Raw genomic sequence first — 45,176 nt, 5'->3', positions numbered from 1 at the left:
AATCAAGAATCCTTCCAGTATATCCCGATCTATTTCACTGCAGCTTTTAATTCCAGGATATTCCCTTTTTAAGTATGCCGAGAATTTCCTCATTATTGTCAATTCTCCAGCTATTGTTCCTATCGCTTCATATTTCAGATTCATGTAAACAGCTTTTTTGCATTCTTCCCGGATATCTGGCTGGTATATTTTCCTGAAGTTCAGGGTTTCTATGTTATAAATAGGATTATATCGAATTTCTATATCCAAATTTTTTAGTATCCAGACATCCTTTTCTATCTCATCCCTTAAGTCCTCTGGTTCCAAATACTTCAGGATTCTTCTAAAATACAATATTTTTTCTGCTTCGCCATAAGTAACAGTTCCATAGACACTTTTTTTCTTCTTGGTAGTCGAAATTCCCTGTTCCATCATCCAGCCTTTTAGAAGTGTTATCCATTTTTCTTCTGTGCGATCACTAAGGCTGTTGATATTTCGATTTATTCTATTGTTTAAAAACTTTACAATGCAGTTATAATTGAGTCTGTCAAAACGCAATTTTGAATAATTCCCAATCTTGCCACGATACATAATGTAACTTCGGAATTCTTCTTTTAGTGTCTGTGTTGGAAGCAGTGACAAATCAAATTTTCCATTATCTTTATGTTTTCCTTCTTTTATACAATTTGGAAATTCTCTAAAGTAAATGACATCGCTTTCCATTTCATTCCCCTTTCTTCAGCCACGAAGCCAAGCTGCTCTCCTGCATACTGAAAAATTCTTCATTTGCCTGTGCAATTTTCTTTGGCATATAATCAATGTACTGCCTTGTCATTTCTTCATAGGTGTGTCCGAGATAGTCACGAATGCTCTGGAGTGATACATCATTGTCATAAAACATGGTAGCTACTGTATGTCGATAGTCATGCGCTTTAAAAATATATTCTCCATTCGCTATCTCATTTTCTCTGCATGCCTTTAGCATCTGGTGGCGAAACGTACTATAATAACAAGCTCCACCTTTCGTATTTTGAAAAATATATTCTTCCGGCCTGGTTCCATTTTTCTTCAGATATACTTCCATAAGCTGGTATAATGCTTTTGGTATTGGTATTTTCTTATAATTTTTCATTTTCACCTGATATACCTGAATCCAGCAATCCTTCCCCTGCTGGTAATAAGCATTTCCTTTTAAGGTACACACTTCACTTGCCCGAAGTCCCAGGCACCATAGATGCAGGAACATACACCGAAGCCGTTCTGGAAAAAGATATAATTTTTTTAAAATCTCCATATATACGGTTTCTTCTACACTTCGGTCATGATGTACTGTTATTACCTTTTGCTGGAAATACTCTATACGAAATGGCATTTTGGGAATATACTTCCGGACTTCCATAAATTTAAAGAAATGTCCTATACCGAATATCCTCTCATTAAAACCTTTCGCCTGTATTTTCCGCTCCCGAAGGCTCTTTGCATATTGTTCCAAATGTTCTGCCTTTGCATCTACAGCAAGGATATTTTCCTGCTCAAGCATTTCCAGAAAATTCCTTATAAATATAAATCTGTTACGAATTGTGCTTACTGCCTGTCCAGTCACACCAAGCTCATATTTCATGTATTCCTGCAGGATTTTACGGTTCTGCAACTCTCTTATCTCCATAAAAGAAATACTTTTTAGCGAGCTACTTTCGTTAATGCGACTCTTATCTAAATGAAACTTTTCTATGTACCAGACCGTGGCATCCCATTGAATCCGTTCCTGCTGCATAAAAGCATCTTTTCTGCATTCCTCTATAATACTTAAATGCCTCATTAGCGTTTTATTTTTTGTATCTGCAAAATCTTGGGAAATTGTTTGAATCTGCCTTATTTCCAGCACTCCAATATCCTGAATATTTTGCCGGGCACAGGAATCATATAGTATATTTAACGCCTTCAATCTGTTATTTTTATATGCTATACTTTCCGAAGTCTTTGCCACAATGTGACTCAACGTAGCAAAAATTTGTCGTTTTAGTATTTCGGAACAATTCTTCTTGAAATCCCATACCAAAACCCTGAGAACATTGGTATATTTAAAATTCTCGGCAATCTGTTGATCCGGATAATATTTCAGGTAAAAAACTTTATTCTGGTATCGCCATTCATAAAATCTTTTTCCAGTCAGTGTCTGCATCTGCCGGTATATATGCTGTTGTTTTATAGCATCATATATGCTCAGATACCACATGATCTTATCAGGCTTCAATTTTTTTCTTAAATATTGCTCGTAAGAAATCCGCAGTTCATAATCCATTTCTGTTAAAATCCAGACTTCTCTGTCTGTCAGAAATTTTTTCACATGATTAACTGGTGTTTTTACTTTTATCTGTATCGGAAGTGAATCGATCTCTGCATATAGTTCCTGCTTCTTCTTTTCAATGTCCTCTTGATATTCAGTCCTGTGTTCTGCCTGCTGTAGTAAATATACAGGCATTTTTCACACCTCCTATTCCAGCAGACGGTCTGCTCCGTAAATAGCAGAATGCCGTTCATAAAACTCGTTGCTTGCTTCTACCAACTCGTCATCCAGCCAGTCCAGATACTTCATCGTGGTATCCAGATGCTTGTGTCCCAGTGCCTGACTGATCATCTCCAATTGCCATCCTGCATCCTTTCGCATATTTGCAAAATAGTGGCGGAGCATGTGAGGTGTGATCTTGACTCCGGTTTTCTTTTCCATCCGATCCAGCATATCGTATACACTGTCTACCTTTAAGGGTTTTCCAATGCCATCTCCCATAATATTTACAAACAGGTAATCCTGATGTTGCAGGATTTTCCGGTACCTTGCCAGATAATCCATCAGGAATTCAAAAGTGTCATTGCTTATCTTGGCACTCCGGTATTCCGCATTCTTGGCTCTTGCTTCGTTCTCGTTATCTTCCCGGAAGCACACCCGGATCATGTGGTTCTTGTAATCAATGTCCTTGACATATTTTACTCCCAGCAGTTCCCCGATCCGGTATCCGGTCTCTGCTAATAAAAGCAGCAGAAGCTGATCCCGGCGGTTGGTACACGCCTGCAGGATCGTCACAATCTGATTTTCCTTTGCTGCCCTGCCACGATGTTCTTCCTCTTTTAGATAGCCTTTAAAAGAATGATTTCGAAGCACCTTTTTAACACCGACCTGATCGACTGCGATGATCTGGTTATAAGATAATGTCTTGAGGCTGCCATACTGTTCGTATTCCGCCTCAATAAATAAATAGAACCTGAACACATCTTTTAAGTATGCGTTGCAGGTTCCTTGATTTGGACATTTCTTCATTTTTCCATTGGATTGTTTCGTGTGATTTCCAACTCTGAGCCAGTATAAGAACCCCACAAAATGCTCTGTCTGTTCTTCATAGTCCAGCTGGTAGACTTCAGTAAGCTCCATTTCCTTTTCTTCCATGTAGCCCATATAATAGCAGATGGCAAAGGCGGATCGCTTTACGGTATTTGGTGACCGTCTGCATTTAATCTTGTGCATCAGATATTTGCTCGGCAGTTCTTCGATTGCCATCGTATCAAGATCTCGGATGTAAAAATATCTTTCTGTTCCATCTTTTATCGTTTCTACTTTGTAGCTCATGAACTGCCTCCTTTCCTCTAACGCTATACACAGTATACCCAACTCATGCCGATAAAGCTATCACCAATACCACCAATTCGGTCAAAACCGTCCCTGAAATACCACTAAACTTTTTGTCCTATCTGCCGTCCAGATCTGGGCAGAACCAACAACACTGCGATTGCTCTCAGCTGTAGTAACGCTCCACCTTCCGGCTTCGAATGAAATCTTCTACCTCTTCGATTCGCTCTGCCATCCGGCACTTTGGCAGGGCATCCAGAACATCACTCCGGTACCTGCCTTTCTTCGTGGCTCGGTGGTCTAAAATAGACACAACGCAGGTGTCCTGCTCTGTGCGGATCGCCCGGCCGAATCCCTGGCGCAGTTTCTTCTGCATATCCGGGACTACGATGGTCTGGATATAGGATTCCAGGGATCGGTACTGTTCCTTCTGTGCTTCATGGATGGGGTCCGGAACAGAAAACGGCAGTTTTACGATAATGAGAGAGGATACCATGTCCCCCGGAAAGTCCACACCTTCCCAGCAGGAGCCGGCTGCGAACAGCACTGCATTCTCCATCTTCTTAAACCGTGCGATCTCTTCCTGAGAGTTTCTCCATACCTGCACCATCGGGAACGGGATCTGATCCCGCAAAAGCTGCTGCACATTTCCCATCAGGGTATAAGATGTGAACAGTACCAGCGTATGCCCGTAAGTGGAACACACCAGATCACGGATCTGTCCGGCAAGCTGTTCGGCCTCTTCCCGGCTTCCCTTTTTCCTTGGTTTTAAATGCTCCGGGATGTAAAGCAGACAGTTCTCTTTGTAGCAGAAGGGGGATTCTGCCACACACTCCCGGACGCCCGTTTCTTTTTCCAGCCCGGTCATCTGTCTGGTCCTTGCAAAACCGTTTCCGGCTTTTAAGGTGCCGCTGGTTAAGATCGCCGGAAATCCCCGGCTCCATAAAGTGGCGTCCAGATATTTCGGGATCTCCCGGTTAACCGCCATAAAAGTTAAATGTTCCCGGCTGTCCTGCTGTAAAAATAAAATATACCTTTTGTCGTTCTTTAAAAACCAGCCGAACAGCTCTTCCATCTCTTCCAGCCGCCGAAAGATCCAGTAAGGAATGTTCCCGGCGAGCCTTTTGATCATAAGCTGAAGCCTTTCCTGCATCTGGGCTAAGGCTGTGCCAGCTCCCGGCGGAAAATAAAAACTTTCTTTTCCAGCCATGTCTTCGATGCCATCTTTCCGGTGCTTTCGGATTTCTTCCTGAAGAGTGTTAAATCCTTCCTGCAGCCATTTTCCTTCTGTTCCCTTATGCTCCCTGGCTAAAAAATAACGGATTTCCTGCACATCTTCCCTACCAATGCTTCGTCCATACATCTGGCTGGCAGCTTCCGGGAGCTTGTGAGCCTCATCCACAACCAGAGCCCTGTAATCTGCCAGAAGCGGCCGGTACCCATTCGCCCGGTGCATGGCATCTGCCAGAAGATAATTGTGATTGCAGATCTGTAAAAAAATGTCCTCTTTCCTGGAAATATCCAGATGCTTCTGATAACGGCATCCTGCTTTCCCCGGACACTCCCTGGGGCAGAATTTCGGTACGCACACCAGCCTGCGGTCAAAACCGCTCAGGTTATGTACGGAATCTAAATCAAAGTTATGCCGGAGGAACTTCAATGCCTCCATCTGTGCCTGATTTTTATTCTTGTCCCGGACTGCCTCTAATCTCTGGGCCAGCCTGTAATCGCATACAAAGTGTTCCTTTCCCTTGCGGACGACTGCTTTTAATTCTCCCTGAAGCAGATCTGCTTTTAACAGTACCTCCGATAAGAAAGGAACATATTCTTCTATGATTGCTTTCTGTAAGGCGATACTGGAAGTGGATACCACCACAGGCCGCCTGTCGCATCCCGAATAGCCGGAATGCAGTACACTATATTTCCGCATCAGGATGCAGGCTGTCAGATAGGCATAGGTCTTTCCGATACCGACTCCTGCATCACAGAGCGTGATCTCATTTTTCATAAGGGCATCCAGCATTTCATGGCAGAGACGAATTTGTTCTTCTCTTACATGAAGCCCGGCTTCTGGGAGAAGTTCCCGAAAGATCCTTTCCACTTCGCCATGCGCCCTTTTCTGATATTCATTTTTATAACACATTATTTCTCCTTGCCGGAAAGCTTATCTTACCATTCCCTTACGGACAGCTCTTGCAACATCCGGTACTTTTTGTCCCTGCTCCTGCATGTTCTTTATAGCAGCATTTCCCTTTGCCATCATCCTTCGGATATCTGTCCTGGAAACATTCCATGTCTTTACTTTCTGTGGAGCTTTCTTTACCTGCTCGGATAAATGACATTCACATAGTTTTGGATAAACCACCATTGCTTCCGGCAATTCCAGCGGATATTCGATCATAGGATGATACACAATATCCCGGATCACCTCTTCATAGCATGCCATCTGCATTCTGGCCGTACTGTCCTGATAGATATTTTTTCCTTTCATGGCACTGTAGACCTGCGATGAGATGTATCCCAGTGATTCAAAACTGCAGTACCCATACGGAGTTACGCCAGAAAGGGAATCCGGATCTTTTAAGGCATTCAGATAGACTTCTTTCCCCTGGGCAATCAGCCACATCCGAAAATCAGAAAACCTGTCATCACTGCACCCGGTTTCCATCATAATACCTGCCGCTGTCCATAAGCCATACTTATAAGCCGCATCCCGATAACTGTAAACAAGATTGTGAAATTGCAGGACATCCTCTGGTGGCATATAGAAAAGCTGCTGCTTGATCCACACTGCCGAAGCCTCCAGATCGGTGCCGCAGACTTCCTTTGCTTTTTCAATCAGATTCCAGAATTGATCCTTGCTCATTCCACTTCTTTTTGTTTCTTCCATCTGTTCTCTCCCCTTGATGTGACGTTAATACCACAAGAATACGGCTGTAGTTTCCCACAGCCGCATGGTATCTGATATCAACGACACACTTCTTCATTGATTTCTATTATTTTATCTTGCTGTTCCGCATTTGACCTCGCACCCCCGGAACCATCCTGCTTTCAGGAAAGGGGACACTACAGGCGGACGGCTGGCCTGCCGCCTCTCACAGATGTCCTGGGGGTCTTTCTGATTACAACCCGGAGTCCATCTTCCGCTCTTTGGCTGGTAACGTGTATCATTATCCCCCGTCCGTGATCCTGGCGAAAGGCTGCCACCGCCTTATTCACAGCTATGCTTCCTCGCTCCAAGTCTAAGAATCTTTACCCTTCACTTAATCATGGCGCTCATGCTGTCACGCTTCTACGGTTGGGAACGTACCTGTAGTGCCGATATTCACTTGCCAAAGAACAGCCGAGGGATGTCCCTCTGCTTACTAGCCGATGGCAGTATATTTTTTTATTCAGTCTACAGAAAATTTTTTATCTTGCATCCCCGGATCTGTTTTTCTTCTTTGCCGGATTTTTCTGTTGTGCATCGTTCTTCCTGCTTTCCTTCTGTTCTTTTTGTTCCTGCTGCGGCATCTTCATCACATGAAGTTCCCCGTTAAACAAAGTAAAAATTTCCGGTGACTGATATTTTTCTTTAAATTTTTCAATCTGCTCCGGTGTCAGTGAAGTAAAATCATCTTCTGTCAGCCCTACTACAAGGAAAGTCCCGGCTATCGCATCATAGACCTGTCCATGATCATCATATAACGCCCGATTCAGGGGCAATCCTTCAAATTTCCCGTTTCCATTTAAAAGGATTCCAACCTCGTCCTCGAATGGATAGGTCATTTCAATGTCACCGCCTACTGCCTGCTGCAGATCCTCCAGCGCATTCGGAATGTTCTTGACATAGGGTTCTTTCATAGGCTCAACTACCAGCACTGTCATCATTTCTTCCTGCATTCCAGATGCTTCTTTTTCATCCATCGTATCAATCCTCCTGTCTGTTCGTTCTAATAGTCAGCCGATGAACCCCTTTTGTTTTATTCAAATTTCATGGACTTTTTGATCTTTCCCCGTAATCTCCGCAATCTTGTATAAACCGTCTGCTCCGGCAGTTCCATATGATGACTAATCTCTTTTGGTGCATATCCCATCATCTTCATGACAACCATCTGAAGGGTTTTCTTGTCAGTTGATAGCAGAATCTGAAGCAGATCTTCATTCTCCACGGTATCCAGCAGGGCTTCCACGCTCTCTGGCTGGGACTCTTCGGTTTCTTTTTCTTCCAGAAGCAGTTCCATGCAGTCCAGAAGCGAGGTCTGATGTTCCCGGAATCTCCGCTCTGCCTTGAAATCATCCCAGTCATACTCACGGAGCTTCTGGATCGTCACTTCATCCACGCCCTGTTCACGCAGGATCTTCTCTTCCTCTGCTTTCCACTGGTTCCATCTATATTCTTCTTTTGCTTTGTTATAAGCCACTTATCTTTTCCTCCGACCTGAATTTTTGTGAAATCAAATCGGAGTGTGGCGGTGATCTGGCTCGTTCTTCCTGTCTACAGGAATGCCCGGCATCTCTGCTGTTTCCCTGCAAACACGGATCTCCTTTGTAATCATATCTTTACAAAGGCACAGTGTATCGGATGTACCTGTCAGCTAACGGTCAGAAAACTGTCAATTGACGGTCAGTTTTTATCACCTTCTTTCCAGAATAAATAAAAATAAGACGAACAATCTTTTTACGGATCATTCGCCTTACTGTTTTTCATTTTCATTATTCAATTCAAATTTGTATCCTACCTCTCGCACACTGACAATGCAGTTTCCGGCACCATCTTCAATGGTATTCAGCTTTTTTCTCAATCTTTTAACCAGACACCAAATAATATTTTTTATATCACCAACAGGATAATCTTTCCAGACAATCTGGTAGATCTGTTCAAATGTATAAATTCTCCTAGGCGATGACGCAAGCAGGTAGAGAAAATCATATTCTTTTTTATTGAGATTCAATTCGGTTTGGTTCCAATATGTCTTATGTAACTCTCTGGATATTAACAATTTTCCTTCTCTGATGTTTAATTCTTTTTTCTTATCTTCTGCTTTTCTTGCCCATTCTAAATATCTTCGAGTTAACGAAAAAATATGCAGTTCTAATTCTTCTTTTCCAATATTAATATCAAATACAGAATCTGCACCTGCATGTATAAGAGTCTTTTTATGCCGCAACGGATTTTCTGTTAAAGCAATAACTGGCGTATATGTGATTATTCTTATTGTTGAAATTATTTCTGCGGTAAGATCCAGAGAATCAGTACTGCCAATTACTATAATATCGAAATGAAATAAACTCAATTTCTTCAGGCACTCATAAACAGTGGTTACATAGCATGATTTTATTTGTTTTTTGATTTCAATGTGCATATCCTTTTCCGTATAGAACAGGATATTATAGTCGTTATCACACATATATATTTTCTTTCAGAAGTTATTCGTCAGTACACCATGCCTTTTCTTTAAAAAACATAATGTTGATTAATCTCAGCACATGATTATATGCCCAATTTACAGGAACACTTCCTAAAATTAAAACCATCAGTAAAGAAATCAGAAATAAACTTCCCACATTCAATAACAGCGGTATTTTTAAGATCTGGAAACTGTTCATTGCAATCTGCATCGGATAGTGGAAGAAATATATTCCCATTGTTCTTCGCCCGCTTCCAATAAAAGTAAGAAACAAATTTCTGTCAGGAATAATTGCAAGTAACGAAATTATCATTAAAAACGAGGCTAAATATGTAAATAACCGAATAAGCATTCCTTCCATCTCACTGATATTACTTGCCCTGTAGGAATGATTTCCCCTGAATATATCTACCGGAAGATTATTTCCCAGCATATATGCTGTCATCAGATACAGCAAAATCAGAGTCAGACTCATTAAGATCCATTTTCTCCTGAAGTTTCTTAATACTGTGATATATTGGCTTTTCCATAAATATCCAGCTACAAAAAACGGAAAAAACACAACTATTCTGGAAGCTGACAGGTATGTGGAAAATTCATTTCTTGTTCCGGCCCACAATGAAAATATAATACTTAGTGGAACAATAAATCTTATTCTTCCAAAAGCCTCTATGATAAGTCTGTAAACAAATAGTGCCAATACATACCACATAACGGTTCCGGAAGGGCGCAAGATATCATAATCCATGTTATAACCAAGCCATACCTTGACTGCCCATGTAAAACTATATCCCAGAATATATGGAACCAACAGGTTCTGAATATTTTTCAGTACATTTTGTTTACTTTTTGACAAAAATCCTGAAACAAAAATGAAAGCTGGCATATGAAAAACCGTGATAGCATACCACAACTGACGCACTGCCGGATTCACTTTTACAAGCTGAAATGCAATAATATGATTAAAGACTACCAAAAAGATCAAGATAACTTTTATATTATTGATCAGAAAAAAATATGGTACTCCCTGTTCCTTTGATTTTATATTTGATTCCCCCCCCCTAATATAGAATGATCGGATATCCACCATCAATCGCATTGTATATCACTTCTGCCTGATCAGGCGGCAGATTTATACATCCATGACTTCCGTTTGTTTTATATACGTCTCCTCCAAATTCCGGCTGCCAGTCCGCATCATGCAGTCCCTGTCCATATACAAATGGCATCCAGTATGTAACCGGAACTTCATATCCATAAATGTCACTGGACAGTGTGAATGGACTTGCTTTATAAGCAATCGCATAAGCACCCGTATAAGTTGCACGATCTTCTGTTGGAAGTCCGCTGATTACGTCTGTGTCTGTCACAAGTACTCCGTTTTTATACAGCCAGAGATGTTGCTGTTCCAGACTGACTTCTATATAGCTTCCATTCAGATCATCTGTTCCATTTCGTGACAGACCTTCTTTTTCATAAATTGGTGAACGCTGAATGGTTGTTCCGCTTTGCAGATCTGCACAAAGCTGTTCGAATTCGGCATCCTGGTCAATGCGAAAGCCATACTCATTATTACTTATTGTTACAGTCTGACCATTGGATGTATAGAAAGATCTTGGCACATATATTGTGTTGTATTCACTTGCCAGACTTTCTATATACGCTCTGACTTTATCAGAGTCAATTTCAACTTTGTCCCCTGAAATGACCATCCAGGAATTGATCGTTGCAGAATCAATTGTTTCTGTTACATCACCAAACAGATACGTAATTGAAGTATTATTATATTTTTCTATATTCGTGTTTAGTTCTGATAAACGACTGAGCAGTTCTTCAGATGATGCCGTAACAGCAGCCTGACTGTATGTATTTTCATTTATATCTACAGAAATCGCCTTTCTGAAAAAATCCTCTTCCAGATTTCTTTGGATACAATCGGATGTGTACTGCAATAATCGGTTTGGATCAATCTGATTGCCCTGCACTGCATCAACAATAATAAATTTTTTGCTTGTATCGTCATATTTTATATAGGCATCTTCAGAATTGATTCGCTCTGTATCTGCTGTAAAATGCTCCGCTGAGAGTGTCTCAGATAATCGGTTATCATCCCTGACAACTTCATATGGAATTTTCCAATCTTCTCTGGGCTCAAATATTGTTCTTTTCTTCCATATTTCTTTCTTCAGTTTAAACAGTTCTGTTTCTAATGTCTGTGTATTAAGCGAATATCCCAGTTCTCTTAATGAAACCGTATAAACACTCTTTCCATTCTCATAAAAAGAAACCGTTTTATCTTCAAAAGCCGTATTTATTTTTTCTGTTGCCTGATCTGGTGTGAGACGGGATACATTCTGTCCATAGACAAATGTTTTACAACCCATTGTCTGTGTATCTGTTACGATCTCATATGCGACAAATCCCACGGTCAAAACGATCATCAGCAGGATGCTTATAGATAAAATGAATTTTAACTTCTGCTTCCTCTTCCCTTTTCTGTTTGTTGGTTGTCTTTGTTCTCCTCTCTTCTTTCGTTCACTCATTTTCAATGCTCCTTTTATCTCCCCATATTTTAATTTCATACTGCTATTTCGGTAATTCTATAGAAAAAACAGTTCCGTTTGTTTCATCACTGGATGCCCATATTCGTCCATTATGCCTTTCCACAATAGCTTTTGTGATAGAAAGACCAATGCCCATTCCTCCAGTCTTTGTGTTTCTGGATTTATCAACTCGGTAAAACCGTTCAAACAGATGCTCTAAAGCATCTTTCGGTATGATATTTCCTTTATTCTGAACCTGGATCAGGACTGAATCCGTCATCTGTTTATAAATAATGCGTATACTGCTTCCGGTTTCTGCATATTTGATTGCATTTGCTACCAGGTTTGTCATACACTGCTGAATTCTCTGACGGTCTCCACACAACATATCTCCCGATCTGGTACATAGTGTCAGTTTCAGATTTTTTTCCTGGAGTTTCGGTTCAAAGCTCCAGCATAATTTTTCACACAAGCTGCTAAAATCAAATGATTCCAAACGCAGCGGTTCTCTTTGATTTTCCAGTACATATAATTCCTGCAGCTGACGGACAATATGGATCAGTCGCAGAATTTCCTCATAACAGCTCTCCAATCGTTCAGTTGTCGGTTCCCATATTCCATCCAGCATCGCTTCCAGATGCAGCTGCAGGTTGGTTAATGGTGTCCGAAGCTCATGAGCCACATCTGATGAAATCTGACGTTTTTGTATTTCTTCTTTTTCCAAAGCGGCAGACATTTCGTTAATTGCAGTTATTAAACTCTGCGTTTCATCTATGGAGCTCTTTTCCTGAATCTGTACCCCGAATTTTCCTTTTGAAATCTCAGCCGCAGATCTGGTAACATCAGAGATTGGTTTTGTCAGTTTTTTTGACATAATAACACCAAGTATAACTGCCACAAAAATGAATATACCGGACAGTAAAATCAGAAATCGATTTAATGTTCCCAAAAGTCGGATTTCTCCATCTGTATAAGAATACGGTCCATAATATCCGATTGTCAGTTTTCCGGTCTGAACTCCATCTGATTCAAGCAAATATTCTTTTTCCTGATAGGAACCTTCAAATTTAATATAACGGCTGTGCATATTACTTTCTGCATGTTGAAGTGTAAGCTGACATTCCTCTTCCTTATGTGTCCGGATATCCCAGTCTAATTCACCATCCAGCGTCTGAAGCCGTACCAAAAGGCCATTTTGTAAAGCTGCATTTCCAACAATTTCAACCCCTGTCGTTTCGTATTTTTGTTTGTCTTTCTGATAAACTCCTTTCATTTGTTCAACGACAGTTCGCATTTTTTCATCAAGCTGTTCTTTTGCATATCCGCTGAACACATTTTCCATGGAAACTGTATAAAATAGCGCCAGAGATAAAAGAATAACAATGGAAATAAAAGAATACGAAAATATAAGCCTGCCTTTTATTGTTTTCATCTTTGCTCCTTATGGTACAAATTTATATCCAACACCATATATCGTAACAATATATTGTGGTGATTTTGGATCTGGTTCAATTTTCTGTCTGAGATATTTTATATAAGTATCAACACTTCTGTCATATCCATCAAATTCATCTTTCAAAGCAAAATCAATAATCTGCTCTCTCGTGAATGCACGTCCCGGTGATTTTACCAGCAATTCAAAAATATTGTATTCCGTAGGTGTAAGATGAAGTTCTTCATTATTCTTTTTTATACTGTGTGCCTGAAAATTAACATCTAAATAATCAGTTCCAATTTTCAATATTTCCGGCTGGCTTCTTTCCACCCGTCTTAATACTGCCTCCACCCTTGCAATAACATTTCTGGGACTGAAAGGCTTTACAATATAGTCATCTGCACCGCATTGCAGTCCTGCGATCATGTCACTTTCATCCACTTTTGCAGTAAGCATAATAATCGGAATATCTTTTTTCTGATGGATAACCTGGCACACTTCTTTTCCCATAATATCTGGCAGCATTAAATCAAGCAGGATCAGATCCGGTAACTCTGTTTCTGCCAGCTTTATGGCATTTCTTCCATCATAGGCAACAGCAGTCAGATATCCGGCTTTTTCCAGATAAGCCTGAAGTACCTCTGTGATTTTTTTCTCGTCATCTACAATTAATATTTTTTTTGACTGTTTCATAAGTTCACCTTCCGTATATTTTTTATTTCACTTTAACGTTCTGTATTCTTGCATGGTAATCCTGTCATTCAGAATTTTAAGAATGATACCGGAAGCATATATGATTCTTTCCATATTTTTCTTTAAGGCTACTATCGTAAGGATATTCGTTTCTTTTTCAAAATCCACAAATTCCACACCATATATTTTTCGGATTTCCACACAGATCATTTGTGCAGATGTTCCGGCTGGTAAATATAATAAGAAAAACCTTTTTTCCATTTTTCACACCCATTCATTAACACTCGAAAAACAGTGCATTTATAATTCGTTTTTTGCCAAATGCACTGTTTCTCTATTTTATTCTGTCACAGAAATATTTCCGGATAATGCAGAATCATATAATTTCAGATCTACATTTCCATCCGCTGAATCGACAATATACATTTTCACAAGTGGAAGTATTTTATCCATTGTTTCCAGTAAAAGTCTGTATTTCGTTGTATCTTCCGAATATATTTTTGAATTATTTTTATATTCTGTCAGCATACTTAAAAACTTCTCAGTATCACCAGTTGCTTTTGCAATCTGTTCTTCTTTATATGCTTCCGCATTAGATATCAATGCACTTGCGTCCGCTCTGGCCTGAGGAATCAGACTATTATAATATCCATTTGCTTCATTGATAGCTGTTTCTTTTTCTTCTTTTGCAGTTGTTACGTCCAAAAATGCTGCTGATACTGTATCCGGTGGTACAATTTCCTGAATATTAAATGCTGTGATCTGAATTCCCGTATCATACCTGTTCAATTCTTCCTGTGCAAATTTCAGTATCTCATTCTGTGCAGCAGTCTTTTCTGTACTTAAAATATCATCAACCGCTGTATTTGCCATCAGCCTGACAAGTGCTGCCTCGACACTGTATCTTACCAGCTGTTCATTATTTCCATTTACATTATAAAGAAATTTTGCTGCATCACTGACTTTATAATGAACAATTGCCTGTGTCGTTATAATATTTTCATCTCCTGTTAAAAGCTGAATCGCCTGTGGTTCTTCATCTGGCTGGTGAATATGTTCCGGCAGTGACATTCCAACATCTGCTCTTCGAACTTCTGAGACATTGACTTTCTGTACTTCATCTATTGGCCATGGAAATCTGTAATGCAGACCTTCTCCTACAGACTGGCTGCTGATACTGCCAAACCTTCTTACAACAGCCTGTTCACCTGGATTTACTATATAAATTCCTGTCAGAAAATAGATTGCGACAATAGAAATCCCCATAATACCAATTATCTTTTTGGGATTAATATGTCCGAATGCACCCTTAAGATCTTTTACCACTTCATTTTCATGCGGCATTTTAATTTTCTTTAATCTGAATCGAAATCTCTTTTTCTCAGGATTTTGTGTTTCATCACTTTTTGAGGTGGATTTTATTCTTTTTAATGGTATTTTCATTCAGCATTCTCTCCTTCCGCCCCATCTGTGCTTCCACTTAAATATTTCAGTATCTCTGCTGTTGACGGCAAAATCAGTGTTGTGTTACCATCTATTGTTTTCTCATAAGTTTCCAGTGTACGGATAAATTCATAAAACTCAGGATCTTTTTGGTATGCTTCTCCATAAATCCGAATGGCCTCCGCATCACCTTCACCTTTAATCTGCTGTTCCTGCTGATATGCCTCCGCAAGAATCAGCTTTTGTTCTTTTTCTGCATCAGCACGTATTTTAGCTGCCTCTTCACTTCCTTCTGCTCTGTATTTCTGAGCCATCTGCTCACGTTCAGCACTCATTCTGTCATAAACACTCTGCTTGTTGGCTTCTGGAAAATTTAATACACGAATCTGTGCATCCACAACTTCAATGCCATATTCTGCTGCTTTTTCTTTGGCATAGGTAACAGCATCTGTTATCACCGTATCAAGCTGCAGTTCTTCTGCATTGGTATTTACCAGCTGCTCCAGATTGTACTTACCAAGCTGGACACCCAGACTGGAAGAGAAAACATCTGTAAGTCTGGCTTCTGCTCCGATCTGATCTTTCACCGTTTTCAGATACAAAACAGGATCTGTTATTTTCCATGCTCCATAATAATCTAATGACACACTTTTCTTATCTAATGTCAGAAGTTCTATGGAATTAGTCTGATATACCTGAACTCTCTTATCCAGCTTCTGCACAGACTGAACCGGATCTGGAAGTTTTACTTTCAGTCCAGGATTTTCATTTACATTTACAGGATTTCCGAATTGCGTTACAACTGCATATTCAGTTACATCCACTTTATATACCATTAAAGTTGCCACAAAAAGAATTGCTATAAGCCCTGTTCCGATTACTACTTGTTTAGGTATTTTTCTCAATTTGCATTATCCTCCTGGTTTCCTGAATTTGTATTATTTCCAATCCAAAGTTCTGCATTATTCACATTTACATCCGCACCGAGCAGAAGTTTCTGTGCATCCGGAAGTACTTTTTCCATCGCTTCCAGATATAAACGGAACTTTGTTACTTTTTTCGATTTAGAGTACGCATTTTCTTTTTGGGCAAATAAAGCAGCATCTCCTTTGGCTGTCTGAATTTTATCTTCTTTATAACTTTCAGCCTCTGACACAATCTTATATGCATCAGCATTTGCCTGTGGTACTATCGTATTTTTATAAGACAGTGCTTCATTTATGTAAATGCTCTTATCCTGCCTTGCAGTCGCAAGATCCTGAAAACTGGATAATACACTTTCAGGTGGATCAGCTTGGATAAGCTGAACATTCACAATCTCGATCCCTGAGTCACTCTTGTTCAATGTCTGACTGAGTGAATCCCTGGCAGCAGCTTCCATCTGTTCTTTACCATCTGTTAAAATATCATCTATTTTACTGGTTCCTACAATCTGACGAATGCTTGTTGATGCAGCTGACTGTATCAGAGTGTCTATGTTATTCACATTCAGTAAATATGCCGTTGCATCATTAATCCGATAATGCACTGATAAATTTATATTTACCAGATTGGTATCTCCTGTAAGCAATTCCTGAATGCCTGTTTCAATTCTCTGAACCTCTCCTGTATTTACAATTGAAACTTCTTCAATTGGACTGGGTAGTCTGTAATGAATACCTGGTGAAACGTCCTTGGTAATTTTCCCAAATCTTCTGACTACACCTTCCTCATCCAGTTTTACGGTATATATTCCAGATAACAAATATGAGATGAGCATTACAGCACACATACCTGCTGCCATCTTTTTATTTTCATGAAATCCATGATTATAATGTCCATGTTCTTCCACCGCATCCGGGTGCATCAATGCCCGAATATTTTCGGTTAAAATTTCATACCCGGAAATCATCAGAAGAACCATTGCTACAATAGCTGCCAGTTTGTCCAGATCCGGCATTCCAAACAAGGAACCAATTACACCCACTAACACGGCAATCCCACAATACATATCCATTTTGGAATGGTATCCATCTGCTTTAAGACTTTCCGATCCGGTCTGCTCGCCAACATAAATCTTGTACCGTGCCATAAAATAATTAATCACAACACCTACAAAAGCTCCGGCTGCAACAAACGGAACATATTTTAATTCTGTCTGTTCTCCACTGAGTGCATCAGATAAAATCTCAATTCCCATATAAAAAATGAATATTGATACAAAAATTGCCAGGATATGTTCCATTTTTCTTGATATATTTCTTGCTTTTTCTCCACAGAATCTTGCAATCATAAGTCCTGCAAATACAACACTTGTTACAAATAAATCGGTGAAAGAATGGTATGCATTTGCCGCAAGACCAATACTCCCCGAAATATCTGCAAGAAAGAATCTCAGGATAATCAAAATGATATTTGCAATGATTGTCACTAAAATTGTTTTTTCTTTTCTTCCCATCATTAATTACTCCTATGTCTCTGTTAGCATCTTTTTCAGGGTTCTGTCATAAATCTTTAGATCCGCATCATTTAGGATCTGTTGTGATAACTCTTCTGAGAGTTTATCATGTGCCTGTTCATTTAAATGACTTTTTATTGCATCTGACAGTTCCTCTAATGGCTTTAACTCTTCTGCAGATTTGCTTCTTACCAACAAAATATAAAAAGCATTCTGGTATTCGATCACATTACTGAATTCATTTTCATTTAAAGAAAACACTGCTTCAGCAAGTGGTTCAGCCAAATGATTTTTGTAGATTTGCCCCGTTATCTGTCCACCATTCTCAGCTGAAGTATCTTCAGAATATTGTTTTGCTACTTCAGCAAAATCTTTCCCTTCTTTTAATAACCCATATGCTTCTTCGGCAGAAGCCTTTGCCTGCTCTTTCTTTTCGCCATTTTCTCCCTGACTGATCCAGATCAGACTCAGCTCTACAGAGGCCGGTGTCACCAGAGATTCTTTATTCTCTTCGTAATACTGTTTGATTTCTTCCTCTGTAGGTTCATCTAGATTTGTATCTACTGTTTCCTGGTGCATCACCTGATAAAGATACTGAACCTGCAGTTCTTCAAAACTGTGGCTGTTTTCTCCATCATCCGCACCATCAGTGCTTTTTTCCAATAACAATTCTTTGGCAATCATCTGTTCTACCAGTTTCTTTTTCTCCTCAAAAGTAGAAAATTTGGAACGATATTCTTCTGATAATTCCTGAAATTCTTTATAAAAGTCACCCAGTGTATAACGTCTGCTGTGAACCACAAATAAAGTGTCATTTTTTCTTGTTGTATATTCTTTATCTATATTTTCCTGCAACAAAATATTTTCAATTTCTTTTGTTACTTCGGATAATTTTTTTACCCCTCCTTCTTTTTTCTGATTTACTTTTATGATACTGATACTTCCATCTTCATTTTCTATCGGTTCGCTGATTTCACCTTCTTTCATAGTGGCAATTGTTTTTCCCAGTTCTGTATCCGAAGACAGGTCTATCGAATTTTTGAATACCTTCTTATCTTTGCCAAAAGAACCTGCTATATTTTCGAGACTTTCTCCGGAACGTATTTTTCTTACTGCTTCTGTAGCAGTATCCATCTTTCCGTCCGCAATTTTTATTTCGCTGTAATCCGCTGAAGCAGACGTTTGATATTTTTCTTTATTCTGCTCATAGTAATCAGAGATTTCTTCTTTTGTTGGTGTATTAACTTCTAATACGTCATAATTCACCTGTAATCCTGATGTTTTTTTCAAATCCTCAAAGTATGTTTCAAAAAAACTTCCATCTTTTTCAGAAGCAAGTGTCTTTCTGATTTCTTCTTCTGACTCATCCAGGCTTTTTCCTTTGAATTTATCCTGATTTTCTGAATAGTACTGCTGAACTTCTGTCTTGGAAATTGACTCAGGAGATACATTTTCTTCATGAAGCTGCGACATATACTGTTCAACTGTTGCATCATTCAACAGATCTTCCATATTATGCTGAACTTCTTCCCTGCCAGTGATTCCCTTTTCTTTGGCCCAGTTTAAAATCATTTGTTCCGAAGCCATTTTGGATACCATTTCCTGATATCCTTCTAATGAATCTACAGGATGTATTTCGCACTCTTCCGTTGCATCACACTTTGAATGGTCATAACCATGTGTTGGACATAGCATATGCTCTCTTTCTTTTGCACCTTCTGCAGCAATAAAATTCTTTAGTTCTTCTATTGTTATCTTCTGATCATTATAAGTTGCTACAACATCCGGGGCCGGTGGCTTTGGCTCCTGTAGCATTGGCAGGCTGTGGTATATGCCCAATGCTGCCCCGCCCAGAGCCATCGCTCCAAATACCCCCAGCGGCCATCTCCTTCTGGTACGTTGTTCTGGTACAACCATTATCTCATGTTCTGGTTCTGACTCTTCCTCCTCGACGGATTCCGTCATTTCACCATCCCTAGGCACTTCTTCCTGCTTGTCTTTAGTTTTTTTCTCCTTTTTCGTATTTTTAAATCCCATAGCATGTAAAAAGTCCGACAGCACTGTTTCTGATTCTATCTCGTTATTCAGATCACCATCCTTTCCCTTTTGTTCCAGTTCATTTTCATCATCCTGTACCTGCGGTATTTTGTCATTTTCTGCCATTTTACATTCTCCTGAAATGCATAAATATTTTGCAGGCACAGTATAAAGAAAAGTTATGGGAAAATTATGGGGATTTACAGAAAAAGTGGCAGCCTGCGCTGCCACTCCCTTTGTCGGATCACCATATATTCTATAATTCACATATATGTTCCAGACCTGTATCAATAATCAGGCGAACATGTTTATCTGCAAGACTGTAAAATATCAGTTTTCCTTCCCGTCTCCTCTTTATTAAGCGGTGTGCTTTTAGAATATTTAACTGGTGCGATACGGATGATTCTGACATATCCAGTTCTTTGGCAAGACAATTTACACATGTTTCTTTTTCGTGGAGGGCAAGTAAAATCCTGATTCGTGAAGTATTTCCAAAAATTTTAAACAGTTCTGCTACAGAATACAGTTCATTTTCATTCAAATATGAAATTCCCCAGTTATCCAATATATTCTACAAGTTCTTAACATGTAAGGTTCTGATTGCATTTAAAATTGCAAGAACCATTACTCCCACATCTGCAAAAATCGCAAACCACATATTCGCAATACCTAATGCGCCAAGAATCAGGCAGGCAAATTTTACTACTAAAGCAAAAACAATGTTCTGATATACGATTCCAAGACATTTTCTTGAAATTCTGATTGCTTTTGCAATCTTAATCGGATCATCATCCATTAAAACAACATCTGCAGCCTCAATGGCAGCATCACTTCCCATTGCTCCCATTGCAACTCCTATGTCGGCTCTGGAAAGTACCGGAGCATCGTTGATGCCATCACCAACAAATGCAACCTTTCCCTTTGTTCCTTTTCTGGATTCCAGAATTTTCTCAACTTCGTCAACTTTGTCTCCTGGCAGAAGTTCACTGTGTACTTCATCAACCCCAAGATTTGCAGCCACCTGATCTGCCACTCGTTTTGCATCTCCGGTAAGCATGATTGTCTTTTCAACACCTGCTTTTTTCAGAGCCTTAATCGCATCTTTTGCATGTGGTTTTTCCACATCCGAAATTACAATGTGACCAGCATAACTTCCATTTACTGCAATGTGGATTATGGTCCCTACACTATGGCAGTCTGAATAAGAAATACCCAGTTTTTTCATCAATTTGCTGTTTCCGGCTGCAACAGATGTTCCATCTACCTTTGCCAGAATACCATGACCGCTGATTTCCTGTATATCACTGACACGGTTCCTGTCAATTTCTTTTCCATATGCGCGCTGCAGACTCTTACTGATCGGATGGGAAGAAGAGCTTTCTGCCAGTGCTGCATACTCCAGAAGCTTTGCTTCTTCCATTGTGTTATGATGAACGCCGTTTACTTCAAATACACCCTGTGTCAAAGTACCTGTCTTATCAAATACTACAACCTTTGTTTTTGACAGAGTTTCCAGATAATTAGAACCTTTTACCAGGATTCCTTCATGGCTTGCACCACCAATTCCGGCAAAGAAACTTAACGGAATGCTGATTACAAGCGCACATGGACAGCTAATTACAAGGAAGGTTAATGCTCTGTAAATCCAGGAACCCCATTGTGCCGGAAGTCCCATGAACAGACTTCGAACAACCGGCGGTAAAATTGCCAGTGCCAGTGCTGCGATACAAACTGCAGGGGTATATACCTTTGCAAATTTTGAAATAAAATCTTCTGATTTTGATTTTCTGGAACTGGAATTTTCTACAAGCTCCAGAATCTTTGATACGGTAGATTCTCCAAACTCTTTTGTTGTTCGAATCTTAAGGACACCCGTCATATTGATACATCCACTGATCACTTCATCTCCGATATTTGCTTCTCTTGGGAGGCTTTCACCCGTCAGGGCACTGGTATTCAGTGAAGAGTTTCCCTCTGTTATGATTCCATCCAGCGGAACTTTTTCGCCCGGCTGGACAACAATAATACTGCCAATTTCCACTTCATCCGGATCTACTTTTTCCAGTTTTCCGTCTTTTTCAATATTCGCATAATCCGGACGGATATCCATCAGCGCACTGATGTTGCGACGGCTTTTTCCAACGGCATAGCTCTGAAACAATTCACCGATCTGATAAAATAACATAACAGCAATCGCTTCATTATAATCACCGCTTTTTTCATAAATAGCCAGTGCGATCGCACCTACCGTTGCCACTGCCATCAGAAAATTTTCATCAAAGATCTGTCCATTAATGATTCCTTTTATCGCTTTTCTTAAAATGTCATATCCAATGATCAGATATGTGGCCATATAAAGTGCCATCCTCGGCAAGCCACTAATCGGGGCCAATGAAAGTCCGATTAACATTGCTGTAGCTATTAAAATTCTGATCAGCATAGTTTTCTGTTTTTTTGTCATAATGTTGTCCCACCTTTTTATTGAACATATGATTATTTTTTCATATATTATTTGAAATATACGCCCCAAAATATATCCTATTCCGGGGCGATTTGGTTTTATAGTCTTTATTAATTTTCAGGAACAAGGGAAACTTTTGTCTATCAGATAAACACTTCACAGTCAGGTTCTACTTTTTTGCAGGCTTTCACAACACTTGCCATAACTGTTTTCGGTTCCTGACCTTCTTCAAATTCTACGATCATTTTCTGTGTCATAAAATTAACCGTTGCATTTGCAACTCCGGCAGTTTTCTTTGCTGCATCTTCCATCAGGTTTGCACAGTTTGCACAGTCTACTTCAATCTTATATGTTTTCTTCATAAATAGAAAACTCCTTTCTTTTGTTCAAGCATTAAGCACTTGTTTATTTGTTATGGCTGTAGTATAATCGCATCATAAAGGAGTGTCAACACACTTTGGTTTTCTTCTTCCAAACAGAACCAAACATCTTCCAAATGGAACAATCTCAAAAGAAAAGGAGCCTGATTATGACATCTGAATTTCATTTACCTCATAACCATGAGGAAAAAAATGTGGAAGAACTTCTTCCTCAGCTTTCTAATGCAGAAAACTTTGGAGCTGCTGCCGATATCTTTAAACTTCTCGGAGACACCAGCCGTTTACGTATCTTCTGGCTGCTATGTCACTGTGAAGAATGTGTCCTCAATATTTCTACATTGATGGGTATGACAAGCCCGGCGGTATCTCATCATCTGCGTCTTTTAAAATCAAACGGTCTTGTAACCAGCCGGCGAAATGGAAAGGAAGTCTGCTATAAAGCATCCGATACAGAACAGAGCCGCCTGCTGCATCTGAGTATTGAAAAAACACTTGAAATAACCTGTCCATCCAATACACGCTAAAGAAAAGAGGTTTCAATTTATGGCTGTATATGATCAGAATTTAATTTCACAGGAATTACAGGATATTCCATATGGAAATATAAAAATTTTAGGAAAAACATCTTTGAATACAGATATCTTTCCACAAAAAATGAATTTTCAAACCAAAATAAATGGCACTGGAAAAGCAACCATTCTTCCACTCTTCCCCGGATGTTTTATGACTTTTTTTACTTTCCGGGCAAACAGTCTTTCCGGATATCATCCGGCATATGAATCTCTGATCCAGATTGATTTTTGCCAGCATGGACGTTTAGAATGGGAACTTGATCATTCCAGCCATATCTACCTTGGCAGCGGGGATCTGTCTGTTCATCGTATGGATAACTGTGTACACTCTACTCTTTACTTTCCTTTAGGTTACTACAAAGGTATCTCCCTGTTCGTAGCTCCTGAATATCTGGAACATACCCTTTCCGAATATCCATTAAAAAAAGGTATTTCTGATCTGTCCTGGATTACTAATCTTTGCTATGATAAAAATTTCTCTGTCTTTTCAGGAAATGAGCAGATCGGACATCTTTTTTTCGGTATTGATAAAATATCTTCTAAGATCCAGAACGATATATGCAAATTAAAAGTTCTGGAACTTTTTTTATACCTAAGCACGCTCCCTGATTCCCATGCAAAAACACCTTCCTCCTATTCGTCCGAGCAAACGGAACTGATCAAAAAAATACATGAATATATGATGCAGAACCTTGGAGAACGAATCACAATCGAACAATTATCCAAACAGTTTCTTGTCAATACCTCAACGTTAAAAGAGGTATTCAAGGCAGTATATGGTGATTCCATTGCCGCACATATGAAAGAACATAGATTGAAAGAAGCTGCCAGATTACTTAAGGATACAGATGACAGTGTCTCCCAGATTGCCAAATGTGTTGGATACGAAAGCCAAAGTAAATTTTCTATTGCCTTTAAAGAAATATTTCATGTATCGCCATCTGAATATCGGAAACTCTAAAATAGCCTGCAAATTAAATTTTTTTCATTTCACCATATTTTTACCACATTATTATTTTATTCTTATCCCTGCAAGTTCAAAAGATGCCGTTTAAACCTCCGGGTACCCAATTTTTTAAACGGCATCGCCTAACAACAATTCTGTTATAACAGATTTATATAGATATCTCCCCTTTTCCAGGCAGGCATATAATAATGCTTTGCCTGGAAATTTGGTTTTAAGCAAAGAAATCTTATAATATGGCTATCAATTAATCAGTCCATAACCCATAATTGTATTGTCATTTATATTATAACTTCTCTGGGCAACCATATTGCTGGTGTTTCCTTCTACTGTATAAATGACATTTCCCTCGGTTTTCTCCACGATTCCCACATGATCTGAGGTTCCGTCCCCGTTCCAGTCAAAAAAGATCAGGGTTCCGGGTGCTGGCGAGTATCCCCGGCTCTTCCATTTTCCCTTGCTCTGGAACCATGCAATTCCATCATCGCACATGGAAAACTTCGGCATCTTGCCGCTCTCGATCAGTCCAGCCTGATCCCCACACCAGCTGGCAAAGCAGGCACACCATGCTACATGGCTGTCAAAGCCATACCACGACCAGAACTTCTGGCCACCTTCATTTCCAAGCTGGGTAAGTGCCACGGATACGATCTGGCCGTTGCCTCCAAACAGGCCGGCAAACAATCCGCCGCTGGAATAATACCGCAGGACATGAGGGACGTATTCTGGATCTCCATAGGCACTCCAGCCATGCGAAGCCGCCTGCTCGTTGGAAAACTGCAGGGCATTTTCTGCACTGTAGCCCCCGTAGTTTCGAAGCGCCCACGTTATGTATCCGTTGCCGTAGTTATACCCTTGCAGGGACAGCTTCAGCTTGTCCATATCCTGTGGGCTGGTGCATCCGGCTTCTTTCAGGCAGTCCGCATAATATTGGATTCCCACCTGTATGGAGTAGTCTGCATCCTGGATTGCATTTGGGCTGTTGGAGTACCGGGTGTTGTATGGGCACTCACTGCTCTGCATGGGATCTGTCCCCCGGCCACCGGATTCCTGCATCATGATTGCCTGTATCACCGAGACGTATTCGGAGATTCCATACTGGTTGGCATATTTCTGGATGGTTGACGTATAGGAAAGGACTTCCTGGCTAAGTGCTTCGTTGCTCTCCGAAGTTCCAGAGAATGCCGCACCTCCTATGATTCCGACTATGATAACCAGAAGCAGAACCATGACCGCTCCGGCGGCTCCCAGAGCAGCCATCATGGATTGTACGGTTTTCGCTGCCGCTTCCACGGCGGCTTTGGCTGCCTTGAAGGTATTCTCCCCTGCCCTTGCCGTTTTCTGTATCCGGCGGACTCCATCGGAAGTCTGCAAGGCTGCTTTCTTTGCCGCCTGTTTCGCAGCCCATCGTTCCATCTGATTCTGCATCCGGGCTGTCAGAGCATTGGAGCTGGCCACTCGGAGCTTCTGCTCTGGCTGGGCGCTGATCTTCGCAGACTGGGGAGCCGTCTTGATAGTACGCTTCTGCATGGTTTTCGGCTCCGGCGGCTTCCTTGGCTTCTCCTTGATCCAGATGGTTTCCGGCTGTTTCTGACGAATGGCATTCTGCCTTGCGGTATCTGTTGCTGCCGCTTTCTGGCTCTGTTCTCGGATGGAGAACCGCTTCGTTTCTGGTAGCTCCTGCCCATTCTGGATTCTCGGTGTCTCCCTGGCTGCCCGGATCTTCTGTTCTTTCGTTTTGACAGCATCTGAAATCGCCTTTTGCCGCTGTGCTTTCTGGATCTGGACTTCCTGGTTTTCCCGTTCTTTGATCCTCACACGGGATACCGCCTGTTCCCGACTCTTCTGCTTCGGTGCTTCCCGGCTGGCCTGATCAGGAGCCTGTGTGTCCCCGGTTCCTCTGGAAGCTTCTTTCTCCGCTTTTTCTTGTGCTTCTTTTTTGCCCGCGGCTCTTGTTTTGATCTTCTCGTAGGAAGCCTGTGCTGCTGTCTTTCCAGCTCTGGTTACGGTTCTGCCAGTCTTTCTGGCAGCCCATTCCTCTGCGGATGAGACTTTCCCACTGGCATATTCTGATGGGGACTGTTCTCCCATATCATTATCCCTGGCATTTGCGATGGTCTGGGATTTTTCCTTGCTCTCCAGTATGGCCGTCCGCATCAGCTCCTTGGGGATTCTGGAGGCAGGATTTTTGGTCTTTGGTTTTGTTGTAACTTCTTTGGTTTTGATATCCTTCATCTCTCACCTCCAGTCCCGGTCTGTACTGCTCTTACGCTTCGCCCGGCTTGGTCGTCATCAGACGGTACAGCTTGGTGTTTCTTGGGAACGAATTTTCAAATGGCACCAGATTTCCAGAGCAGCGGATCAGGCCGTGGCCGGCACCCACATTGGTGATGTAGGATAACTGGTTGTCTGAAATATTCAGAAGTGCCGCAAGCTCATCCCGGTCGGTAGTGGCCTGATTCAAAAGGATCAGGAACTCACTGTTTGCCAGCATCAGGCGGGCGGTATCGGATTTCAGAAGTTCCTCTACGTTCTGGGTAAGCCCAGTTACAAAACCGGAATACTTACGGATACGCTTGTACAGACGGTAGAAAAAGTCCGCACTGTATTCGTAGCGGAACAGCAGATAAAACTCATCCGCAAAGATCCATGTCGTTTTTCCCTTCTTCCAGTTCTGGATCACACGGTTGAAAATCGAATCCAGTGTGACCAGCATGCCAAGGGGCATCAACTGTTCGCCCAGCTCCCGGATGTCATAGTCGATGATACGGCTCTTCGTATTGACATTGGTTTCCTGGGCAAAGGTGTTCAGACTGCCATTGATAAACAATTCCGAAGACAATGCCAGCCCTCTGGCTTCTTCCTCCGGCTGGAGCATGAGCTGTCGGTACAGGTCTTTTAAGGTCGGCACTTGCCCTTGGTATCCGCCCCTCATATAATCCCGGTACACATCTGCGGTGCAGCGGTCGAGGATGGATTTTTCCTTTGCCGAAAGGTTTCCGGCTCCTACAAGCTGCTCAAACAGGGACAGGATAAATTCCGACTTTTCAATCAGAGGATTACGGTCATTGCCATAGGCAGAGTCCATATCCAGTGCATTCAGATGGGTATCGGAGGTTGCCGAGATCTGGATGACCTCTCCGTTTAAGGCTTCCACCAGAGAAGTAAACTCCGACTCTGGATCAAGGATGAGAATGTCATCTTCTGTGGAAAGGGCAAGGTCTACGATCTCTTCCTTTGCCGAGAAGCTCTTTCCTGAACCACTGACTCCCAGTCGGAACGAGTTTCCATTTAACAGCTTCCTTCGGTCTGCCACCAGCATATTTTTGCTGACGGCATTCTGCCCATAGTAGATGCCGCCCGGCTGCATGATCTCCTGCGTATGAAACGGAATCAGGACGGCAGTGGATTCTGTGGTAAGGGTACGCACCGCATCGATCTTCCGCAGGCCATACGGCAGGACAGTATTCAGCCCATCGGCCTGTTGCCATTTCAGAGTTGCCATCTGGCAGAGGTGCTTTCTTGCAATGGAATACAGGGTTTCCGTGTCGGAATCCAGTTGTTTCTTGCTGTCTGCCATATGTACCATTGTCAGGATACCGAACATCATCCTCTGGTCCCTGGTGGTCAGATCGTCCAGCATCTCCTTGGTTTCTTTTCTCTGCAGCTCCATGTCATAGGGAACCACAGCAGAAAAGTTATTGTTTGCATTTTGGCGTCTCTGCCAGTTCGTCACGTTGGTCTCTACACCCAGCAGTCGGTTCTGGATCTCACGCACCGCTTCATCTGTAGGCACCGGAATAATGTCAATGGACAGCATCAGGTTCCTGCCAAGGCTGCACAGTTCGGAGATCATCTCATCCTTTACATAGCTGGCGTAATCTTCCATAAAAAGGACTCTGCCGTACTGCTCACCCAGCTTGAAATGGTCGTTGTGGAACTCCATCGTGTCCGGGCAGATCCAGTCCTTGAAGCTGTGTCCCTTTTTCGCAAAGGCTTTCATATCAAACGGAAAGCTCTGCGGAACGTCTGCCTTGAAAAAGTCCCGGAAGATCTGGAGCCTCTGTTCCGCATCCAGCTCTTCCCCGATGGAGGACAGCTTGGCCAGATGGGTGATGATATCCGTTCCCACACGGGCGAAGTATGTCCTGGCTTCATCGATATTCTTCTTGTGGACGCTGACAGTCAGATAACGTTCCTGGTAGATACTGTTGTTGGTACCGGAGATTTTGGAAAGGAGCATATCGTTGTATTCCTTCCTGTATTCATCCAGCCCATCCCCTTTCATTGGAATCAGCAGGGACTGCTCAAATTCTTCCTTGTTGATCTTGCGGTTGTTCAGGGTGATCTTCGCCGTACAGCCGGAATCCAGTGCATTTAAAAGTTCCGAGTAATCCAGAAACATTTCCGTCTTGTCCGCTTTGCTGGCAATGGAATAGTTGATATCCGTAAACCGGAATGTACGGGAATACTTGCTCTCCACCTGGAAAATCCCATCTGGCCAGATCTTACGGATCGGGATGGCCTGCTGGACAGACTTCGGTACTTTGAATTTTTCTTTGTCCTGTTTCAGTGTCTGATTCAGGGTTTTAATCAAAGGCATCACCCCTTCCTCTTAGTTTCTTTGGTTTCTTCTGTTTCGTCCGCTTCTTCTCCAGAAGCTCCGCTCCGTTTCCCATCATCTTTTCACCTAGCTGCAGGCTTTCTTCCATGCAGGAAAAGTACAGGTTCTCCGATTTGAATACCAGCCGTTTCGGGTACAGCAGTTCGGATTTGATGACTGCCCATACAAACTGTTCCGCAGTCATGCCGTGGTAACGGAAAAAGCCACAGGCTGCAAAGGGAGCCGCCCCAAGCACACACAGCCATCCGGTTACCTGTTCTACGGCGTATTTCCTGGTAATAAAATAGATCCCAAGGGCTGCCAGAATTGCCAGCACTGAAAAAAGGCACTGCCGGAAACTTAAGCCCCAGAACATTGCCTCCTGATAGTCGCGGATTTCTTTATTCATTTTCACTTCCATGTCATTTTCTACCTTTCTCTTTGTGATCTCTGTTTTTTCTTTGGTTTCTGTTTTGGTGCATCCTCTATCTGGATACCATGTCTTTCCATAAATGCTTTGGTTCCTTCCGGATCAAGCTCTGCCAGTTTTTTCAGATCAAATGCGACTTTCTGGAAGATACAGTAACCGGAGGATGCGGTATCCGGCAGTATCTTTCCCAGCTTATGCTGCCTTATAAAATGGAGCTTTTCTTTACTGAAATTGTGATCAATATAGGCTTCATTGATATTATTCAGTGGAGCAAAAGGCAGATTTACCGTAAGGTCTGCAAAACTTTCCGGGCATCCATCTTCCATGTGGTAAAGCCCGATATAGAGATTGTCATCCTCCCCATAACCGTCTATCTGGAGAAATAATTCCTCCCGGCCATATTGCCAGTCATAGCTTAGTGTCTTTGGTTCTTCCATTTTCTTGCCTCCTATAATCCCATGATTTCTTTTACGATCCGGTCGGATGCCTTGACTGCCCCAACCAGTACCAGCAGGTTAAATACCAGCTCCCCGACGTAATTCCAGACAATGGTCACGGCTGACAGGCTGGTGTCCCCGATGGCCGGCGGGCTTGCCGCAAACACCGAAAAGATGATGCAGGCCAGTGCGATGATGGCTCCTTCCAGACATACCCCGGCGTAAGAACGGATAAAGTTCTTCCCCACGGACTGGGTCGGCTCCCCGGCAAAGGTTGCCAGCGGAATCGGTGCGATGGCTGTATACATGTACAGCTTGAACATTCTTCCATATACGGTCAGAATCATGACAAACGACAATACCGTAATCAGCAGGCTTCCCAATAGGGTTACGATCCACAACGGGATGGATTCCAGCATTCCCACCGCTTCGATCTTGTCCACGATCTCCGAGGGCAGTTCCGTTACGGTTCCCCCTGCCATCCCGGAGTGGGACATGATGTTTGTCACGATGCCCTGCACTATGGAAAAGATTGCAGTCAGAAGCTCCATGCCGGACATGACGGCTCCCTGTGCCAGTGCAAATCGGATAAAGGCTTTCACGACGTGTTCCGGCTTTTTCATATCCGTGAAGCTTCCACAGGTTTTCACAAGCCCCGCTGCAAAGAACAGAACCAGCAGGCCGTACCCGATGGCTTTCAGTCCACCGTTGATGTTCGTCATCACACTCCAGATCGCACCGCCCTTGAAATTCTCCGGGTTTTGCGTCAGCAGTGTCCAGATCTCAGCCAGCTTGTCACTCCAGGTCTGCAAGGCAGAATTTAGATTCTGTACGATCCAGTTATCACTCAAACAGTTTCACCTCCCATCCTGCAAAAGTGAGCGGAGAGCCAGCTTGTCGCATGGCTCCCCTTCTAGTCTCTCTTCCTATCCCATGATCAGGTCCAGGATCTCTTTTGCAAAGGTAATGATGATACCGCCTGCCAGTGTCAAAAATCCATTTGCCCTCTGGCTTGGATCGTGGCTCTTTAAGGACAGGCCGACCTGCACAATACCAAATCCCAGCAGGATCAGGCCAATGGCTCGGATCAGGGAAAAGATAAAGGTGGACAGGTTATTGACTACGGTCAGCGGATCGCCTGCAGCGTAAACGCAGGTTGCCCCGATGCAGATCGTCAGCACCATGACCGCATACAGGACAAACAGTTTCTTCTGCCCTCTCTTCATCTTCAGCAGTGCGGTCTCTTTCTTGGTTTCTGTGTGTTTCTTATTTTTCAGTAAATTCATTGGCATTCCTCCCATCAAAAAAGCTCCCCGATGATGTCCTCATCCAGAAGCAGTTCGTAATCGTCATATCTTGTTTCGTCAAACGTAAAATCGTCATGTGCCAGCGGTGCTTTCGCATAGTTGAACGGGCCGGCTCCACCGTCCTCGGTATACCGGATGTTGGGATGCTTCATCAGGTCATACTTGGCATCCAGTATGGGCCGCTCCCCACGGATAAACAGAAGGGCATTCTGGTTGTCCAGCATGCGGACTTCATCCGGCTGTAACAGTTCCCTTCCGCTCTGCTGGAAGTTGGTGGAGTAGCTGCCGGATTTGCCCTTGGTCTGCCCGTAGGTATTGGTGTCTATGGTTTCTTTTCCCAGTAATTCTGATACATATTTGTGTGTCTCTTTTTCGTTGCCGCCCAGATATAAAAACTCATCGCAGTTTCCCACCAGACTCTCCCAGGAGTCCTTGAACAGAGCTTTTAGCTGGCTCATGTTCTGGATGATGATGCTGCAGTAAATGGAACGGGATCGGCAGGTTGCCAGGATCTTCTCAAACTCATTGGGCAGGGATACGTTTGGAAACTCATCCATAATGCAGTTGACCGGAACCGGGAGGGCACCGCCATGCACACGGTCTGCCATGTAATAAAGCGTCTGGAAAAGCTGGCTGTAGATCATGCCTACCAGATAATTCAAAGAAGTATCCGCATCCGGGATACAGCAGAAAAGGGCTACTTTCTTCTCACCCATGCTGGAAAGATCCAGTTCATCGGTATTGGTCAGCTTGGCGATCTGCGGCAGGTTAAAGGCCGCCAGACGGACACCAACACTGATCAGGATGGACTTGGCGGTCTTTCCCGCCGCCTGCTTGTAGATGTGGTACTGCTTGACGGCAATGCTGTCCGGGTCCCGCATCTCCAGACGGTCAAACAAAATATCCAGAGGGGACTCATAGTCCTCGTCCTCTTCCTTTACCTGGGCAGAACCTAACATCTCCATAATCATGGCAAAGTTCTGTTCTTCCGGCGGAGCTTCGTGAAGCAGGTACAGCATCAGTGCCTGAAGCAGTGCTGTCTCGCTCTTCTCCCAGAAAGGGTCGGAGGACTGGGAACCTTTTGGTGTGGTGTTTTGTATCAGATTGGAAATAAGACGGAGTACGTCTTTGTCATCGTGGACGTACTCGAATGGATTGTAGCAAAAAGATGTGTCGGGATTGATGAGGTCAAAGACACGCACCTCATATCCCTTCTTTTCCAGCAGACCGCCTGTCTTTCGGAGCAGCTCGGCTTTCGGATCGGTGATGACCATCGAACAGCAGCACTGCATGATGTTCGGCAGGGCAAAGCCTCTGGACTTTCCTGCACCGGAGCCTCCCACCACGAGGATGTTGAGACACCTGCGGTGCTTGTGGGTGTCCAGGCTGATGCGGAAGTTCTGCGTCAGCAGGATGTTCTGGGAGTACGGCTTCTGGCTGTATTTCTTACAGATCTGCCGGGCATCTCCCCATCTGGCAGAGCCATGCTCTTCCCCTCTGCGGTAGTTCTTCTGGCTGGAATAAAAAATGCCGATCCCGGCTGCGTAAAGTAACGTGCAGACCAGCACCGACTTGATGGTATATTCCGTATAATGAAGCTGGAATGGATGGTTCAGTTTTTCCGTGAGAACCTCCATCAGCTCAAAAAGATTCCTGCCCGGCTGGATGGCATCCCCAATCAGGATCGCTGCCCACCAGATAACAGGCAGTCCGGCAAGCCAGATCACCCAGTCCGACTTCCGGCTGTTTATTACTGGGATGGCTGCTGTTTTGGCCTCTCTGCTCTTGGCAGATCCGTGATGTGGAAGCTGTCCACTCCCGGAACGAGGGCAAGGCTGCTTCCGTTCTCCCAGTTTACATGGATCTGCCCTGCATCATCCACCATATCCACCGTTCCCTTTAAACCGGGTGGCATATGACTTTCCCCTTCCATGCTGTTCAGAGTAACTTCTGTTCCCGGCGGATATCTTCTCCGCATGGATTCCACCCTTTCACTTGTCATGTTTCGATACATATGTACCGCCTCCTTTCATCTTCCCCGTCCACGGTATGGGCGGTATCTGGATTTCATGATTTTTAACAGGACGCTGTCGATCCCATCGGAATAGCGTCCGTTGTTGATGTATGTGTCCCGGAGCTTGTTTAAGGCTTCTACGGATTTGGTGTGTTCGGCTTCTGTCAGGTAGAGCTTTCCTTCTTCCTGCTCTGCAAGTTTCAGAACCAGATCCCGTGTGGTATCTACCGGAAGCCCCTGTTCTTTTTCCTGCCGGAACACTTCCCGAAGGGCATGAATCAGCATGTGGTTCATGATCCGGTCCATCTTTACATATCGCATTCTTGTCATAGGCGAGCCTCCTTTTTTCCTCTTTTTCTCAACCACAACATACCACACTTGCTCCTGGAAAGCTACTGCAAAAGAGCCCAAAAACGCCCTTTTTATCAGCGTTCCGGGGACTTTTTACTTTTGGCTGGTTTCTCTGTTTTTTCCTCCGGGATGGCAAATTCATCGGTCATAAATTCCTGCTCACTTTTGCCAAGGTTGCGGTCTACCTGCTTGCCGATGGAATAGGCTGCACTCTTTACATCCTGGATAAAGGAACGGAGTTCTTTCGGATCTTTCTGACCGAATGCCTGCATCTGGCATACCTTGTCAAAGGAAAAGCCGGAGACATCCACGCCGTATTTCTGTGCCGTTACATACGCCGCACAATAGGCCTGTGCCGATACCCCTGCCCGGCTGTAGCTTCCATCGTGATGGTCAAGGGACGCACAGGCCAGTTCCCGGCTGATGGAATGGAACGTTGCATTTTTGCTCATGCCATTTCGGACATAGATCGTCCGCTTGTTTGGGATGTACTGCGCCTGCACCTTATCTGGCAGATTGTCTGCAATCTGAATCCGTACCTCGCTGTCGGTCAGCAGTGCTTCCATTAGCTGGTCCATCGGCTTTGGCTCCGCCTCTTCCGGCTGCTTGGTGCGGATCTGGCTGATGTCATAGGCTTTCTGGATGGAGTACCCCTGCTGGATGACACCATCCTTTTCATATTCCTGTCCGACAATGAAGTTGTATCCCTTGCTTCCGGTCTTGACCACCTTTCCTTCTTCCTTCCATTTTTCAAAGGTCTTGACCTGCCGGATTTCCGGGTTCTGTGCATAGAGCAGGAACAGGTTGTCTGTCCTCTGCGGCTTGCATTGTCCCATAAAATCAAGGAATCCTTTTAAGGAGTCCCCATTCTGGAAGACCTCCTGTGCCTTTCCATCGATCATGCCCCAGATTTCTTCCCTCTCCTGCTTTTTCTGCGCGGCATATTCCTCTTTCGATAACCGCTGGGTGGACTGCTCCTGCGTGTCCTGCCCTAAAAATTTTGTCAGGTCCATCTACTACCTCGCTTTCACCTTTCGTTTATTTCTTGCTTTCTTCTGCGTTTTCTTTGGTCCACGGTTCTTTTCCCGGCTCCGCTTCTGGGATTCCTCTGTTTTCTCCCGTTTGATGTTCTCCAGCTCCCGGCGGACACTGGGACGTTCCTGTTGCTTTGTCCCTTCAGTCCCGTTTTCCTGCCCGGTAGAAATATTTCTGCTGTGCAAGGAAGAGCCGGACAGATTCTCTTCCCCCTCTTCCTGCACCGGGATAAAATTTTCCGGTTCGGACATTTCCTTTCCATCGTGGTTCTGGTTCTTTTCTCCTTCAGAAAAATCCATATCACCAACCTGGAATGCTTCGTCCAGATCGCTGATCTCGAACTGCACCTCGCCCTCTGGCATCTGTACGGTTTCCTGCACCATTCCGGTTTCCGGCGTTTCCATTCCTGCGGTTACCTCATGGACAGCTTCCCCGACTTCGCTTCTTACAAAATCAAGGTTCATCTTATCCATGACCCGGTTGACCTTGGCTGCGTCATCTGCAAAGACCATGACCTCGCTCATCTCCGGGTTCTTTTTATCCCGGATAATGACATAGAGCAGCCCTCGTTTCCTGCCCTCACTGCAGAATTCACGCAGGCGGTCGGACGGTACGGTAAAAAATTTCAATGGCTTATTCTCCTTTAACATCCGCACCATCCGGGTTCTGCCCCTCGTTTTCTTCTGATCTTTTAATACGGCGGCAACAAATACCGCCAGATGCTTTGCCAGCGTACCCGAAAGCCTGAGCCCGTGGTCCACACCGTCCAGGGAATACCGGACGATCTGGTCCGCCGCATCGCCTCCATAGTTCATATTGTTCACCTGCTTTCTGTTCTCGGTTGTCTGGTTTTCTCCGTCTGTGCTTCTTCCTGTTCTGCCTGTCTCTGAATCTGCTCTGCAAGACGCATCTTTTCTTCCATCTCTTTGGACTGCTGTTCGATCCGGATACAAAGGCGGATATCCTTCCGAAGCGGCTTCAGTTCTTCGGTGATCTGACCGATCCTGACACTGTCCGGTTCGCTCCGGTAGAGCCGCTTTCGTTCCTTTGTGAGTGCCTGTACCTGTTCTTCCAATGGGGTTCGGTATGCCATCAGCTCTTCACGGGTGGTGATCTGATGCTTCTGGAGAAATTCCATCTGCTCAATTCTGGCATCCAGTTTCCGGATATCTGCCCGGAGCACCGGGGAGATCCTTTTGGGCTTCTGCTTTAAAACACCCATCTGGTACAGATAGGAATAGTACAGGGCCTGTATCCCTTTTAACTTCTTTTTCGGGGTTCGGGAAGTATGTTCCATTTCAGCAGGTATCCTGCTTTTGGGCTGCAAAATCCACTGCCGGATGCTCTCTTCCGAGTAATTCTTCCCAAGGCTCCGCAGGCGGATATACCGTTCCATCCCCGGTGCTTTTAATGCAATGTACTTCTGGTTCAGCTTCCACTGGTATCCCCTCTGTTTCATCTGGTCCAGAAATTGTTTCCATGTGAAGCTCTCTGCCACCGCATCCCGGATATCCAGACGGATCGAGGTTCTCCAGGTCGGCTTTCCGTCCTGTTCTGCCATCCACTGGGCATAGGACTTCCTTTTGCCGTTTTTCGGTTCGATAACTGATAAGCCATATTTCAGGCACAGGGCATCCGAAGCTTTCCGCACGTCCTCGTAGTAGCTTCTGCTGTTACTGTGGTACTTTTTCCCATCTTCCATGCTCACGGAGTTAAACACGATGTGGTTGTGGTAATGCTCCGTGTTCAGATGGGTGGTGATCACTGCTTCATATTTTCCCTGAAGGAGCCTTTCTGCCAGCTCTATGCCAATCTGGTGGGCCAGTTCCGGTGTAACTTCCCCTTTGGCAAAGCTCTGCACCAGATGATAGCCCTGTACTCCATCCATCTTGTGGTACCGTTTCTTTGTAGCTACCATATCTTGATAGGCAGTCTCACAGACACAGCCGATGGCATCCTCAAAAACGGAACGCTCCGTCTTGTTCCGGTTCATGGCATAATCAATGGCTTCTTCCAGAGAGCCGGCATTCTGCCCTTTCTTTGTGGTCTTATCCTTGTTTCGGATGTAAGTGATGGAATTGTCCAGACGGCTGACCGGGATGATACTGGTATATGCCATCGGCTACCATTCCTCTTTGACCAGCCTCCATGTTTCTTTCGTTATGCGGAGCATTTCCCGGATGCTCTCTTCCCCTGCCAGCCCGCAGCCGTTGGCTACATGGGCAAGCTGATTGGCGTTGTTGCACAGACCGGATATTTTCCGCAAAAGCTCCGTATGATGCTCACAGGGTCTTGCCCGGACTTCGCCGCCCATGACAATGGAACGGATATATTCCTCACGGGACAGGCCGCTTTTTTCTACCTGCTCTTCCAGAAAACGCAGCTCCTTTGCATTGAGGCGGACTGGTATCACATGGTTTCTTTTTCTCATCTCTTCACCTGCTTTCCGACGGGTTATTGATTACTCCATTACATTTCACGGTTTTTCCAGATCAGGAAACCTGCCAGAACGCCGATGGCTACCGCTGCAGCAATGATCTTTTTCTTCATATGGGTCTCACCCCCTTTCCGGTACCTGGCACAGCTCCATTGGGGCGAACATGATCCCTCTCTTTTCCATCTCTTTTGCAAACTCCAGAAGGTTCCATTTCTTCCCATCGATCATAGCAGATTCTGCATCCAGATAGTGACAGGTGGATACGTTCCGCTCTCCATTGGGGGCATTCTGCACAAGGCTCTCCCCGTCTGAGAGTCGGAACAGTTCCTTTCCTTTGCCGTCTACAAAACAGATGCATGCACCGTGATTGATGATCTCTTTCCGTTTCATCCGGCACCGCTCCAGTGCCTCATCTTCCCGCTTTCCAGCTATGAAAAGACACATTGCAAAAACGCCCATTACTCCTCCGGTCATTGTGCCAAGTATAAATCCTAACATTTTTTTGTTCTCCTTTCGTTTGTTTACGGCTCAGTATGGGGGATTGGGGTTCTCCCCAAAGTGCGTTTGGATATCCAAACGCTATGCTTGCAAAACCAGTCGCATCCGGTTTCGTCCCCTCTGAACCAGTCGTTTTTCTGAATCATTCGTTTTCCTTGATTTTGCTCAACCCATCCAGCGTGGTACAGATGATATGGAGTCTGTCAGCCATGCTGATCTCCGTGTTCATCGTCCCGGTGGTCTCTTTTCCGCAGACGACCACCATCCTGCATCGTCTTAAGATCTGGTGGGACATTCTCCGCATGGCCTGCATATCCTCTGCATCCCCATCATCAAGGAATGGGGAAAAGCTGTACTGCGGGCAGATCGGTACATATCCCAGTTCGTAGATCTTCCGGCAGTACCGCTGTACCTTGGTCTTTCCCTCTTCTGCAGAACAGCATACATAAGCAAGTGCCTGTTCCAATACGACCATCTCCTTTCCTGACCGGACAGTTTACCTCTGTCCGGCGTGATCTAAAAAAACACCCACAAAGCATCCCGGCTCTGTGGATGTCTTGTGGACATCTGGATTCTTCTTTTTCTTTTTTCAGATGTCTGACAGACATCCGGTTACTGCGATTCTTTGTTTTCTGTTTCTTCCAATGCTTCCAGTGCGGTTCGGACACGGTCACTTCCCAGCTTATAATACGCATCCGTTACCTCAATACCGACTGCCTGATATCCTGACTCTGCCGCAGCGAGGATAGTAGTACCAGCTCCGGCAAACGGGTCTAAGATCAGACCGCCCGGCTCGCAGATCTGAATGACATCCTTCATCAGCTGGAGAGGTTTTTCTGTCACATGGATGCGGTTCTGCGGATTTCCATAACGGAATACCCCCGGAAGGCAGGACACCGGGCGGTTGATCGGCATCGGGCCGTTGCTCCCCCAGACAATATATTCTGCCTGCTGGCGGAACCTGCCTTTCTGAGGACGGGAGTTTCCCTTGTCCCAGACTGCGGTTCCTCTCCAGATCCAGCCTGCCCACTGAAGGGCATCGGTGATGGACGGGTACTGTCTCCAGTCAATAAAAAGGCAGATCGGAGCCCCTTTCTTGCAGGCTTTCCGTACATCGTACAGCCATTCTGCCATCCAGTGGGTCCAGGAACGCTGGTCCTTGTTATCCCCATCAAAATCCGGCAGGGCGTTCTCCGATTTCATACTGCTATACTTCTGGTTGGTGGTACGGTTGCGTTCATTCTGCTTGGTTCCCCCGGACGCATAGGGCGGATCAGTCACGACTGCATCAAAGATCCCCGGCTGGAATCCCTTGACCAGCTTTAAGGTATCCCCATGCAGGATACGCCAGTTCTCCCCTCCGGCAGACTCATCTGGCAGGCAGTCCGGTTTTAAAAGGTTTTCAAGTTTCAGGGTATTTCCCATAGGCATCATCCTTTCGGTTGCTTATTTTCCAGATTTCTCCGGAAGTGCTTCTATCTATGGAACTGCTCATCGGCAGATATCCTCTTTTTTCGGTGTTTCTTTTCTCGGCGTTCTGGGCTGTTCACGATGATCCGACAGTTCGGTTTCCACATATTCGCTGATGATTCTCAGCGCTTCATGGTAATTGCCACTCTTGTAGATACGTTCTTCCATCTCATTAGCCTGTTCGGACATTCCGGCACGTCTGAGCAGTCTTGAGGCATCCCCAAGGATTGAGAAAATATTTCCGTCATGCCCTAAGAGCTTAAGCTCTGGACGGGACGGCTTTTGTTCCGGCTGCTTTTCCTGCATACCGTTTTCCGGTGCTTTCATCTGAATCAGAAAATCCGAACCTGCACCAACATAAAAATGCAGATATAATTCGCCGCCGTCTACTTTGATCTCCCTCTGCTCCATGCCCTCACCCCAGCCATCGCTGTACTGGCCTCGCAGATACTCTTCCACCTCGACATATTCTCTTGATGTCAGAGGTTTGCAAAGCGTCAGTCTGGCACATCCGTATAAAACATTATCCTGTTCTTTTACCCCTATTGTAATGCGTTCTACTTTTTCCCGGACACTGTCGCTTCCGTGAAAATAATCCATTAGATTACAGGGGGTGTCGTCCGGTGAACCAAGTCGGTTGACCTGGTCAATTTTTTCTGCTATGGCTTCTTGGTATGGCACCAGCTCGTTTCCTTCCAATGGGTCTGCATCTTCCCAGTCCACACTGTCTGAGCGTTCCGGGATAAAACTTGCCATAACAGGGGAAAGTATTTCCACTTCTATTTTGTTTTTCATAGGCATCACCTCACTTCCTTGCCCTGCCGTTTCTCTGGTGTCCGGGCAGCTATCTTTGCCATATCTGCCCAGTCCGCTCCTTCGATTTCCGGCAGGTTCTCGATGATCTGATAGCTACCTTCGTAGGCTTTTCGGATATGTTCACACGCCCACCGTCCGGCAAAGTCATTGTCGGTACACACTTCGATTTCGGTGATCTCCGGGTGCTGGGACAAAAAATGTTCCAATGCCTGCGGCTTTTTCATGCTCCGCTGGCTCTGTCCTTCTTTTGGGGCGCTGATCCCGCCAAGCTCCAGACGGTACTTATCCCGGTTTCCCTGTTCCAGTGTCATGTGAGCCAGCACATCCACACAGGCTTCATAAACGGCAACCCGTCTGCAGCCCTCTTCTGCCGGAACACAAAAAGCGTATGCCTTTTCACTTCCGGCCTGTTCCATCTTAAAAGACTTTCCGCTGGCATCGTAAATTCCACGCAGAAAAGCATATCTTGCCACCTGATTTTCGTCCCGGCCTACGAACACAGCGTTATGGTAGGGCAGGCTTTCATATAGGATTCCCAGATGAACACACCGCTGTAAGATCTCGCCGCTGATGCCCCGCTCTTTCAGGTATCGGAACACTCTGCGGCAGTCCGGGCTGGCCGGCGGCAGGACAAACGGCTTCTTGGGCTTTGCCTCCACAGGCGGAGGGATATAGGTGGGATACTCATCTTTCAGCATCTGCACCGCTTCCAGAAATGAACACCCATCTACATGGATCAGGAAATTTAAAGCACTGGTACCCCCGATATCTCTGGATTTCCAGTGCCACTGGCTGGTGAGTTCGTTGATCTTGAAGCTGTCGTGGTCCGTCAGCTCCCATTCATTTCTGGCTGAAGATTTTTTCAGGCGGTTCGGCTGGTATTTCTTCAGGTACTCAATGGCGGTGATCTCCCTTGCCCGTTTGATTTCCTCTTCTGGAATCCACGGCATTACATCACGGTATCCCGGAGCTGCTCTACCTTATCTATTTTCTCCCACGGGAATTCCTTTCTGCCAAAATGCCCGAACACGGCACTCTGTCGGTAGATCGGCCGCTTCAGGTGCAGGGTGTCACAGATCTGGCTTGGGGTAAGCCCGAACACCAGAGGGATTGCTGCAGCAAGGCAGTCATCCGCACAGATTTTCCCAGTTCCAAAGGTATCTACCTGTACCATGACTGGCTGGGCAACCCCAATGGCGTAGGCAAGGGACACCTGGCATCGGCTGGCAAGTCCTGCAGCCACCATGTTTTTGGCGATGTAACGTGCCATATATGCCCCGGAACGATCAACTTTGGAACAGTCCTTCCCGGAGAATGCACCGCCGCCATGCGGAACCAGACCGCCGTAGGTATCCACCATCAGCTTCCTTCCGGTCAGTCCGGTATCTGCATCCAGACCTCCGCACACAAATCTGCCCGATGGATTGATCAGAATTTTGGTGTCCTCATCCGGCGGCAGCATACGAAGTGCCGGGCGCAATACTTTCTCCCGGATCTCATGCTCCAGCTTCCGAAGAGATTTTTCCTCTTCATGCTGGCAGGAAACAATGACCGTATCCAGACGGACTGGCCTGTCATCTTCGTATTCCACCGTGACCTGTGTCTTTCCGTCCGGCAGGATTCCCATGATATAACCGCTTCTGCGGCTTGCAGACAGTTCCCTCACGATGCGGTTTGCTAGAACTACTGGCATCGGCATGAGCTGAGGTGTCTCATCGCAGGCGTATCCAACCATGATGCCCTGATCCCCGGCACCGCTGGCAAGTCCGCTCTGAACAGAAACAGTCCCTGCCCTGCATTCTCTGGATTGCTCCACCGCCCCGGCAATGTCAGGACTCTGCCTGTGGATGAGCGCATCCATGTGGATTTCTTCCGCTTCATAGCCTGCGCTCTCCAACACTTTTTTGATGATTTCAAACACCTGCGGCTCAAATCTGCTTGTGATCTCTCCTGCCACGATGATGTTTCCTTTGGTCGCCATCACCTCGCAGGCCACCCTGGAATTTTCATCCTCTTTCAGACACGCATCCAGAATGCTGTCTGCGATCAGGTCGCAGAGCTTATCCGGGTGTCCTTCCGTTACGGATTCCGCTGTATAAAATCGTTTCATAATCGTTACCATCCTTTCCAAGTAAATAACAACGGCAGGAAACGCTCCTTTCTGGAACACTTCCTGCCGGATCTGGGTTATAAGTTGTCTCACATTCTGCACTTTTCAGGGGGGCAGACACTTTTCGCCGGAACATTGGCGGATATCCCGTAAAGTATGGTTAGAGTTTCCATTTTGGAACACTTTTTTCCTCCTGAATACTCCCAACACCTAACCTCATATAATCCCCTTGTTTTGAACACTTCCCGTTCCGCGCGGTCATTATTTGTCTCATTTTCTGCACTTTTGGGGTACTTACGAACACTTCTCGCTCCAAAATGCCCCGGAAACGGGTACAGCCAGGACGATGTTCCTGGCACCGCTCCATTCATACGAACACGTGACGAGAGTTAAAACCTTATCGTATATACACGTCAGGTAATCATCCCCAGTTTCGAACACTTCTCTTTGCTTGGCTGCTTTTAAGTACTCCTGCACTGCCTCCGCATCTGCGAGTTTCTTCTGGAAGGGGAACAACTCCAGGTCTGCTTTTAGCACCGTGACAATCCTGTATTCCTGAATGCCATCCTCTGTCTGAAGATAAGTAAAGGGATGCTCCTGATAATACGTTTCATTCGCATATAAGTCCAGGTTTCCAAACATCGCTCCGCTGTTCATGTTGTGACCGTAAATGATGAGATTCCTGCTTTCAGACACTTTGCAGTCTGCCTGCAAAAACAGACTTCCGTTGATGTCATACTCCTTTTTGTAATTCCGCTTCAGATAAAATTCTCCATTTTCCTGTTCGGACTGAAGCACCGGGTAATCGATCCCGGTATCCAGTATTGTCAGCCACCCCTGTACATCCGGGTATTGTTCCCGAAGAGAAACAAGGTCTACCGCAGCCACCGGGCATTTTCTTCCAGCTGGTTGGTCTTTCTTTTCAGAGCCTGAGGCTCCCGGAGCTTCCGGCTCCGGGAAATTCCCTTTCAGCTCTGCCACCAGCTTTTTGTTCTCCATTGGGAGATATACCATGTGGTAAATCAGAAACCCGGCACTTAAGAAAAGGGCTGTAAGGCATACCGTTTGAAAAAGTTTTTTCACGATTTTCATCGTTCCGGGCCGGCTTTCCTCTGCTTCTTTGGCTGACTCTTCTGTGTCTTTCCCGGTACAGGTGGTTTCCTCGCTGCTTTCAGGATCGGCTCTGTCGGGATCTGGTTCTGCCTGCAGCCCTTCAAGATTCCGGTCAGGTACGACCGTCCGGGTGGATTAAAGTTCTGCATATAGTCTTTTGTCATGATATAGACAATGGCTTTAATTTCCCTTCCACCTTTATTCTTGACAGTGATTTCCTGTTTGTCGTAAAAATCAGGATAGCCTTCATAAAGATCCAGGCTCTTTTCGCAGTCCCCGGTCAGTGACCAGAGGACGCCGTCCACATGGCTTCCCTCTTCCGGGAAGATGGTGGCAAGACCGCTTCCTACACCTGCAAAGGTCAGCCGATGCCCCTCCAGGCGGACGGTTTCTACCGCCTCCGCCTTTGGGCACCGATATGCCATCTGGTCCAGATCCATGTTGCTTCCATACGCAAAATATAATTGTTTCAGCCTATCTGCCCCCTTTTTTCTTCTTTCTTCTGGATGCCACACCCATACCGATCAGACCGCCTGCGGAAAGGATCAGGCACAGGGCCGGAATCCAGAGATTGGTATTATCACCTGTTTTCGGGTTGCTGACGACCGGGGTATCCTCCGGCAGTTTCTCGTTGGTTACTTTCTGAATGACTTCGATTACTGGGGTTTTGTCATCTACATAGGTAAAAGTCACTTCATACTTGGTCTCATCCAACTGGTATCCTTCCGGTGCTTTGGTCTCAACCAGATAGTAAGTGACTGCTTTGTCAAATTTGCCATCCTTATAAGTTCCGATTGCAAGCAGTCCGCTGGTTGCATGACCGTTTTCATCGGTGGTCAGTGTTTCCACAACTTTGCCATCGGCATCCCTCAGTTCAAATTCTGCACCCTTCAGTGCAGCTCCGGTATCCTTATCCGTTTTCTCAACGATCAGGCGTCCCTTTGCGGTATCGTCTTTCATGGCTACTTTCTGAATTTCTGCGGTGTCAGACACCTCAAAGGTGATTTCTTCCGCAACGACATAACCGTTTGGAGCCTGCTCTTCTTTCAGGGTGTATTTCCCAATCGGAAGTTTTTCGATATAATGCGGCTCTTTTCCAGAAATCCAGCTCTCTACAACCTTGCCATTCTCATCTGTGATGGTCAGTTTGGCTCCTTCGATCTCGTTGTCTCCGGTAATATCCGTTTTGCTGATCTCCACTTTGGTCACGTCATCTTCCATTACCTGTTTCTGGATTTCTGCAGTATTGTCCACAACAAATGTGATGCTTTCCGCAGTGGCATATCCATCGGCCGGCTTTGTCTCTGTCAGTGTATAAGATTTTCCTACAACCAGTTCTTTGATGATGTGCGGCTCCTCGGTGGATGTCCATTCCTCAACAACAGCACCGTTTTCATCGGTCAGCTGTAATCTGGCTCCCGGCAGTTCCTCGCCCTTGGTCAGATCGGTTTTGGAAAGCTCCACGGTTGTTGGCTCATCTTCAAATACAAACTCATAGGACGCTTCTGCTTCTTTATCTCCCTGGTACTCAAAAACAAATTCCTGCTCTTCTCCGGTGGTGACAAATCCATCCGGTGCATACAGCTCCTTCACATAATAGGTTCCGTCAATCGGCAGATCTGCAATAAAGGAAATCTTTCCATCTGCATCTGTTGTTTTTAACTCAATCAGAGTATCTGCTTCCATCAGCACCGTTCCAGATGCGGACAGGATGTCGTTTCTGGTGTACAGACCAAAGATGCCGCCTTTTAATACACGATCTGTATCCTTTTCTTTCTTCAGGACATTCACTTTTACTTTCTGACGGTTGTTCTGCCAGTCCTCATCGTATACGACAACCGGGGTATCCTGATCACGGTAGGAAAGATCTACATATCGTGGTTCTTCATCTAGCACATACCCATATGCTGTGCCTACCTCTTTGACATAGTATTTTCCAACCGGAAGATCAGATACTTTTGCAATGCCGTTTGCATCCGTTGTCACAGTTGCTACCAGTTCGTCTTTGGAATAATAATCCGGGCTTACGCCATCGGCTGCTTTAATATCCTCTGCAGCGTAAATCTCAAAGGTAACGTCTGACAGGCTTCCTGTGATGTACTCAAACAGATGCTCTACAACGCCTTTGACATTGTCCAGCAGGGTGATCTTATCGAGGAATTCGCCTTTCTTGTTTACGATTAGCAGTGCTTTCGGCACATCGTCTTTCATTTCCACTTTCTGTACTTCTGCGGTATCCTGAACGGTGAATTCCACATCCGTGGTCTTTAAATAGCCAAGCGGTGCAAGGGATTCACGGAGGATATAGGTTTTTCCAACAGTCAGGTATTTGATCACATGCGGCTCATCCTTTACGGAAGTCCAGCTGTCGATCACATTTCCATCTTTATCCAAAACAGAAAGGGATGCCCCGTTCAGCTCCACACCTGTAGTCAGATCGGATTTGGTTACCTCAATCGTAGTAGGCTGGTTCTTCTTTACAGATTTCAGCTTGATGGTCGGAATGTCCTGTCCCTGATAGGTGGCATCGAATTCCAGTACCCCGTCAGAGGATACAAAACCGTCCGGTGCAGAAATCTCTTTTACATAATAAGTTCCA

General features: G+C 44.5%; 42 protein-coding genes and 1 pseudogene. 2 read left to right on the top strand and 41 right to left on the bottom strand.

What is annotated here, in order from left to right:
* The 19 genes and pseudogenes from MSA64_RS10430 to MSA64_RS10340 all read right to left on the bottom strand — a co-directional run.
* Positions 1 to 702 (bottom strand): annotated as a pseudogene (locus tag MSA64_RS10430) (tyrosine-type recombinase/integrase); the annotation flags it as partial.
* Position 703: 1 nt separating this feature from the next.
* Positions 704 to 2,461, bottom strand: a complete 1,758-nt coding sequence (locus MSA64_RS10425) for a tyrosine-type recombinase/integrase (protein WP_270339505.1) — start codon at positions 2,459 to 2,461, stop codon at positions 704 to 706.
* A gap of 12 nt (positions 2,462 to 2,473) precedes the next feature.
* Positions 2,474 to 3,601: a tyrosine-type recombinase/integrase gene (locus MSA64_RS10420; protein ID WP_270339503.1), complete on the bottom strand. Its 1,128-nt coding sequence runs from the start codon at positions 3,599 to 3,601 to the stop codon at positions 2,474 to 2,476.
* A 166-nt stretch (positions 3,602 to 3,767) separates the two neighbouring features.
* Positions 3,768 to 5,744, bottom strand: a complete 1,977-nt coding sequence (locus MSA64_RS10415) for an ATP-dependent DNA helicase (RefSeq protein ID WP_287891537.1) — start codon at positions 5,742 to 5,744, stop codon at positions 3,768 to 3,770.
* Between the two features lie 21 nt (positions 5,745 to 5,765).
* Complete coding sequence (locus MSA64_RS10410; protein WP_270339501.1) at positions 5,766 to 6,491, bottom strand: DUF4240 domain-containing protein; 726 nt, start codon at positions 6,489 to 6,491, stop codon at positions 5,766 to 5,768.
* A 521-nt stretch (positions 6,492 to 7,012) separates the two neighbouring features.
* The gene (locus MSA64_RS10405; RefSeq protein WP_287891536.1) at positions 7,013 to 7,507 is read right to left on the bottom strand and encodes a DUF3846 domain-containing protein; all 495 of its coding nucleotides are present in this window, start codon (positions 7,505 to 7,507) and stop codon (positions 7,013 to 7,015) included.
* 56 nt (positions 7,508 to 7,563) lie between these two features.
* On the bottom strand, positions 7,564 to 8,004 hold the full coding sequence (locus MSA64_RS10400) for an ECF-type sigma factor (RefSeq protein ID WP_270339499.1): 441 nt from the start codon (positions 8,002 to 8,004) through the stop codon (positions 7,564 to 7,566).
* Positions 8,005 to 8,277: 273 nt separating this feature from the next.
* Positions 8,278 to 8,946 carry a winged helix-turn-helix transcriptional regulator gene (locus MSA64_RS10395; RefSeq protein ID WP_270339498.1) on the bottom strand — a complete coding sequence of 223 codons (669 nt, stop codon included), beginning with the start codon at positions 8,944 to 8,946 and terminating at the stop codon, positions 8,278 to 8,280.
* Positions 8,947 to 9,010: 64 nt separating this feature from the next.
* Positions 9,011 to 10,090 (bottom strand): acyltransferase family protein, encoded by a 1,080-nt coding sequence (locus tag MSA64_RS10390; protein ID WP_287891535.1) that lies wholly within the window; start codon positions 10,088 to 10,090, stop codon positions 9,011 to 9,013.
* Positions 10,053 to 11,534 carry a L,D-transpeptidase family protein gene (locus tag MSA64_RS10385; protein ID WP_287891534.1) on the bottom strand — a complete coding sequence of 494 codons (1,482 nt, stop codon included), beginning with the start codon at positions 11,532 to 11,534 and terminating at the stop codon, positions 10,053 to 10,055. Before MSA64_RS10385 ends, MSA64_RS10390 begins: the two co-directional genes overlap by 38 nt.
* 43 nt (positions 11,535 to 11,577) lie before the next feature.
* Positions 11,578 to 12,966: a sensor histidine kinase gene (locus tag MSA64_RS10380; protein ID WP_270339496.1), complete on the bottom strand. Its 1,389-nt coding sequence runs from the start codon at positions 12,964 to 12,966 to the stop codon at positions 11,578 to 11,580.
* Between the two features lie 9 nt (positions 12,967 to 12,975).
* The gene (locus MSA64_RS10375) at positions 12,976 to 13,662 is read right to left on the bottom strand and encodes a response regulator transcription factor (RefSeq protein WP_270339495.1); all 687 of its coding nucleotides are present in this window, start codon (positions 13,660 to 13,662) and stop codon (positions 12,976 to 12,978) included.
* Between the two features lie 339 nt (positions 13,663 to 14,001).
* On the bottom strand, positions 14,002 to 15,006 hold the full coding sequence (gene hflK / locus MSA64_RS10370; protein ID WP_287891533.1) for an FtsH protease activity modulator HflK: 1,005 nt from the start codon (positions 15,004 to 15,006) through the stop codon (positions 14,002 to 14,004).
* A gap of 95 nt (positions 15,007 to 15,101) precedes the next feature.
* Positions 15,102 to 16,010 (bottom strand): protease modulator HflC, encoded by a 909-nt coding sequence (gene hflC / locus MSA64_RS10365; RefSeq protein ID WP_270339492.1) that lies wholly within the window; start codon positions 16,008 to 16,010, stop codon positions 15,102 to 15,104.
* Positions 16,007 to 17,545 (bottom strand): FtsH protease activity modulator HflK, encoded by a 1,539-nt coding sequence (gene hflK, locus MSA64_RS10360; RefSeq protein WP_287891532.1) that lies wholly within the window; start codon positions 17,543 to 17,545, stop codon positions 16,007 to 16,009. Before hflK (MSA64_RS10360) ends, hflC begins: the two co-directional genes overlap by 4 nt.
* A 9-nt stretch (positions 17,546 to 17,554) precedes the next feature.
* Positions 17,555 to 19,705, bottom strand: coding sequence for a peptidylprolyl isomerase (locus MSA64_RS10355; protein ID WP_270339490.1), 2,151 nt, complete (start codon positions 19,703 to 19,705; stop codon positions 17,555 to 17,557).
* Between the two features lie 130 nt (positions 19,706 to 19,835).
* Entirely contained in the window at positions 19,836 to 20,120 is a 285-nt protein-coding gene (locus MSA64_RS12100; RefSeq protein ID WP_270339489.1) for an ArsR/SmtB family transcription factor, read from the bottom strand.
* Positions 20,121 to 20,150: 30 nt separating this feature from the next.
* Positions 20,151 to 22,040 (bottom strand): heavy metal translocating P-type ATPase, encoded by a 1,890-nt coding sequence (locus MSA64_RS10345; protein ID WP_270339487.1) that lies wholly within the window; start codon positions 22,038 to 22,040, stop codon positions 20,151 to 20,153.
* Between the two features lie 143 nt (positions 22,041 to 22,183).
* The gene (locus tag MSA64_RS10340) at positions 22,184 to 22,402 is read right to left on the bottom strand and encodes a cation transporter (RefSeq protein ID WP_270339486.1); all 219 of its coding nucleotides are present in this window, start codon (positions 22,400 to 22,402) and stop codon (positions 22,184 to 22,186) included.
* Between the two features lie 167 nt (positions 22,403 to 22,569).
* Here MSA64_RS10340 and MSA64_RS10335 point away from each other — a divergent pair, with 167 nt between their 5' ends.
* Complete coding sequence (locus MSA64_RS10335) at positions 22,570 to 22,944, top strand: ArsR/SmtB family transcription factor (protein WP_270339485.1); 375 nt, start codon at positions 22,570 to 22,572, stop codon at positions 22,942 to 22,944.
* A gap of 199 nt (positions 22,945 to 23,143) precedes the next feature.
* Entirely contained in the window at positions 23,144 to 23,953 is an 810-nt protein-coding gene (locus MSA64_RS10330) for a helix-turn-helix transcriptional regulator (RefSeq protein WP_287891531.1), read from the top strand.
* 246 nt (positions 23,954 to 24,199) lie between these two features.
* Here MSA64_RS10330 and MSA64_RS10325 read toward each other — a convergent pair whose 3' ends face one another.
* The 22 genes from MSA64_RS10325 to MSA64_RS10220 form a co-directional block, all read right to left on the bottom strand.
* Entirely contained in the window at positions 24,200 to 26,191 is a 1,992-nt protein-coding gene (locus MSA64_RS10325) for a lysozyme family protein (protein ID WP_270339482.1), read from the bottom strand.
* Positions 26,192 to 26,222: 31 nt separating this feature from the next.
* Positions 26,223 to 28,553 carry a VirB4-like conjugal transfer ATPase, CD1110 family gene (locus MSA64_RS10320; protein WP_330639119.1) on the bottom strand — a complete coding sequence of 777 codons (2,331 nt, stop codon included), beginning with the start codon at positions 28,551 to 28,553 and terminating at the stop codon, positions 26,223 to 26,225.
* Positions 28,546 to 28,980 carry a PrgI family protein gene (locus tag MSA64_RS10315; protein WP_287891529.1) on the bottom strand — a complete coding sequence of 145 codons (435 nt, stop codon included), beginning with the start codon at positions 28,978 to 28,980 and terminating at the stop codon, positions 28,546 to 28,548. The genes MSA64_RS10320 and MSA64_RS10315 overlap by 8 nt, the downstream gene beginning before the upstream one ends.
* 8 nt (positions 28,981 to 28,988) lie before the next feature.
* Positions 28,989 to 29,426 (bottom strand): DUF4313 domain-containing protein, encoded by a 438-nt coding sequence (locus tag MSA64_RS10310; protein ID WP_287891528.1) that lies wholly within the window; start codon positions 29,424 to 29,426, stop codon positions 28,989 to 28,991.
* An 11-nt stretch (positions 29,427 to 29,437) separates the two neighbouring features.
* Positions 29,438 to 30,277, bottom strand: a complete 840-nt coding sequence (locus tag MSA64_RS10305; RefSeq protein ID WP_287891527.1) for a hypothetical protein — start codon at positions 30,275 to 30,277, stop codon at positions 29,438 to 29,440.
* 75 nt (positions 30,278 to 30,352) lie between these two features.
* Positions 30,353 to 30,727 (bottom strand): glutamyl-tRNA amidotransferase, encoded by a 375-nt coding sequence (locus MSA64_RS10300; protein ID WP_287891526.1) that lies wholly within the window; start codon positions 30,725 to 30,727, stop codon positions 30,353 to 30,355.
* Positions 30,727 to 32,457: a VirD4-like conjugal transfer protein, CD1115 family gene (locus MSA64_RS10295; protein ID WP_442027467.1), complete on the bottom strand. Its 1,731-nt coding sequence runs from the start codon at positions 32,455 to 32,457 to the stop codon at positions 30,727 to 30,729. The genes MSA64_RS10300 and MSA64_RS10295 overlap by 1 nt, the downstream gene beginning before the upstream one ends.
* A 26-nt stretch (positions 32,458 to 32,483) precedes the next feature.
* On the bottom strand, positions 32,484 to 32,747 hold the full coding sequence (locus tag MSA64_RS10290) for a DUF4314 domain-containing protein (protein ID WP_330639116.1): 264 nt from the start codon (positions 32,745 to 32,747) through the stop codon (positions 32,484 to 32,486).
* Positions 32,748 to 32,762: 15 nt separating this feature from the next.
* Positions 32,763 to 33,077, bottom strand: coding sequence for a hypothetical protein (locus MSA64_RS10285; protein ID WP_287891524.1), 315 nt, complete (start codon positions 33,075 to 33,077; stop codon positions 32,763 to 32,765).
* 95 nt (positions 33,078 to 33,172) lie between these two features.
* Positions 33,173 to 34,111 carry an ArdC-like ssDNA-binding domain-containing protein gene (locus tag MSA64_RS10280; RefSeq protein WP_287891523.1) on the bottom strand — a complete coding sequence of 313 codons (939 nt, stop codon included), beginning with the start codon at positions 34,109 to 34,111 and terminating at the stop codon, positions 33,173 to 33,175.
* A gap of 3 nt (positions 34,112 to 34,114) precedes the next feature.
* Positions 34,115 to 34,948: a PcfB family protein gene (locus MSA64_RS10275; RefSeq protein WP_287891522.1), complete on the bottom strand. Its 834-nt coding sequence runs from the start codon at positions 34,946 to 34,948 to the stop codon at positions 34,115 to 34,117.
* Between the two features lie 5 nt (positions 34,949 to 34,953).
* The gene (locus MSA64_RS10270) at positions 34,954 to 36,252 is read right to left on the bottom strand and encodes a relaxase/mobilization nuclease domain-containing protein (protein ID WP_287891521.1); all 1,299 of its coding nucleotides are present in this window, start codon (positions 36,250 to 36,252) and stop codon (positions 34,954 to 34,956) included.
* A gap of 3 nt (positions 36,253 to 36,255) precedes the next feature.
* Positions 36,256 to 36,564 carry a plasmid mobilization protein gene (locus tag MSA64_RS10265; RefSeq protein WP_287891520.1) on the bottom strand — a complete coding sequence of 103 codons (309 nt, stop codon included), beginning with the start codon at positions 36,562 to 36,564 and terminating at the stop codon, positions 36,256 to 36,258.
* 126 nt (positions 36,565 to 36,690) lie between these two features.
* Entirely contained in the window at positions 36,691 to 37,068 is a 378-nt protein-coding gene (locus MSA64_RS10260) for a DUF3789 domain-containing protein (protein WP_270339481.1), read from the bottom strand.
* Positions 37,069 to 37,210: 142 nt separating this feature from the next.
* Positions 37,211 to 37,534 (bottom strand): DUF7768 domain-containing protein, encoded by a 324-nt coding sequence (locus tag MSA64_RS10255; RefSeq protein ID WP_019162195.1) that lies wholly within the window; start codon positions 37,532 to 37,534, stop codon positions 37,211 to 37,213.
* Positions 37,535 to 37,680: 146 nt separating this feature from the next.
* The gene (locus MSA64_RS10250; RefSeq protein WP_330639115.1) at positions 37,681 to 38,493 is read right to left on the bottom strand and encodes a site-specific DNA-methyltransferase; all 813 of its coding nucleotides are present in this window, start codon (positions 38,491 to 38,493) and stop codon (positions 37,681 to 37,683) included.
* 66 nt (positions 38,494 to 38,559) lie between these two features.
* Positions 38,560 to 39,333 carry a hypothetical protein gene (locus tag MSA64_RS10245; protein WP_287891519.1) on the bottom strand — a complete coding sequence of 258 codons (774 nt, stop codon included), beginning with the start codon at positions 39,331 to 39,333 and terminating at the stop codon, positions 38,560 to 38,562.
* 5 nt (positions 39,334 to 39,338) lie between these two features.
* The gene (locus MSA64_RS10240; protein ID WP_287891518.1) at positions 39,339 to 40,304 is read right to left on the bottom strand and encodes a DUF3991 domain-containing protein; all 966 of its coding nucleotides are present in this window, start codon (positions 40,302 to 40,304) and stop codon (positions 39,339 to 39,341) included.
* Positions 40,304 to 41,464 carry a methionine adenosyltransferase gene (gene metK, locus MSA64_RS10235; RefSeq protein WP_287891517.1) on the bottom strand — a complete coding sequence of 387 codons (1,161 nt, stop codon included), beginning with the start codon at positions 41,462 to 41,464 and terminating at the stop codon, positions 40,304 to 40,306. The genes MSA64_RS10240 and metK overlap by 1 nt, the downstream gene beginning before the upstream one ends.
* A gap of 294 nt (positions 41,465 to 41,758) precedes the next feature.
* The gene (locus MSA64_RS10230; protein WP_442027418.1) at positions 41,759 to 42,556 is read right to left on the bottom strand and encodes a class B sortase; all 798 of its coding nucleotides are present in this window, start codon (positions 42,554 to 42,556) and stop codon (positions 41,759 to 41,761) included.
* Positions 42,553 to 43,017, bottom strand: a complete 465-nt coding sequence (locus MSA64_RS10225) for a gamma-glutamylcyclotransferase family protein (protein ID WP_442027420.1) — start codon at positions 43,015 to 43,017, stop codon at positions 42,553 to 42,555. Before MSA64_RS10225 ends, MSA64_RS10230 begins: the two co-directional genes overlap by 4 nt.
* A 34-nt stretch (positions 43,018 to 43,051) precedes the next feature.
* Positions 43,052 to 45,176: SpaA isopeptide-forming pilin-related protein (locus tag MSA64_RS10220; RefSeq protein ID WP_287891515.1), on the bottom strand; the 2,125-nt coding region annotated here is incomplete at its 5' end.

Source organism: Oliverpabstia sp., from assembly GCF_022785585.1.
GTDB lineage: Bacteria > Bacillota > Clostridia > Lachnospirales > Lachnospiraceae > Oliverpabstia > Oliverpabstia intestinalis.
The sequence above is the reverse complement of the archived record's forward strand: the minus strand, read 5'-3'. Positions and strand labels throughout refer to the sequence as shown.

What these genes read in the sequence shown, in the direction of transcription:
- MSA64_RS10425 (WP_270339505.1), bottom strand. Translation starts at nt 2,461, where the DNA reads ATGCCTGTATATTTACTACAGCAGGCAGAACACAGGACTGAATATCAA.
- MSA64_RS10420 (WP_270339503.1), bottom strand. Translation starts at nt 3,601, where the DNA reads ATGAGCTACAAAGTAGAAACGATAAAAGATGGAACAGAAAGATATTTT.
- MSA64_RS10415 (WP_287891537.1), bottom strand. Translation starts at nt 5,744, where the DNA reads ATGTGTTATAAAAATGAATATCAGAAAAGGGCGCATGGCGAAGTGGAA.
- MSA64_RS10410 (WP_270339501.1), bottom strand. Translation starts at nt 6,491, where the DNA reads ATGGAAGAAACAAAAAGAAGTGGAATGAGCAAGGATCAATTCTGGAAT.
- MSA64_RS10405 (WP_287891536.1), bottom strand. Translation starts at nt 7,507, where the DNA reads ATGGATGAAAAAGAAGCATCTGGAATGCAGGAAGAAATGATGACAGTG.
- MSA64_RS10395 (WP_270339498.1), bottom strand. Translation starts at nt 8,946, where the DNA reads ATGCACATTGAAATCAAAAAACAAATAAAATCATGCTATGTAACCACT.
- MSA64_RS10390 (WP_287891535.1), bottom strand. Translation starts at nt 10,090, where the DNA reads ATGCGATTGATGGTGGATATCCGATCATTCTATATTAGGGGGGGGGAA.
- MSA64_RS10385 (WP_287891534.1), bottom strand. Translation starts at nt 11,534, where the DNA reads ATGAGTGAACGAAAGAAGAGAGGAGAACAAAGACAACCAACAAACAGA.
- MSA64_RS10380 (WP_270339496.1), bottom strand. Translation starts at nt 12,966, where the DNA reads ATGAAAACAATAAAAGGCAGGCTTATATTTTCGTATTCTTTTATTTCC.
- MSA64_RS10375 (WP_270339495.1), bottom strand. Translation starts at nt 13,662, where the DNA reads ATGAAACAGTCAAAAAAAATATTAATTGTAGATGACGAGAAAAAAATC.
- hflK (WP_287891533.1), bottom strand. Translation starts at nt 15,006, where the DNA reads ATGCCGCATGAAAATGAAGTGGTAAAAGATCTTAAGGGTGCATTCGGA.
- hflK (WP_287891532.1), bottom strand. Translation starts at nt 17,545, where the DNA reads ATGATGGGAAGAAAAGAAAAAACAATTTTAGTGACAATCATTGCAAAT.
- MSA64_RS10355 (WP_270339490.1), bottom strand. Translation starts at nt 19,705, where the DNA reads ATGGCAGAAAATGACAAAATACCGCAGGTACAGGATGATGAAAATGAA.
- MSA64_RS10345 (WP_270339487.1), bottom strand. Translation starts at nt 22,040, where the DNA reads ATGACAAAAAAACAGAAAACTATGCTGATCAGAATTTTAATAGCTACA.
- MSA64_RS10340 (WP_270339486.1), bottom strand. Translation starts at nt 22,402, where the DNA reads ATGAAGAAAACATATAAGATTGAAGTAGACTGTGCAAACTGTGCAAAC.
- MSA64_RS10335 (WP_270339485.1), top strand. Translation starts at nt 22,570, where the DNA reads ATGACATCTGAATTTCATTTACCTCATAACCATGAGGAAAAAAATGTG.
- MSA64_RS10330 (WP_287891531.1), top strand. Translation starts at nt 23,144, where the DNA reads ATGACTTTTTTTACTTTCCGGGCAAACAGTCTTTCCGGATATCATCCG.
- MSA64_RS10325 (WP_270339482.1), bottom strand. Translation starts at nt 26,191, where the DNA reads ATGAAGGATATCAAAACCAAAGAAGTTACAACAAAACCAAAGACCAAA.
- MSA64_RS10315 (WP_287891529.1), bottom strand. Translation starts at nt 28,980, where the DNA reads ATGGAAGTGAAAATGAATAAAGAAATCCGCGACTATCAGGAGGCAATG.
- MSA64_RS10310 (WP_287891528.1), bottom strand. Translation starts at nt 29,426, where the DNA reads ATGGAAGAACCAAAGACACTAAGCTATGACTGGCAATATGGCCGGGAG.
- MSA64_RS10300 (WP_287891526.1), bottom strand. Translation starts at nt 30,727, where the DNA reads ATGGGAGGAATGCCAATGAATTTACTGAAAAATAAGAAACACACAGAA.
- MSA64_RS10290 (WP_330639116.1), bottom strand. Translation starts at nt 32,747, where the DNA reads ATGTATCGAAACATGACAAGTGAAAGGGTGGAATCCATGCGGAGAAGA.
- MSA64_RS10285 (WP_287891524.1), bottom strand. Translation starts at nt 33,077, where the DNA reads ATGACAAGAATGCGATATGTAAAGATGGACCGGATCATGAACCACATG.
- MSA64_RS10280 (WP_287891523.1), bottom strand. Translation starts at nt 34,111, where the DNA reads ATGGACCTGACAAAATTTTTAGGGCAGGACACGCAGGAGCAGTCCACC.
- MSA64_RS10275 (WP_287891522.1), bottom strand. Translation starts at nt 34,948, where the DNA reads ATGAACTATGGAGGCGATGCGGCGGACCAGATCGTCCGGTATTCCCTG.
- MSA64_RS10270 (WP_287891521.1), bottom strand. Translation starts at nt 36,252, where the DNA reads ATGGCATATACCAGTATCATCCCGGTCAGCCGTCTGGACAATTCCATC.
- MSA64_RS10265 (WP_287891520.1), bottom strand. Translation starts at nt 36,564, where the DNA reads ATGAGAAAAAGAAACCATGTGATACCAGTCCGCCTCAATGCAAAGGAG.
- MSA64_RS10260 (WP_270339481.1), bottom strand. Translation starts at nt 37,068, where the DNA reads ATGTTAGGATTTATACTTGGCACAATGACCGGAGGAGTAATGGGCGTT.
- MSA64_RS10250 (WP_330639115.1), bottom strand. Translation starts at nt 38,493, where the DNA reads ATGGGAAATACCCTGAAACTTGAAAACCTTTTAAAACCGGACTGCCTG.
- MSA64_RS10245 (WP_287891519.1), bottom strand. Translation starts at nt 39,333, where the DNA reads ATGAAAAACAAAATAGAAGTGGAAATACTTTCCCCTGTTATGGCAAGT.
- MSA64_RS10240 (WP_287891518.1), bottom strand. Translation starts at nt 40,304, where the DNA reads ATGCCGTGGATTCCAGAAGAGGAAATCAAACGGGCAAGGGAGATCACC.
- metK (WP_287891517.1), bottom strand. Translation starts at nt 41,464, where the DNA reads ATGAAACGATTTTATACAGCGGAATCCGTAACGGAAGGACACCCGGAT.
- MSA64_RS10230 (WP_442027418.1), bottom strand. Translation starts at nt 42,556, where the DNA reads ATGAAAATCGTGAAAAAACTTTTTCAAACGGTATGCCTTACAGCCCTT.
- MSA64_RS10225 (WP_442027420.1), bottom strand. Translation starts at nt 43,017, where the DNA reads ATGGATCTGGACCAGATGGCATATCGGTGCCCAAAGGCGGAGGCGGTA.